Origin of the sequence: Pseudomonas sp. P7758 (assembly GCF_013386485.1) — a bacterium.
Lineage (GTDB): Bacteria > Pseudomonadota > Gammaproteobacteria > Pseudomonadales > Pseudomonadaceae > Aquipseudomonas.
Genome location: NZ_JACARS010000126.1, coordinates 1 through 48,162, shown reverse-complemented (window position 1 = coordinate 48,162; position 48,162 = coordinate 1). Strand labels below are relative to the sequence as shown.

Annotated in this window: 43 protein-coding genes and 1 pseudogene; 9 read left to right on the top strand and 35 right to left on the bottom strand. The window is 61.4% G+C overall.

Annotated features, from left to right (window positions below; all coding sequences use genetic code 11):
- Window positions 1–130 (top strand): annotated as a pseudogene (locus HX873_RS24785) (chemotaxis protein); the annotation flags it as partial.
- A gap of 63 nt (window positions 131–193) precedes the next feature.
- Here the strand turns inward: HX873_RS24785 and HX873_RS24780 are convergent.
- From HX873_RS24780 to HX873_RS24770, 3 genes are all read right to left on the bottom strand, one after another.
- Window positions 194–1,210 (bottom strand): ABC transporter substrate-binding protein, encoded by a 1,017-nt coding sequence (locus HX873_RS24780; protein WP_008437166.1) that lies wholly within the window; start codon window positions 1,208–1,210, stop codon window positions 194–196.
- Between the two features lie 123 nt (window positions 1,211–1,333).
- Complete coding sequence (locus HX873_RS24775) at window positions 1,334–1,531, bottom strand: hypothetical protein (RefSeq protein WP_008437165.1); 198 nt, start codon at window positions 1,529–1,531, stop codon at window positions 1,334–1,336.
- On the bottom strand, window positions 1,531–1,980 hold the full coding sequence (locus HX873_RS24770; protein ID WP_003214715.1) for a hypothetical protein: 450 nt from the start codon (window positions 1,978–1,980) through the stop codon (window positions 1,531–1,533). Before HX873_RS24770 ends, HX873_RS24775 begins: the two co-directional genes overlap by 1 nt.
- Window positions 1,981–2,395: 415 nt before the next feature.
- Here HX873_RS24770 and HX873_RS24765 point away from each other — a divergent pair, with 415 nt between their 5' ends.
- The 3 genes from HX873_RS24765 to HX873_RS24755 all read left to right on the top strand — a co-directional run bounded on the left by HX873_RS24765 (window position 2,396) and on the right by HX873_RS24755 (window position 3,342).
- The gene (locus tag HX873_RS24765) at window positions 2,396–2,650 is read left to right on the top strand and encodes a hypothetical protein (RefSeq protein WP_083853233.1); all 255 of its coding nucleotides are present in this window, start codon (window positions 2,396–2,398) and stop codon (window positions 2,648–2,650) included.
- Window positions 2,651–2,791: 141 nt separating this feature from the next.
- Window positions 2,792–3,022 (top strand): hypothetical protein, encoded by a 231-nt coding sequence (locus HX873_RS24760; protein WP_003214713.1) that lies wholly within the window; start codon window positions 2,792–2,794, stop codon window positions 3,020–3,022.
- Between the two features lie 83 nt (window positions 3,023–3,105).
- Window positions 3,106–3,342, top strand: coding sequence for a DUF2789 domain-containing protein (locus HX873_RS24755; RefSeq protein ID WP_087694069.1), 237 nt, complete (start codon window positions 3,106–3,108; stop codon window positions 3,340–3,342).
- 4 nt (window positions 3,343–3,346) lie between these two features.
- On the opposite strand, the gene HX873_RS24750 is transcribed toward HX873_RS24755, so the two are convergent.
- The 15 genes from HX873_RS24750 to iolC form a co-directional block, all read right to left on the bottom strand.
- The gene (locus tag HX873_RS24750) at window positions 3,347–3,550 is read right to left on the bottom strand and encodes a hypothetical protein (RefSeq protein WP_003214710.1); all 204 of its coding nucleotides are present in this window, start codon (window positions 3,548–3,550) and stop codon (window positions 3,347–3,349) included.
- Window positions 3,551–3,675: 125 nt separating this feature from the next.
- Window positions 3,676–4,896 carry a methyl-accepting chemotaxis protein gene (locus tag HX873_RS24745; protein ID WP_371318404.1) on the bottom strand — a complete coding sequence of 407 codons (1,221 nt, stop codon included), beginning with the start codon at window positions 4,894–4,896 and terminating at the stop codon, window positions 3,676–3,678.
- A gap of 547 nt (window positions 4,897–5,443) precedes the next feature.
- Complete coding sequence (locus HX873_RS24740; protein ID WP_003214706.1) at window positions 5,444–5,848, bottom strand: TraR/DksA C4-type zinc finger protein; 405 nt, start codon at window positions 5,846–5,848, stop codon at window positions 5,444–5,446.
- A 402-nt stretch (window positions 5,849–6,250) separates the two neighbouring features.
- On the bottom strand, window positions 6,251–7,288 hold the full coding sequence (locus tag HX873_RS24735) for an ABC transporter permease (protein ID WP_003214704.1): 1,038 nt from the start codon (window positions 7,286–7,288) through the stop codon (window positions 6,251–6,253).
- Window positions 7,289–7,347: 59 nt separating this feature from the next.
- Window positions 7,348–8,901, bottom strand: a complete 1,554-nt coding sequence (locus tag HX873_RS24730) for a sugar ABC transporter ATP-binding protein (protein ID WP_087694121.1) — start codon at window positions 8,899–8,901, stop codon at window positions 7,348–7,350.
- Window positions 8,902–8,964: 63 nt separating this feature from the next.
- Entirely contained in the window at window positions 8,965–9,900 is a 936-nt protein-coding gene (locus tag HX873_RS24725) for a sugar ABC transporter substrate-binding protein (protein WP_017479903.1), read from the bottom strand.
- Window positions 9,901–10,265: 365 nt separating this feature from the next.
- Window positions 10,266–11,306 (bottom strand): Gfo/Idh/MocA family oxidoreductase, encoded by a 1,041-nt coding sequence (locus HX873_RS24720; RefSeq protein ID WP_177123342.1) that lies wholly within the window; start codon window positions 11,304–11,306, stop codon window positions 10,266–10,268.
- A 113-nt stretch (window positions 11,307–11,419) separates the two neighbouring features.
- Window positions 11,420–12,280 (bottom strand): sugar phosphate isomerase/epimerase family protein, encoded by an 861-nt coding sequence (locus HX873_RS24715; protein WP_003214697.1) that lies wholly within the window; start codon window positions 12,278–12,280, stop codon window positions 11,420–11,422.
- Window positions 12,281–12,440: 160 nt separating this feature from the next.
- Window positions 12,441–13,451 (bottom strand): Gfo/Idh/MocA family protein, encoded by a 1,011-nt coding sequence (locus tag HX873_RS24710; protein ID WP_008437157.1) that lies wholly within the window; start codon window positions 13,449–13,451, stop codon window positions 12,441–12,443.
- A gap of 19 nt (window positions 13,452–13,470) precedes the next feature.
- Window positions 13,471–15,402 (bottom strand): 3D-(3,5/4)-trihydroxycyclohexane-1,2-dione acylhydrolase (decyclizing), encoded by a 1,932-nt coding sequence (gene iolD, locus HX873_RS24705; RefSeq protein WP_087694124.1) that lies wholly within the window; start codon window positions 15,400–15,402, stop codon window positions 13,471–13,473.
- Between the two features lie 10 nt (window positions 15,403–15,412).
- Window positions 15,413–16,228 carry a TIM barrel protein gene (locus HX873_RS24700; RefSeq protein WP_177123341.1) on the bottom strand — a complete coding sequence of 272 codons (816 nt, stop codon included), beginning with the start codon at window positions 16,226–16,228 and terminating at the stop codon, window positions 15,413–15,415.
- 27 nt (window positions 16,229–16,255) lie between these two features.
- Window positions 16,256–17,758, bottom strand: coding sequence for a CoA-acylating methylmalonate-semialdehyde dehydrogenase (locus HX873_RS24695; RefSeq protein WP_177066601.1), 1,503 nt, complete (start codon window positions 17,756–17,758; stop codon window positions 16,256–16,258).
- A 22-nt stretch (window positions 17,759–17,780) separates the two neighbouring features.
- Window positions 17,781–18,575, bottom strand: a complete 795-nt coding sequence (gene iolB / locus HX873_RS24690; protein ID WP_177123340.1) for a 5-deoxy-glucuronate isomerase — start codon at window positions 18,573–18,575, stop codon at window positions 17,781–17,783.
- Entirely contained in the window at window positions 18,572–19,465 is an 894-nt protein-coding gene (gene iolE, locus HX873_RS24685) for a myo-inosose-2 dehydratase (protein ID WP_177123339.1), read from the bottom strand. The genes iolB and iolE overlap by 4 nt, the downstream gene beginning before the upstream one ends.
- Before the next feature lie 148 nt (window positions 19,466–19,613).
- On the bottom strand, window positions 19,614–21,551 hold the full coding sequence (iolC, locus tag HX873_RS24680) for a 5-dehydro-2-deoxygluconokinase (protein WP_008437153.1): 1,938 nt from the start codon (window positions 21,549–21,551) through the stop codon (window positions 19,614–19,616).
- Between the two features lie 303 nt (window positions 21,552–21,854).
- Between iolC and HX873_RS24675 the strand changes: the two genes are divergently transcribed.
- Window positions 21,855–22,751 carry a MurR/RpiR family transcriptional regulator gene (locus HX873_RS24675; RefSeq protein WP_003214679.1) on the top strand — a complete coding sequence of 299 codons (897 nt, stop codon included), beginning with the start codon at window positions 21,855–21,857 and terminating at the stop codon, window positions 22,749–22,751.
- 142 nt (window positions 22,752–22,893) lie between these two features.
- On the opposite strand, the gene HX873_RS24670 is transcribed toward HX873_RS24675, so the two are convergent.
- The 12 genes from HX873_RS24670 to HX873_RS24615 all read right to left on the bottom strand — a co-directional run bounded on the left by HX873_RS24670 (window position 22,894) and on the right by HX873_RS24615 (window position 37,818).
- Window positions 22,894–24,597: an AMP-binding protein gene (locus HX873_RS24670; RefSeq protein WP_003214676.1), complete on the bottom strand. Its 1,704-nt coding sequence runs from the start codon at window positions 24,595–24,597 to the stop codon at window positions 22,894–22,896.
- Between the two features lie 31 nt (window positions 24,598–24,628).
- Window positions 24,629–25,927, bottom strand: coding sequence for an acetyl-CoA C-acetyltransferase (locus HX873_RS24665; RefSeq protein WP_177123338.1), 1,299 nt, complete (start codon window positions 25,925–25,927; stop codon window positions 24,629–24,631).
- Window positions 25,924–26,814 carry a MaoC/PaaZ C-terminal domain-containing protein gene (locus HX873_RS24660; RefSeq protein ID WP_177123337.1) on the bottom strand — a complete coding sequence of 297 codons (891 nt, stop codon included), beginning with the start codon at window positions 26,812–26,814 and terminating at the stop codon, window positions 25,924–25,926. Before HX873_RS24660 ends, HX873_RS24665 begins: the two co-directional genes overlap by 4 nt.
- A gap of 2 nt (window positions 26,815–26,816) precedes the next feature.
- On the bottom strand, window positions 26,817–28,160 hold the full coding sequence (locus HX873_RS24655) for a 3-oxoacyl-ACP reductase (RefSeq protein WP_177028331.1): 1,344 nt from the start codon (window positions 28,158–28,160) through the stop codon (window positions 26,817–26,819).
- A 160-nt stretch (window positions 28,161–28,320) separates the two neighbouring features.
- Window positions 28,321–30,858 carry an acyl-CoA dehydrogenase gene (locus tag HX873_RS24650; protein ID WP_008437148.1) on the bottom strand — a complete coding sequence of 846 codons (2,538 nt, stop codon included), beginning with the start codon at window positions 30,856–30,858 and terminating at the stop codon, window positions 28,321–28,323.
- A gap of 262 nt (window positions 30,859–31,120) precedes the next feature.
- A complete protein-coding gene (locus HX873_RS24645) occupies window positions 31,121–32,563 on the bottom strand; it encodes an outer membrane protein transport protein (RefSeq protein WP_008437147.1) in 1,443 nt (480 codons plus the stop codon).
- 107 nt (window positions 32,564–32,670) lie between these two features.
- On the bottom strand, window positions 32,671–33,165 hold the full coding sequence (locus HX873_RS24640; protein ID WP_146013732.1) for a protein activator: 495 nt from the start codon (window positions 33,163–33,165) through the stop codon (window positions 32,671–32,673).
- 103 nt (window positions 33,166–33,268) lie between these two features.
- Entirely contained in the window at window positions 33,269–33,784 is a 516-nt protein-coding gene (praB, locus tag HX873_RS24635) for an alkane oxidation protein activator PraB (RefSeq protein ID WP_087694131.1), read from the bottom strand.
- Between the two features lie 148 nt (window positions 33,785–33,932).
- Window positions 33,933–34,448 (bottom strand): alkane oxidation protein activator PraB, encoded by a 516-nt coding sequence (gene praB / locus HX873_RS24630; RefSeq protein ID WP_008437145.1) that lies wholly within the window; start codon window positions 34,446–34,448, stop codon window positions 33,933–33,935.
- Between the two features lie 131 nt (window positions 34,449–34,579).
- Window positions 34,580–35,074, bottom strand: a complete 495-nt coding sequence (gene praA, locus HX873_RS24625; RefSeq protein WP_102369300.1) for an alkane oxidation protein activator PraA — start codon at window positions 35,072–35,074, stop codon at window positions 34,580–34,582.
- Window positions 35,075–35,220: 146 nt separating this feature from the next.
- Window positions 35,221–36,501 (bottom strand): alkane 1-monooxygenase, encoded by a 1,281-nt coding sequence (locus tag HX873_RS24620; RefSeq protein ID WP_177123336.1) that lies wholly within the window; start codon window positions 36,499–36,501, stop codon window positions 35,221–35,223.
- A 318-nt stretch (window positions 36,502–36,819) separates the two neighbouring features.
- On the bottom strand, window positions 36,820–37,818 hold the full coding sequence (locus HX873_RS24615; RefSeq protein ID WP_023658917.1) for an alpha/beta fold hydrolase: 999 nt from the start codon (window positions 37,816–37,818) through the stop codon (window positions 36,820–36,822).
- Between the two features lie 303 nt (window positions 37,819–38,121).
- On the opposite strand from HX873_RS24615, the gene HX873_RS24610 reads away from it, so the two are divergent.
- The 3 genes from HX873_RS24610 to HX873_RS24600 are packed head-to-tail and all read left to right on the top strand — an operon-like array spanning window position 38,122 to window position 41,411.
- Complete coding sequence (locus HX873_RS24610) at window positions 38,122–39,657, top strand: NAD(P)/FAD-dependent oxidoreductase (protein ID WP_177069046.1); 1,536 nt, start codon at window positions 38,122–38,124, stop codon at window positions 39,655–39,657.
- On the top strand, window positions 39,654–40,553 hold the full coding sequence (locus HX873_RS24605; RefSeq protein ID WP_003214652.1) for an SDR family oxidoreductase: 900 nt from the start codon (window positions 39,654–39,656) through the stop codon (window positions 40,551–40,553). The genes HX873_RS24610 and HX873_RS24605 overlap by 4 nt, the downstream gene beginning before the upstream one ends.
- A 15-nt stretch (window positions 40,554–40,568) precedes the next feature.
- Complete coding sequence (locus HX873_RS24600) at window positions 40,569–41,411, top strand: metal-dependent hydrolase (RefSeq protein WP_003214649.1); 843 nt, start codon at window positions 40,569–40,571, stop codon at window positions 41,409–41,411.
- Window positions 41,412–41,417: 6 nt separating this feature from the next.
- Here HX873_RS24600 and HX873_RS24595 read toward each other — a convergent pair whose 3' ends face one another.
- Window positions 41,418–42,056 (bottom strand): ribonuclease, encoded by a 639-nt coding sequence (locus HX873_RS24595; RefSeq protein ID WP_371318403.1) that lies wholly within the window; start codon window positions 42,054–42,056, stop codon window positions 41,418–41,420.
- A gap of 36 nt (window positions 42,057–42,092) precedes the next feature.
- On the bottom strand, window positions 42,093–43,073 hold the full coding sequence (locus tag HX873_RS24590) for a Gfo/Idh/MocA family protein (RefSeq protein WP_003214645.1): 981 nt from the start codon (window positions 43,071–43,073) through the stop codon (window positions 42,093–42,095).
- A 141-nt stretch (window positions 43,074–43,214) separates the two neighbouring features.
- Here HX873_RS24590 and HX873_RS24585 point away from each other — a divergent pair, with 141 nt between their 5' ends.
- Complete coding sequence (locus HX873_RS24585; RefSeq protein ID WP_032899596.1) at window positions 43,215–43,577, top strand: NUDIX hydrolase; 363 nt, start codon at window positions 43,215–43,217, stop codon at window positions 43,575–43,577.
- Here the strand turns inward: HX873_RS24585 and HX873_RS24580 are convergent.
- The 3 genes from HX873_RS24580 to rocD all read right to left on the bottom strand — a co-directional run.
- Window positions 43,574–44,287 (bottom strand): transporter substrate-binding domain-containing protein, encoded by a 714-nt coding sequence (locus HX873_RS24580; RefSeq protein WP_177123335.1) that lies wholly within the window; start codon window positions 44,285–44,287, stop codon window positions 43,574–43,576. The genes HX873_RS24585 and HX873_RS24580 overlap by 4 nt on opposite strands.
- Entirely contained in the window at window positions 44,280–46,931 is a 2,652-nt protein-coding gene (acnA, locus tag HX873_RS24575) for an aconitate hydratase AcnA (RefSeq protein ID WP_177123334.1), read from the bottom strand. Before acnA ends, HX873_RS24580 begins: the two co-directional genes overlap by 8 nt.
- Window positions 46,928–48,162: ornithine--oxo-acid transaminase (gene rocD, locus HX873_RS24570; RefSeq protein ID WP_305729309.1), on the bottom strand; the 1,235-nt coding region annotated here is incomplete at its 5' end. The genes rocD and acnA, both read right to left, overlap by 4 nt.

Here is a 48,162-nt window from a genome sequence, read left to right as displayed (position 1 = left end):
CCGTAACATCAGCACCATTGCGCTGCTGGCGGACCAGACGTCGGAACAGGCGTTGAATTCGGCGCAGTTGAGTGAAGAGCTGACGCATACCGCCAATACTCAGTATTCGCTGGTAGAGCGGTTTAACCGAAACCGCTTTCGCGAGCAAGCCCGCTCCCACATTTTTGATCGCAATCGGGCTGTTATATCGGTGTTACTTCAGGCTGGCTTCGACCTTCTGCGCCACATCCTCAGTCAGCCACGCCTTCCAGACTTCCGGATGATCCTTGAGAAATGCCTGGGCGACCTCTCGCGGCTGGCTGTGCTTCTCGCTCATTTCGGCCAGCGCCTTGTTCAGCGGCTCGATCGGAAAGTCGACCTTGGCAAAGAACTCGGCGATCTGCGGATGCTCCTTCTGGAACGGCGTGGACACACCGATGCTCAGCTTGGAGGCCAGGGAACGTGTAGGTTTCGGGTCAGGATTGTCTGCATCGGTCAGCGTCTTCCACGCCTCGGCATCAAATGGCGGCTCTTCCAGCTGGATCAGCTTGTAGCGCCCCATCAACGGTGTAGGCGACCAGTAGTAGAACAGCACCGGCTTGCCCCGGCGGATCGAGGAAGCAATCTCGGCATCCAGCGCAGCACCCGAACCACTGCGGAAATTCACATAGCTGTCGTCAAGCCCGTAGGCCTTGAGCTTTTGCTTGTTGACCACTTCCGAGGTCCAGCCAATCGGGCTGTTGAGGAAACGGCCCTTGCTCGGTGCCTCCGGGTCCTTGAACACGTCCTTGTAGCGCGCCAGATCCTTCACGCTGCGCAGGTCCGGCGCGAGGGGCTTGATGCCTTTGGCCGGGTCGCCCTTGACCACGTACTCCGGCACCCACCAGCCTTCAGTGGCGCCCTTGACGATATCCCCAAGGCCCACCACTTTGCCTTCGGCCTCGGCCTTGACCCACACCGGGCTGCGGCCGGCCCACTCTTCGCCGATCACCTGGATGTCGTTTTTCGCCAGGGCGGTTTCCAGGGTGATGGTGGTGCCGGGCAAGGTGTCGGTGGGCAAGTCATAGCCCTTTTCGACAATCACCCGCAGCACCTCGGTGATCAGGCTGCCGCTTTCCCAGTTCAGGTCGGCAAAATGAATCGGCGCCTGGGCCGCTGATACCGGCAGCGACGCCACCGACAGACTCAGGGTCGTCAGTGAGGCTGCCAACAGTGCTCGAATTCCTTTCATGCTTTGCACCTCATGCCTTACAGCAATCGCGAATGGCTTTGCTGTAACACCGCGAAGCCTCTGAATACTTAAGTCAACTCAACTGTAGTAGAGGTTCCGGGGAACATGGCAGGTTGCCGGTTTTTACGCAGGATTGTTCAGCCGCTGCAACTCGCGGCGCACCATGCTGGCGAATTCGGCGGGCTTGAGTTCATACAGTTGGCCGGCGACCCAGCTCAACCAGGCGCCCTGCAACTCGGCCTTGCGGGCAAACAATTGAGCCGCCGTGGCTTGGGCATCGAGCAGGTGCTGCTCGTGGAACTGTGCCCTACCCTGGCTCATTACTCGCTGGCCTTGAAGGTCACGAGTTCACCCTTGCGCCATTTGGCGGCCTTGCCGGTGACGGCCTTCAGGGTCTTGGTCAGGCCTTCTACCAACTGCTCATTGGCGGCAAACACCAGCATCACGCTGTGGCCTTCCTTGAACACGATGCCCTGGCCTTCGGCCGAGGACACAAAGGCGTAATCGCCCAGGCCATACACCGTCAACTTGATATCGCGAAACTTCAGTTCGAACTTGCCGCCTTCGCGGCTGGGCAATACAGCGGCCCGGAAATGATCACCGACCTTGAGTTCCAGGCGCGGCTTGTCGTCCACCACCAATGCCGCTTCGGTATCGATCTCGGCGATGTAGATACCTTCAGGTGTCTGCTCAGTGACGTAGACGAAACGGGATTGAAACTGCTTGACCAACTTTGCGCGCAAATCACCCAGCACGAATAACGCGTGCATATCCAGATTACTGACTGCCAAGGAAACGCCCCCACATCAAAAGGGTGCTGTCCGCCCAAGCGGGCAGCACAAAAAAACGGCCGGAAACGGCACGATCACACAACAAATCCACTGATAAAAACTGAAGAAGATCACGCTGCCAGGCCATGAGACTAGTACAGGCGTGCCCGACGCACCTTACGCAGGTCGCCAGGCGTTGCAGGAAATCACAGGTTTAACGACCAGAGAATACTGGCCGACCCACTTCAGACAATAACCCTTTAAAAAATGCAGTTTCCGACATCCAACACAGAAACTAATGCTTTGGATGGAACCGGACGCCGGACACTGACGACAATACTAAAACAGCAACACAGGTCAAAACCACTCGAAATACTGCAAGCGGGTACGCAATGTCGATCGACAGGAGCTGATTATGCAACGACCTCAACCGATTGCCACACCTTCGAACACAGGTTCATCTTTTATCGATGACGGGCAATTCTACTCCCTATACACCCACGACAGTTGCCTGCATTCGGCGCTCTATCGGGTAGTCCCCGCCGGGAGAAACTTTTTCCATATCCTTGAAGTGCCCAGTGGGCGGATCAAAGGTTTTCGCAGCGGCCATAGCCAGGCCTGCGAACTGGCCCGACAGCTGGAAGCCATCCTGCAAGCGCCACACGGCTGAGGCGCGGCTGGCGTTTCGTCATCTGGTTGACTTTACTGCGCCGCCAGCGCGTAACAACTGCCATACTGGTCCGTCCATTGAGATTTGTGCCCTTGCGGTTCAGGTTTCATCAGCGCAATTACCTCCAAGGGAAGGCTATACGTGACGGAATTTGATATTGGCGAATTTTTCATCCATGGCGAAGCCAGGGAAGTAGACGGTGAGTTCCAGGCCGTGATTGTGATGCGGGCCAAGGCTCCCCTGACCACCGTGACGACTCACCAGGTAGAAAAGGACCGCTGGTTCAAAACCGTAGACGCTGCCAACACGGCTGCCAAGGAAGCCGCAAAAGCTCTTAAGGCCGCCGTTGATTCCGGCGCGCTGACCTCCTGATTACCCGGCGCGACAATCCGATCGAACTCTGTCCCGCAACAACCCTCCCATGCATACGATGATCAGCCCGCATGGAGAACGATATGGAAGCGCAGACCTACACCCTCGAAGACCTGTTTGAACAACTTGGACTGGAATCGTCCCCCGAGGCGATTGACGCCTTTATCGGCAAACACACCCTGCCCAATGACGTAAAGCTGATTGACGCGGATTTCTGGTCACCGCAACAAGCCCAATTCCTTAAGGATGAACTGCGTGAAGACGCAGTCTGGGCGATCGCGGTCGACGAACTGAACCAGCGCCTGCACCAGCAACCCTGAGCCTTCAATGCAGGCTGTCTGACTGCTCCAGGTGCAACAGCGCCTCCCAGGCAGCCCTGCACTCTTCGGCTTCGTCGCGACTGGCGAACGCCGTGCCGCGCTGCTCGCCATTGAGCAACACTACCCAACAGGCCTTTTGCCCCAGCGCTCGCAGGGTGGGCGGTACGCCACTGCCAATCATCACAGCCACATCGACTTTGGTTTGCATGGAGCGCCTCCGGAAAATTAGTTAGCTGGCTAACAATCTTCGCCATGCTACGGTTTTCTTCCAGTTGGAAAAAGCTATCCCCGGAATAGCTCCCTTGCATTACCTGCAACAATCGCCCTCGTGGGTCAGCGGCCCTCAGGTCTGTAGCCCAGGCGCAAGCCGCCCCAATGCCGGCCATTGACCGTGATCGGCACGGACAAGTCGTGCATCAACTCCCCGGTATCGCGGGTGTAGGTCTGCAGCAAGACCGCCTGCTGGTGGCTGCCGCAGCGGATTCCCGTGCGGTCTTCAAACTTGCGCTTGGTACGATTTTGTACCGCGTCCACTTGGGCATCGCCGGTCAACGTTTGGGAAAACACCTTGTTGTGGGTCGGCACATAACCCTGTGGCGTGCAGGCGATGGCGAATACCAGGCCCTCATGCCGGGGCAGCAGGGCTTCCTGGATGGCCGGCAGCACCTGGTCGGTGTAGCCGTCAAAACGCGTGTGGTACTTGCTTGGCCGCGTGTTGGGAATGGCGGTATAGCTGCGGTCGAACAGGTCATCGAGGCTGATGCGGTTTTGCAGGACGTCGGCTTCAAACTGCGCGGCAATGCGGCTCGCGCCTTCGCGTGCCAGGTCATAGATGCGCTGGTGGTAGTCGTCCAGGCCGACCTCGGCGAGGCGTTCACTGATGGTTTCGGCCTGGCCTTCCATTTGTACGGCGGCGGCAGCCAACTGTTGGGTCTGCTGGTCGCTGACGGTCAAATCGCTGCGCATCTGCTCCACCGCATGGAACAGGCTGTCGAGTTGGGCCCGGTTGGTGTCGGTGCCCTGAGCGATTTCATTGACCTGGCCTTCGACATCCGCTGCCAGGCTGGCGATGCTGTCCAGTTGCTCGCCGGCGTGCTCCACCTGCTCTACACCGGATTGCAGATCCGCCGACAATTGCCGGATCTGCTCCACCACCTGGGCGGTACGCTGCTGGATATCCGCCACCATCACCCCGACTTCATCGGTCGCCGTGGCGGTTCGCCCAGCCAGGCCACGCACCTCGTCGGCGACCACCGCAAACCCGCGACCATGCTCACCCGCCCGCGCGGCTTCAATCGCCGCGTTCAAGGCCAGCAGGTTAGTCTGGCTGGCGATCGACTGGATCACCAGGGTGACGCGCTGGATTTCTTCGCTGCGCTGGCTCAAGGCCTCGATCAATTGACGGCTGTCGTTGGCGCGCTGGCTGAGCTGGTGCATACGGGTGATGGACTGCGCCAGCACCTCGCGCCCTTCGGTACTGCGCTGATGGGCCTGGCTGGCCGCGCCGAGGGCCTGGCGGCTCAGTTGCGAGGTGACCTGCTCGGTGCCGATCATCACTTCGGCACTGTTGACGATCTGCTTCGCCGCGCCCAATTGAGATTGCAGCCTGGCCGCCAGTTGCTTGACCGAATAGGCCACGCCGGCAGCAGACAGCGCGTTATGGCTGGTGGTGTAGGACAGGTCGCGGGTCAGCTCGCCGATTGCATCGGTGGCTTCGGCCGGTGCGGCATTGTGGGTGCGATGTTTCAGGCGGGGCAGCCAGATCAGCAGCAGGGCCACCGGCAGGCACAGGTAAATCGAGAGTTGGGCGAACGCCAGGCCCAGCAGCAACAGCACCAGGGCGGTACTTTGCAAGAGCGGCGTCAACCAGCCGGGCAACTGTCGCGCCACCACGGGTGGTGACACTGCTGCGCCCATGAGAGATCCGTCTCCAGCCATGTTCGTTACCCCACTGCTTGTCGTTATTGTGACTGCATTAGACGCCACTATGTGGCCATTATCCATGGGCCTTTAGTGGGGGGCTTGCAGCAGATCAATAAACGGGGGGAAACGGCTGTTTTCTGCTGGGAACCGGGTAACCCGGCTCCAGCAGTTCACCGCATCAGGCTTGACGCTGGTGCTTGTCGATTTGCTCGTGGCGCTCTTGCGCTTCGATGCAGTACTTGGTGGTCGGGCTGATCAGCAGGCGCTTGAGGCCGATAGGCTCGCCGCTGTCGTCGCACCAGCCGAAGGAGTCTTCCTTGATACGGCCCAGGGCCTGCTCAAGTTGCGGCAGCATGCGCTGGTCGCGGTCGATGGCGTTCACCAGCCAGGTGCGCTCTTCTTCGACAGAAGCAGCGTCGGCCGGGTCTGCCGGGGTGTCCAGGCTTTCAATGGCGATGCGGTTCTGCTCGATGCGCTCGTGGTGTTCCACTTTCATGTCCTGCAACAACTTCTCGAAAAAAGCGTGCTGCTCGGCATTCATGTAGTCATCCGCCGGCATGGCCAGCAACTTTTCCTTTGTCATTGATTTCTCTATAAAAAATACGTGCATTAAGGCGAATAAGGGAGCGTTCCGGCCGACCTCTGCAGGTCTCGGAAAGGCGCCGTCCATTTCAAGCGCCACCCGGCACTCAATTTACGAGGGGCGGCAGTCTAAGGCCGACTTGAGGGCTCAGCAACTGAAATGACAGGCATTTTTTCCAAGATAACCCGCAAAGGCACCAGGACGGGCTCGGCGAATGGTCATCGGAGTGCGTTTATAGCAAGAAATTCAGTGTTGTGGAGCTATATAGAAGACAAACGGTTAAATGTGGGAGCGGGCTTGCTCGCGAAGGCAGTGTGTCAGTCACTGAATGTTTAACTGATACACCGTCTTCGCGAGCAAGCCCGCTCCCACATTTTGACCGATGCGGCCTTGAGGACCGTGTCAGCGCTTGAGTTTGCGCTTGTTGCGATATTGGTCGATCACCACCGCCACCACGATGATCAGGCCCTTGATGATGTCTTGGATGTAGGCATCCACGCCGACGAAGGTAAACCCGCTGGCCATCACGCCGAGAATCAACGCGCCGATCACGGTGCCGGTGATGCGCCCTACCCCGCCCGCCAGGCTGGTACCGCCGATCACCGCAGCGGCAATCGCGTCCAGCTCATAGGACATGCCCATGCCCGCCTGCCCGGTGGCCGCCCGTGCCGACGCCACTACACCGGCCAGGCCTGCCAGCAGGCCGGCGATGCTGTAGACGATGATCAGGTGGCGCTTGACGTTGATGCCCGAGGTGCGCGCCGCCTGCATGTTGCCGCCGATGGCGTAGGTGTACTTGCCGTACTTGGTGTAGCGCAGGGCGATATGGAAGATCACCGCCACCACCAGGAAGATCACCACCGGCATCGCGCCGTGGCCGATGGCCGTGTAGGAGTCCGAGAGCATGCTCACCGGCTGGCCTTCGGTGTAGTAACGCGCCAGGCCACGGGCCGAGACCATCATGCCGAGGGTCGCAATAAACGGTGGAATCCCGGTGACCGCAATGATACTGCCGTTGATCGCCCCCGCCAGCAGCCCCACGCCCAGGCCCATCGCCACCGGTATCCACACCGGTAGGTCAGTCAATGACGGAAACACCGCACGGGAAAAGTCGGAAGTCTGCGCCAGGCTGGCGGCGATCATCGCCGACAACGCCAGCACCGAGCCCGAGGACAAATCGATACCGGTGGTGATGATCACCTGGGTCACGCCAATCGCCAGCAGGCCGATGATCGAAACTTGCAGGATCATCAATACAAGGCGCTGGGAGTTCATCAGGAAGCTCTGGTCGCGCACGATCCAGCCGAACAACTCAAACACCAGGCCGATGCCAATCAGCACCAGCAGGATGCTCAGCTCGGTGGGCATGCGTCGACGGTGCTTGACCGGCGCCGCAGCGGGCTTCTTTTCCTCGGGTTTGCTTTCCAGTATCGCGTTCATAACCACTCACCTTTTTTATCGCGTTGCGCCGGCCACAACGGGCCGGCGCCGTCTGTTCGTTAGTGGACCGCCGTCATACCGGAAGCCAGTTGCATGACTTTTTCCTGGGTCGCATCCGCGCGGTCCAGGGTGCCCATCAGGTCGCCTTCGTGCATCACCATCACCCGGTCGCTCATGCCCAGCACCTCGGGCAGCTCCGAGGAAATCATGATCACCGCCATGCCTTCGCTGGCCAGGTAGGAAATCAGCCGGTAGATCTCGGCCTTGGCGCCCACGTCGATACCGCGAGTGGGTTCGTCGAGGATCAGCAGCCGTGGGTTGGTCATCAGCCAGCGGGCCAACAGGGCTTTTTGCTGGTTGCCACCGGACAAGGTGTCGATGCATTGCTCCAGCGACGGGGTTTTCACCCGCAGCTTGGTGCACATGTCTTCACACAGGGCACGCAGGGCTTTTTGCTGGATAAAGCCATTGCCGGAGTAATGCGGCAGCACGGCCATCTCCATGTTTTCCAGTACCGACAGGCAGGGGAACAGGCCGCTGAGCTTGCGGTCTTCGGTCAGCAGCGCGAAGCCCTTCTCGATGGCCATATGCGGGTCGGTGATGCGCACGGTCTTGCCGTCCAACTGGATCTCGCCGCCGGAGCTTGGGGTGATGCCGAAAATGGTTTCGGCCACATTGGTCCGCCCGGAGCCCATCAGCCCGGCGATACCGAGAATTTCGCCGGCGTGCAGGTCGAACGACACGCCCTGGAATACCCCATCCAGGCGCAGGTCGCGCACCGACAGCAGCAGATTGCCGATGGGCTTGTCGCGCACCGGGAACAGCTGGCTCAGCTCACGCCCCACCATCATCGAGATCAGGCTGTCGCTGTCCATGCTGTCGGCCCGCTGCAGGCCGATATAGGCGCCATCGCGGAACACCGCCACTTCATCGGCGATGGCGAACACTTCGTTCATTTTATGGGTGATGTAGATGATGCCTTTGCCCTGGGACTTGAGGTCGGCAATGATCGAAAACAGGTGGGCCACTTCCTTGTCGGTAATGGCGGAGGTCGGTTCATCCATGATCAGGATGTCGGAGTCATAGGACACCGCCTTGGCAATCTCGACCATCTGCCGCTCGGCAATGCTCAGGTTACCGACGTGTTCCTCCGGGTCGAGATTGATCCGCAGCCGCTCCAGCAATTGCGCGGTGCAGCGGTGCATTTCCCGGTGGTTGACCATGTGCAGGCCGTTGAGCTGTTCGCGACCGATCCAGATGTTCTCGGCGATGCTCATGTGCGGCATCAGGTTGAGTTCCTGGTGGATCATCGCGATCCCGGCCTTCTGCGCTGCCAGCGGTGTTTCGAATTTGATCGGCTTGCCACGCAAGCGGATTTCACCGGCGTCGGGCTGATAGATGCCGGCGATGATCTTCATCAGTGTCGACTTGCCCGCGCCGTTCTCGCCCATCAGCGCCAGCACCGAGCCGGGGCGCACCCGCAGCTGCACATCGGCCAGGGCCACGACGCCGGGAAAGCCTTTGCTGATGTTGGAGATCTCCAGCAGATAGGGTTCTTCCAGTACCAAGGGCTGGATACCGGGAGGCTGGGAAGCAGTCGCTTGAGCAAACATATCGGGTACTCCGTCAGCAGGGCCGCCGTGGCTGCCCTGCCGGTTTATTGTTGTTATTAAGGGCTACTTGAAGTCTTTGACGTTGTCCGGGGTGATCAGCTTGAACGGGATCACCACGTTCTGCTCGACCGGCTCGTGCCTGGCCATCTTGCGCGCCGCTTCCACCGAACCCACGGCCTGGCCATTGGCATCCTGGAACGCCGACGCGGCCATGTCGCCCTTGGTAATCGCGTTCAAACCGTCCGGTGTGCCATCCACCCCGGCGATCAACACGGTGCCCGGCTTGGTGCCCGCCGACTTCAAGGCCATGGACGCACCGATGGCCATCTCATCGTTGTTGGCCAGCACCGCGTTGAATTCACGGCCTTGGGTCAGCCAGTCGTTGACCAGGGTCATGCCCTTGTCACGCAGCCAGATGCCGGTCTGTTCCTGCTCGATGGTGATGCCTGGGTATTTGGCCAGGACTTCCTTCACCCCCTTGGTGCGGTTGGTGGTGGAGTTGTTCGCCAGGTCACCCAGCAGGATCACGATCTTGCCCTTGCCGCCGAGCTTTTCGGCGATGTACTGCATTTGCAGGCGACCCGCCTCGACATCATCGGAGGTCACCGCCACCACGCCCTTGGGTAATTCTTTCTGGTCGGGACGCCGGTTGACGAACACCAGCGGAATCCCCGCCTTGGTAGCTTCGGTGATAATGTTCTTGGTCGATGCGGTATCGACCGGATTGACGATGATGGCATCGACTTTCTGGCTGATAAAGCTCTCGACCTGGCTCAGTTGCTTGACCACGTCGGCGCGGGCGTCTTCGAACTGCAGCTGCACGCCGTCACCCTTGGGGTAGGACTTGGCTTGCTTGTCCATGTCTTCACGCAGGTAAGTCAGGAAGGTGTCATCGAACGCCGACATGCTCACGCCCACCTTGATATCGGCCGCCGTGGCGAAACCACTGGCGAGCATCATGGACAGGGCCAGCGCGGTAAAACGGATCGGGGTCTTCATGAACGGTCTGTCTCCAATTTCTTGTTGGTTTTGTGGACGTTGCGTTTTTCAGAGCGAAGCGGTCGGCAGTCGAACGATCGGCGCCCCCGGAATGCAGCACACCAGGGAACCCTTGCTTTCGACGCACAGGACATTCAGGAGGGAAAAGTAAAACGGCCGGGCGCGGGGCAGACCGCGTGGCTGGAGGGCAGGACGTAAAACTCGCAGTACAGCGTTGAAGATTTTCATCTGACGGTACCTGGTTGTTTTGATCTTGTTTTTGTCGAGTCGCCCGAATCGAGTCCGAACGTACTTTATGCAACCTGGAATGACTTTATTGGAAAATAATTTCCATATCAACATGTTTTAGAATTTTATTCTATTTTTCATCCATGAGGCTCCATAGCCGCCATTTCCACTACCTGCTGGCGCTCTGAACTCAGGCGTGCGGCGTCCAGTACGCGGGTGGTTGCCAGCGCATCCAGGACGTTCACCGGCAACTCGCCGTGGCCTTCCACCGCGCTTTGCAGCTGACTGTAGAACTGATTCCAACGGCCCTTTTCCGACGGCACCCGCTCACGATCCGGCCCCTGCTCGAACCAGCCCCAGCGTCGATGTTCTTCAGCGCCCCAGTGCTCGCCTTCGGTTTTCGGGGTCTTGCCGGCCAGCAGCGCCTCTTCCTGGCCGTCCAGCCCTTCGATGGTGTAGCAACCGGCCGTGCCATTCACCCGAAACCGCGGGGCCTGGCTGTTTTGCAGGGCGCTGCCCCACAGGTGTGAAATCACCCCGTTGGCGTGGGTCAGCGATACAAAGAAGCCGTGGTCTACGTTCGACTCATCGGCGGTGTAGTGCAACTGCGCGAACACCCGGTCCACCGGGCCGAACAGTTGCATGGCCTGGTCCACCAGGTGGCTGCCCAGGTCCCGCAGGAAGCCGCCGCCGCTGGCATTGCCCACCGAGCCCGGGTTGTAGCGCTCCACCCGGGATTCAAAGCGGGTGACGGTGCCCAGGGCTCCGGCGTCGATCAGCTTGCGCACGGTGAGGAAGTCCGAATCCCAGCGCCGGTTCTGGTAGGCGCTGAGCAGCACGCCCTGGCGCTCGGCGGCGGTGATCAAGGCCTGGGCCTGTTCGGCATTGCTGGCAAAGGGTTTGTCGCTGACCACCGCCACACCGTGCTCAATGGCCTCCAGCACCAGGGCCGGACGGCCCTTGAGGGTGGTGGAGATCACCAGCACGTCGACACCGGCCTCGGTGATCTGCCCGATACTGTCGAAGGCCTTCACTCCGGGGTGATCCGTCGCCAGTTGCTGGCGACGTTCGGGTGACCGTGTCACCACGCCGACAAAGGTCGCCCCCGGCAGGCTGGCTATCAGGGGTGCATGAAATACACGGCCGCCTTTGCCGTATCCAACCAGTCCGATTCGCATACAAATACTCCTTGGTTAATTGTGGCGAGGGAGCTTGCTCCCGCTCGACTGCGTAGCAGTCGCAAGCTTTTCGGGGCAGCAAGCTCCCTCGCCACAGGGCACGCCACAACGGTCTAACAGCACAACTCGCGGGTCACCCGCTCCAGCATCATCCGGTTGGACTCATCCGGCCGGTCTTCCCAGGCAAACACCGACACCGTGGCAATGCCGTCGAACTTGATTTCCCGCAGAGTGCCGAAAAACGCCTCCCAGTTCACCTCGCCCTGGCCGATGTCCAGGTGCTGGTGCACGGTGGCGGTGACGCCCGGCGGGTTGACGATGTAGCGCAGGTTGGACGACGCCCGGTGGTTGTAAGTGTCGGCAATGATCAAGTGGCTGAGCTTGGAGCCTGCGTACTTGAGCATCGAGGCGATATCGCCCTTGCCGTCGTCATAGAAGAAGGTGTGCGGCGCGGCGTAGAGGTAGTTGATCCAGTCGCGGTCGAGGCCGCGAATGATGTCCACCGACTCGTTGTTGCGCTCGCAGAAGTCGTACGGATGCGCCTGGATATCCAGCTTGATGCCTTCGCGCTCGAACTCCGGCATCAGCTCGTCCATGGAGCGCATGAACTGGTTTTCGCACACCAACGGGTTGTCGGACTGGCCGGTGAATTCGGTGTTGACCAGCTCGCAGTCCATTTCCACGGCGATCTGGATCGCGCGCTTCCAGTTGCGCACGGCGGCAACCCGCAGGCCTTCGTCGGCGGCGGCCCAGTGGTACATGGGCAGCAGGGATGAGAGTTGCACGCCGGCGTCGCTCAAGGCCTTGCGAAATTCCTTGATGCGCGCGCGGTCGACCCGGGGGGCCTTGTAGAACGGCAGGAAGTCTTCCCGGGGCGAGAGTTCGATGTGCTGGTAGCCGAGTTCGGCGGCCTTGTCGACCATTTGGCCGAGGGGCAGGTGGCGGTACATGTAGGGGTCTAATGCGATGCGCATGCTTGAGATCTCCCGAATTTGAGGTAGGAACTCGGTCAAATGTGGGAGCGGGCTTGCTCGCGAATGCGGTGGGTCAGTCGATGCAAATGTTGACTGAAAGGCCGCATTCGCGAGCAAGCCCGCTCCCACACTGACTGCGTTACATCAGTGAGGGTTGTGGTTAGCCGTAGAAATGCGGACGGGGTGGCAGGCCCACTTTCACAATCTGCCCACTGTTCTGCGCCTCAATACACGCATCCGCCGCCACCGCCGCTGCAAAACCATCCCACGCCGACGGCCCCCCCACTTGCCCTGCCCTTACACCGTCGATAAACGCCTGCAGCTCAACGTCATACGCCGCGATGAACCGGTCTTTCCAGTCCATCAGGATCGCGTTCGACAACTTGGCCCCGCTGCGCATCTGCACCTGGGACGGCTCCGGCAATTTCGCAATACCGGTCTCCCCCACCACTTCGCACTGGATGTCGTAGCCGTACTGGCAGTTCACAAACACTTCCACATCGATGCGCGTGCCCTTGGCGGTTTCCAGCAGCACGATCTGCGGGTCACGCAGATGGGCCAGCGCCTTGCTCGATTTACGCGGGAACACCACCTGCACCGACACGTAGTCATCGGCCAGCAACCAGCGCAACACATCCAGTTCGTGGATCAGGGTGTCGGTGATCGCCATGTCGGTCTTGTAGTTCTCACCCACCCTCGGGTTGCGGTGGGCACAGTGCAGCATCAGCGGCTCGCCGATCTGGCCGCTGTCGATCACGGCTTTCAAGGCGCGATAGCCTTGGTCATACGGACGCATGAAACCCACCTGCACCAGGCGCTTGCCGTGGGCCACTTCGGCCTCGACGATCTTGCGGCAGCCTTCGGCAGTCACCGCCAGCGGCTTCTCGCAGAACACGGGTTTGCCGGCCGCAATCGCCGCCAACACAAATTCTTCGTGGCTCGGGCCCCATGAGGTCACCAGGATCGCCTCGACCTGCGGCGAATTGATCAGCGCGTGGCCGTCCGGGTACACCTCGGCGGTGAGTTTCAGGTCAGCGACGACCTTGGCCGCCTGCTCAAGGTTGATGTCGGTCACGGCCACCACCTGGCTGTTGAGCAAGGTCTGGCTGCAGCGACGAATGTGATCCTGGCCGATGGCGCCAGTACCGATAACACCCAACTTCAAAGACATGAAAACACTCCTCTTGTTATTAGTACTGCCGGGCCTTGGCCAGGCGTTCATTGAGTTGTTTGGCCACCGCATCGGTGCGCGCGCTGGTGGACACCTGCGCCACACCGACGCGCCACCACGACAGGTATTTGTGGATCATGGTTTTCGGCAGGACCTTGATATCAATCAGCGTCGACACGGTTTGCGTACGCGCATCGGCCAGCGCCGCCTGCAACTGCTCCACGGTGTTGACCTTGTAGGTCTTGCAACCATAGGCCGCCGCACTCATAGCGAAGTCCACCGGCACAAAACCGCCGTCGAGCTTGCCGGTCTCGGGATTGCGGAAGCGGAACTCGGTGCCGAAGCTGTCCATGCCGTGTTCCATCTGCAAATTGTTGATGCAGCCGAAGGTCATGTTGTCCAGCAGCACCACGTTGATCTTGCGCCGCTCCTGGATCGAGGTGGCCAGCTCCGAGTGCAGCATCATGTACGAGCCGTCGCCCACCAGTGCGTACACCTCGCGCTCGGGCTCGGCCAGCTTCACGCCCAACGCGGCGTTGACCTCATAGCCCATGCACGAATAACCGTATTCGACGTGGTAGGTGTTGACGCCCTTGCTGCGCCAGCTGCGCTGCAAGTCACCCGGCAGGCTGCCGGCAGCGGCGACGATGATTGCGTCGTCGGCCAGGGCTTCGTTGAGCACACCGAGTACGCGGCTTTGGGTCAGGCAGGAACCGGTCAGCTCGATAAACTCACGCAGCACCGCCGGGTCCATGTGGTCGTTGATTTCAGGGACGAAGTTTTCAGTCTGGTATTCCGCCTGGTAGATCCGGTCGACTTCGACGTCCAATTGCGCCTTGGCATCCCGTGGCTGATCCCCCCAGCTGGAACGGTAGTCGCCCAAGGCTTCAGCCAGTGCTTCCAGGCCAACCTTGGCATCCGCCAGCAACTGCACGCCATCGAGTTTCAGTGCGTCGCACGGGCTGATATTCAGGTTGAGAAACTGCACCTCAGGATGCTTGAACAGTGACTTCGACGACGTGGTGAAATCGGTATAGCGCGTGCCGATACCAATGATCAGATCCGCCTCGGGTGCCAGCAGGTTCGCCGCCAGGCAGCCGGTTTCACCAAGACCGCCGAGGTTCAGTGGATGGCTTGAAACCACCGCACTCTTGCCCGCCTGGGTTTCCGCGAAAGGAATATCGAAGCGTTCGGCAAAGGCTTGCAGCGCGGCATTCGCCCCGGAGTATTTGACCCCGCCGCCACACACGATCAGCGGTTTGCGCTTGCCCTTGAACGCCGCCACGGCATCCCCCAGCATCGCTTCGGTCGCCGGGCGACGGTCGATACGGTGCACGCGTTTTTGCAGGAAGTAATCCGGGTAATCCCAGGCTTCGCCCTGTACATCCTGCGGCAGGGCCAGGGTCACGGCGCCGGTTTCCGCCGGGTCGGTGAGCACGCGCATGGCGTGGATCGCCGCCGTCATCAGCTGTTCCGGGCGGTTGATGCGGTCCCAGTATTTGCTGACCGCACGAAACGCGTCGTTGGTGCTGATGCTCAAGTCGTGGAACTGTTCGATTTGTTGCAGTACCGGATCGGGCTGGCGACTGGCGTAGACATCACCGGGCAACAGCAGCAACGGAATCCGGTTGGCGGTCGCGGTCGCCGCGGCGGTCAACATATTCGCCGCACCCGGCCCCACCGAGGAGGAGCACGCGTAGATCTTGCGGCGCAAGTGCTGCTTGGCAAAACCAATCGCCGCGTGGGCCATGCCTTGTTCGTTGCGGCCCTGATGCACCACCAGGTCGCCGCTGTCCTGCTCCAGGGCCTGGCCCAGGCCCAGCACATTGCCGTGGCCGAAAATCGTGAAGATGCCCGCGACAAATTTGCTCTGCACACCGTCGACTTCGATGTACTGGTTATCCAGAAACTTCACCAGGGCCTGGGCCATGGTCAATCGGGTTGTGGTCATGAGGTGCCCCTTATCGTTTCTGCAGGTGGGCGATACTCGCCCCCAACGCCTGCTTGATATCTGCCAGGCCGTGCACGCTTTCGGCGAACGGTTCGAATGACAGGTGGCCGCTGTAGCCGGTGCTGAGCAGCGTGTCGATCTGCGCGGCATTGCCGAGGATGTCAGCCTCGCCCACCAGCACGCGGTGGCCGTCGCGGATCGAGTTCAGCGGTGCGTCGGCATCTTCCACACCGGAGATATGCACCAGCCCAGTCAGTTCGGGGAAGAACTCATGTTCACTGGCCAGGTGGTGGTGGAAGGTGTCATGCACCACGCGGAACACATCCAGGCCGCCGACAGACTTGATCGTATCCACGGCCACGCGTTTGCGGCGCAGCGAGCATTCTTCAAACCCCAGGGGTTCGACAAAACCGAGAATCCCGTATTCCCGCAGGATCGGCGCCAGTTCACTCAAGGCGGTGCGCAAACCGGCCGCGCGCTGGGCTTCGTTGCGCGAGTCGGCGCGGTCGTTCAACGGGCACATCACCAACGCCTGCGCGCCGCATTCGCGGGCATAGGCCGCCAGCTTGATGGCCTGGGCGCGGCGTTCGTCATTCCATACATCGAAGGGGTACAGCGCGTTGATCGACAGCACCGTGATGCCATGCACCGCGCACAATTCGCGCACGCGGCTGGCAGGGGTGCCGTCTTCAATCTCGATGCCCTTGAGGTCGTTGCGGATCTCGATGGCGTCGCATTTCAGGGTCACCGCCAGCTGGATAAAATCGGGCAGGGAAAGGCTGGGGGCGACCATGCGGTTCAGGGCAAAACGTAGAGGCGACTTCATTATTGTTGTGCTCCACACTCGAAAACGTTACTTGGCGGTTGGCATGCTGAATTCAGGGCCCTTGGCGATGCTGTCGGGCCAGCGTTGCATGACGCTCTTGTAGCGGCTGTAGAAACGAATGCCTTCTTCGCCATAGGCGTGGTGGTCGCCGAACAGCGAGCGCTTCCAGCCACCGAACGAATGCCAGGCCATCGGCACCGGAATCGGCACGTTGATGCCGACCATCCCGACCTTGATGGTGCGGGCAAAGGCACGGGCAATGCCGCCGTCGCTGGTAAAGCACGACACGCCGTTGCCGAACTCATGGGCGTTGATCAAGGCCACGGCGCTGGCAAAATCCGCCACCCGCACGATGCCCAGCACCGGCCCGAAAATCTCTTGCTGGTAGATGCTCATTTCGGTGGTGACGTTATCGAACAAGGTCGCACCGACGAAGAAACCACCCTCCGCGCCCGGCACCTTGAAGCCACGACCGTCGACGATCAGCTTCGCGCCCTGGGCCACGCCCTGGTCGATAAACCCTTCGACCTTGGCCTTGTGTTCGGCGGTAACCAGCGGGCCCATCTCGCTGTCTTTTTGCATACCGTTGCCGACCTTCAACCGGTCGATACGCGGCAGCAGTTTTTCGATCAGCCTGTCGCCGACATCGCCCACCACCACGGCAATCGAGATCGCCATGCAGCGCTCGCCGGCCGAGCCGTACGCTGCGCCGATCAAGGCGTCAGCCGCCTGATCCAGGTCGGCGTCGGGCATCACGATCATATGGTTCTTCGCCCCGCCCAATGCCTGCACACGCTTGCCGCGCTGGGTGGCCTGCTGGTGGATGTACTCGGCAATCGGGGTGGAACCGACGAACGAAATCGCCTCGATATCCGGGTGCTGCAACAGGCCGTCTACCGCGCTCTTGTCACCCTGCACCACGTTGAACACACCGTCGGGCAGCCCGGCTTCGGTCAGCAGGCGGGCCATCAGCAAACTGGCGGACGGGTCGCGCTCCGACGGCTTGAGGATGAAGCAGTTACCGGTGGCCAGCGCCAGCGGGATCATCCACAGCGGCACCATCACCGGGAAGTTGAACGGGGTGATGCCGGCGCACACGCCCAGTGGCTGGCGCAGGTTCCAGTTGTCGATGCCGCCGCCGATGTTGTCGCTGAAATCGGTTTTCAACAGGTTTGGCGCACCGCAGGCGAACTCGACGATCTCGATGCCGCGGGTGACTTCGCCCTTGGCGTCGGAGAACACCTTGCCGTGTTCGCGGCTGATGATTTCAGCCAGCTCATCGTGGTGCTGGTCGAGCAATTCCTTGAATTTGAACAGCACCCGCGAACGGCGCAGGGATGATTGCTCGGACCACGCCGGGAAGGCTTTCAGTGCCGACGCGACGGCTTCATCGACGGTCTTCTGGCTGGCCAGCCCGACTCGGGCCTGGACTTCGCCGGTAGCCGGGTTGAACACATTGCTGAAGCGCTCACTGGCGCTGTCGTGCACCTGGCCGTTGATGTAATGGCCGATTACCGGGGCGTTGCTCATTATTGTTCTCCGTCGAAAGTGCTTAAAGATCCAGCAGCCAGCTGTGCTGCGGGTCGTTATGGAAATGCCAGGCGCGCTTGGGGCCGGCCATCACGTTCAGGTAGTAGGACTCGTAGCCATACGGCACGCTGACGGGGTGATACCCCTTGGGCACCACCACCAGGTCGCTGTTTTCCACGGCCATGGCCTGGTCGATGCTGCGGTCGTCGGTGTAGACCCGCTGGAACACAAAGCCCTGGGGCGGGTTGATCTGGTGGTAGTAGGTTTCTTCGAGAAAGCTCTGGTGCGGCAGATCGTCGGTGTCGTGCTTGTGGGGCGGGTAGCTCGACGAGTGACCGGACGGCGTGCGCACTTCCACCACCAGCAGCGAATGGGCAGGCTCGCTGTCGGGCAGGATGTCGCACACATAGCGGGTGTTGGCGCCCTTGCCGCGTACGCTGCGCTTGCATTGCTCGGGGCGAATCAGGCGGGGGGCCAGGCCGGCATCGGTTGAGCCGGGAGCGGCGCAGACAGCGATTTGTACGTCGCTCAACGCGGTGACCTGGGCGTCGGTGCCCGGTGGCAGGTAGGCGGCGTAGGGGGATTTGTCTTCGAAGACGGAGTGGCGATCACCGAGGTTTTCCCAGTTGAAGCCTTCGCCCTGAATCGTCACCCGGCCGCTGAGCAGCACCAGGCACAGTTCCTTGTCGCCGGCGGTGACTGGCAAGGTTTCACCCAGGCTCAGGCGGTAGGCGGCGAAGCCCACGTATTCCAGGCGCCCTTCTTCCAGCGCCACCATGGTTTGCCCGCGTTTGCTGCTTTTAACCAACAGGCTCATTGTCCAGTCCTCTCGCTCAACAGTGCGCGCAGGGTGTCGTAACCCTTCTTCGCATAGATGTAGCTCGGCGCCACGGCAGGATCCTGCTCGGCCTCCACTACCAGCCAACCCTGGTAATTGGCAGCCAGCAGCACGTCCAGCAGCGCGGCGAAGTCGATATCGCCGTCGCCGGGCACGGTGAAGGTGCCGTTGACGATGCAATCCGGGAAGCTCCACATCTGGTTGCGCGCCAGTTGCACCACCGGCTTGCGCACATCCTTGAAGTGCACGTGGCAGATGCGGGCGATGTGTTTGCGCAGCACCTCGATAGGCTCGCCGCCGCCCATGTAGCAGTGGCCCGAATCAAACAGCAGGCCGACTTCCGGGCCGGTGCGGCGCATCAGTTGGTCGATGTCTTCCGGGGATTCGACGTAGGCACCCATATGGTGGTGGTAGGCCAGGCGCACGCCCTGGGACAGGGTGAAACGCGCCAGTTCGGTGAGTTTGTCGGCGTATTCCTGCCAGGCCTGTTCGCTGTGAAAACGCGGGCGTTCGATCAGGCGCACCGGCGAACCCTGGATCGAATCGGCGACTTCTCCATACACCAACACGTTGGCGCCGTTTTCACGCAGCAGTTCGACGTGGTTGGCGATGGCTTCGATTTCTTCCGCCACCGAGCGCCGGGCCAGGCGACTGGAGTACCAGCCGGAGACCAGTGCCAGGTCGTAGGGGCGCAATACATCGCCGACACCTTTGGCGTCCTTGGGGAATTTGCCGTTGAGTTCAAAGCCTTCGTAGCCGATGTCCTTGCCTTCGCTGAGGGCCGTGCTCAACGGCGTTTCACCGCCCAGGGCCGGCAGGTCGTCGTTGCTCCAGGAGATCGGGTTGATGCCAATTCGGATAGCGGGCATGGCTGCACCTATTATTGTTTTTTCAGAGTTGCCTGAGATCTGCTTTATGTGGGAGCGGGCTTGCTCGCGAAGGCGGTGGTTCAGTTGGTGTATCAGTCGACTGACACTCCGCTTTCGCGAGCAAGCCCGCTCCCACATTTGACCGTGTTTAACTTCGAGATCTGCGCCAAGCATTAATCAACTGCTCAAAGATGCACTGCACCTGCTCAATCAAGGCTTGATCGTCAATCTCCCCCGCCAGCCAGGCACGGCTTGGCTCCTGGAAGATCGTGCGACCCACGGCGAACCCGCGGCAGGTCTGGCTTTGGCTGGCTTGCTGGAAGCCATCGGCCAGGCATTCGGCGGAAGCGTTCAGGCCCAGCAGCACCACGCCCCGGCAGTAGGGATCGCGCTCCTGGATCAGCTCGTCGAGCTTTTTCCAGTCTGCGGCCGACTGCGCCTCGATCTTCCACCACGCCGGGTAGATGCCCAGGTTGTACAGGCGCTTGAGGCTGCGATAGAGCACGTCGGGATAGGTGGACGGGTGATCCTTGGGGGGCACGACTTCCAGCAGCAGCTCATGGCCGCTGACCAGGGACGCCTGATACAGGGCCTTGAGTTGCGCTTCCTGTTCCAGGCGCAGCAATGGCTCGTCATCGGGGTGAAATTGCACCAGGCACTTGATGATCTGCTCCCGGGGCCAGGCAATCAGGTTGCTGCCCACCGAGCGCCCGTGTTCAAAGGCCAGCGGCCGTGAGTTCTGGACTTCCACCGGGCGGGCGATCCACCAGCCGCGACCGCTGGCGGCGTTCAGCGCGTCCTGGCCGAAGCGTTGGTCGGCCAGAATCCCGACGTCAGCCTCGACGCCCTGCTCCGCCAGTTTGCTTTCAACCCGTTCCACGGCCTGGATGAACAGTTGCTTCAGGGCGCTGATGCGCGCCGGGTCCTGGCCGCCCTTTTGTGCCAGTTCCACCAACTGCCAGCGGTGGTCGAAGGCAAATACAAACAGCTGCTTCCAGACCTTGCGCGGCACGCTGACCTGGTGCAGGCGTTGCAGCACCGCGTCCTGGTCCGGGCGGGTAATCGGCACCGGGCTGTTGAACAGGTAATCGAGTTCGGCGCGGGTCGGCATGGCCGGCGCGCAGGCATGGCGCGACACCACCAGGCCGCCGCAGGCATTCGCCAACTGGCTGCAGCGCTCGTCGCTGGCGTCTTCAAGCCAGCCGCTGAGGAAGCCGGACATGAAGGCATCGCCGGCGCCCAGCACGTTGAGTACTTCCACCCGTACCCCGGGGTAGATCGCGCCGTCTTCAAGGCGGGCCGGGATATCGCCGTGGATCACCGTGCAGCCCTGGGGGCCAAGCTTGACCACCAGGGTGGCCGAGGTCAGGCCACGCACCGTGCGCAATGCCGTGAGCAAATCTTCACTGCCACCGGCAATCAGGAATTCTTCTTCGGTGCCGACGATCAGGTCAAAACGCGGGAGGATTTTCTGCACGTGCTGGCTGACATTCTGGTCGGCCACAAACCGGGTTTCGCCATCGGCCTTGCCGGCCAGGCCCCAGAGCACCGGGCGGTAGTCGATGTCGAGCACGCGTTTGACGTTGTGCTTCTCGGCGTAGTCCAGGGCCTGGATGCTGGCCTTGTACACGCCGTCGGTGGAGAAGTGGGTACCGGTGATCAGCAGCGCCTTGCTGGAAGCAATGAACGCTTCACTGATGTCTTCGGCGCGCAGGGCCATGTCGGCGCAGTTCTCGCGGTAGAACACCAGCGGGAAGGTTTCGCGGTCCTTGAGGCCCAGCAGCACCAGGGCGGTGAGGCGTTCCGGGTCGACCTTGATGCCGCTGACGTCACAGCCTTCGCGGGCCAGGGACTCCAGCAGGAAACGCCCCATGTGGTCGTCCCCTACCCGGCTCAACATCGCCGACTTGAGCCCCAGCCGCGCGGTGCCGAACGCGATGTTGGCGGAGGAACCGCCGAGGTACTTGGCGAAGCTCGAGACATCCTCCAGCCGTGCACCCACTTGTTGTGCGTAAAGGTCGACGCCCAGGCGTCCCAGGCAAATCAGATCCAATTGACGCCCACTGGCAAAACGAGTCTGGCCCATGCTGGCTCCTGTTATTTTTATCAGCCTGCGTGTGCCGTCGCGGTGGCGGCATACGCTCTTGGTGCAAGCAGACTAGAACGTCTGGTGACGCCAATCAATATTTATTCTATAAATATTTTTTGTGGAATATATTTTCCAATACGCCATCATCGGTATGTTCCAGCCGCAGTGCATCGTTTCAGCTGCACCGTGGGGCGGGATGCCGAGGTATTTTTTTGCGCCTACCCTGTAGACTTGCGCACATCGACTTATTGTCAGGGGCGCCTCGACGCGCCCTATAAGAACAAGCCAGAAGGATTCCCTATGTCCCAGAGCGCCCCGGAAGACGCACTCGCCAGCCCGCCGCTGAACGCCGAGCGGTTGTTGCAGCTGATCACCGATGAATACGAGAGCCTGCCGCGCCAGCTCAAGCGCATCGCCAGCTACATGAGCCAGCAGAGCGACCGGATCATGGTCGACCGCATCAGCGACATCGCCCGTGAATGCGAAGTGCACCCGTCGGCCATCGTGCGGTTTTCCCAGCGTTTCGGGTTCAGTGGTTTCAGTGAAATGCAGGCGCTGTTCCGCGAGGCCTACACCCACAAGACCACGCCGGTGCAGAACTACCAGCAACGCATCCGCAGCATGATCGCCAACAAGTCGCAGAAAGCCAGCGGCGGCGACCTGGCGCGTGAGTGCGTGAATGCCACCCTCTCCGGGATCGAGCGCCTGGGGCTGGAACTGGATGACGCAGCCTTCGACAAGGCCGTGGACCTGGTGGTGAATGCCGACAATATCTACGTGGTGGGCGTGCGCCGCTCGTTCGCCGTGGCGGACTACCTGGTGTACAACCTGCAGCACACCAACAAGCGCATCCATCTGGTCTCGGGGTTGGGCGGCAGCTATCGCGAGCAGATGCGCAGTGTGCGGGCCAACGACCTGGTGATTGCCATCAGCTTTACGCCCTACGGCAAGGAAACCCAGCACTGCCTGCGGATTGCCCAGCACCATCAGGCCAAGACCCTGATCATTACCGACAGCAACCTGTCGCCCCTGGCCAAGCGGGCGAGCACGGTGTTGCTGGTGAATGAAGGCTCGTCGTTTGCGTTCAGATCACTGAGTGCGACGCTGTGCCTGTGCCAGGCGTTGTTTATTGCCGTGGCGTATCGGCTGGAATTGAAGGTCGATGAGATTCATGAGCAGGTGGGGTTCGACGACTGACTGCGACCGTTCAGCCACCAAAGATCAAATGTGGGAGCGGGCTTGCTCGCGAATGCGGTCTGTTAGTCAACATCTCCATCGACTGTTCCGCCGCATTCGCGAGCAAGCCCGCTCCCACATTTTTGACCGCGTTCACTCAGGCTTAGCGCAGTGCCCGGCGCAACACCTTGCCCACCGTCGTCTTGGGCAACTCTTCAGTACGAAACTCGACAAACCGCGGCACCTTGTACCCCGTCAAATATTCCCGGCAATGCGCCAGAATCTGCTCCTGGGTCAAGCTTGGGTCCTTGCGCACCACGATGATTTTGACCCGCTCGCCGGTCACCCCATCCTCAACCCCGATCGCCGCCACTTCCGCCACGCCCGGATGCAACGCCACCACGTCTTCGATCTCGTTGGGGTACACGTTGAACCCGGACACCAGGATCATGTCTTTCTTGCGGTCCACCAGGCGGATGAAGCCCTGCTCATTCATCACCCCGATGTCCCCGGTAGACAGCCACCCTTCGGCATCCAGCACCTCGGCGGTTTCCGCCGGGCGTTTCCAGTAACCCTGCATCACCTGCGGGCCGCGTACTTGCAGTTCGCCCTGCTCGCCCAGTTCCGCCAACTCACCGTCCTCACGAATGAACCGCACCCAGGTCGACGGCAACGGCACACCGATGCTGCCAGTGAATTCCATCTCGCGCATGCGTGAGATGTCGATGGGGCTGATGCTCACCACCGGCGAACATTCAGTGAGGCCGTAGCCTTCGATGATCGGCAAGCCGGTGACTTCCTTCCAGCGCTTGGCCACAGCGGTATGGGTGGCCATGCCGCCGGCGATCACCATGCGCAAATCGGAAAAATCCCGGGCGCAGAATTCCTTGTTTTCCAGCAGGCCGTTGAACAGCGTATTCACCCCGGCAATCCCGTTGAAACGCTCCTTGCGCAGGATCATCTGCACCCGCTTCACATCCCGTGGGTTGGCGATCAGGATGTTGCGCCCGCCCAGGCACATGAACATCAGGCAGTTCACCGTCAGGGAAAAGATGTGGTACAGCGGCAGCAGGGTGACGTTGGTTTCCTGCTGGTTCTGATCAAGCTGATCACCGACCCACGCCTTGGCCTGCAACAGGTTGGCGATGATGTTGCGGTGGCTGAGCATGACGCCCTTGGCATCGCCGGTAGTGCCGCCGGTGTATTGCAGGAAGGCCAGGTCTTCGCGGTTCATCGGCACGGCGAGATGGGTTTGCCCGCGTCCCTGTTTCAACACCTGGTTGAAACGCACGGCCCCCGGCAGGTTGAAACGCGGCACCTGCTTCTGCACGCTGCGCAGGATGAAGTTCATCGCCGCGCCCTTGAAGGTGCCGAGCAGGTCACCGATGGCCGCGATCACCACACGTTTGACGGTACTGGCGGCCACCACCTTCTCCAGGGTGTGGGCGAAGTTTTCGAAGATCACCAGGGTCTCTGCGCCACTGTCCTTGAGCAAATGCTGCAGCTCCCGGGCGGTGTACAGCGGGTTGACGTTGACCACCACCGCACCCGCGAGAATCGTGCCCAGCAGGCAGATCGGGTACTGCAAGCAGTTGGGCATCATCAACGCCACCCGGTCGCCCTTCTTCACACCCTGGGCTTGCAGCCACGCAGCAAAGGCGATGCCCTGCACCTCCCAGTCGGCGTAGGTCATTTCGGTGCCGATGCTGACGTAGGCCACGCGGTCGCGGAATTTGTGCAGGTGCTCCAGGAACACCTCGCGCAACGACGGGTAATCCTCGATGCCGGCGTCGATGTCTGCCGGTACGCCGGGCAGGTAAGCGTTCAACCAGAGGCGTTCGGTCTGTTCCAGGCTTACAGCGTTCATGGCAGTCTCCTTGTTGTTTTTATGGTGGGAACTACTTTTCGACGATAGCGGTAATGCCCAACCCACCCGCCGCGCAGATCGAAATCAGGCCGCGGCCGCCGCCACGCTGGTGGATCGCCTTGGCCAGTGCCGCGAGTTGCCGGCCACCGGTGGCGGCGAAGGGGTGGCCGCAGCCGAGGGAGCCGCCGTTGACGTTCATTTTGCTGCGGTCGATGCTGCCCAGCGGCGCGTCGAGACCCAGGCGGTCGCGGCAGTAATCCGGATCTTCCCAGGCCTTGAGGGTGCACAGCACCTGGGCGGCGAAGGCTTCGTGGATCTCGAACAGATCGAAGTCGGCGAACGTCAGGCCCTCGCGCTTGAGCATGCGTGGCACGGCGTAGGCCGGCGCCATCAGCAGGCCTTCGGTGCCGTCGACGAAATTCACCGCAGCGGTTTCACCGGTTCGCAGGTACGCCAATACGGGCAAGCCGCGTTCGGCGGCCCATTCCTCGCTGGCCAGCAGCACCACCGACGCGCCGTCAGTCAGGGGCGTGGAGTTGCCGGCGGTGAGCGTGCCGTTCTGGCGGTCGTAGGCCGGGGACAAGCCGGCAAGTTTCTCCAGGCTGGCGTCGGCCCGCAGGTTGTTGTCCCGGGCCAGGCCGCGATACGGGCTGATCAAATCATCGAAGAAACCCTGCTTGTACGCCGCATCCAGCCGCTGGTGGCTGGTGAGGGTCAACTCGTCCTGGGCCAGGCGCTTGATCTGCCAGCGCTTGGCCATTTCCTCGCAGTGTTCACCCATGGACAAGCCGGTGCGCGGCTCGCCATTGCGCGGCAGCAGCGGCTTGAAAAACATCGACGGGCGCACCCCCACCAAGGCCTTCAACCTGGCGCCGGTGCCCTTGGCGCGGTTGGCTGAAAGCAAGGTGCGGCGCAGGGACTCGTTGATGCCGATGGGCGCGTCGGAGGTGGTGTCGGAACCACCGGCAACGCCCACTTCGATCTGCCCAAGGGCGATCTTGTTCGCCACCAGCAACGCCGCTTCCAGGCCGGTGCCGCAGGCTTGTTGCAGGTCGTAAGCCGGGGTTTCGGGAGACAGTGTGGTAGACAGCAGGCTTTCCCGGGCCAGGTTGAAATCCCGGGAATGCTTGATCACCGCACCCGCGGCAAACTCGCCCAGGCGCAGGCCGTGAAGGTTGTAGCGGTCCACCAGGCCTTGCAGGGCGGCGACCAGCAGATCCTGGTTGCTGTCATGGGCGTACACGGTGTTGGAGCGGGCGAACGGGATACGGTTGCCGCCGATAATCGCCACGCGGCGCGTCGGGGCCGGGTTGAAACTGTAGTCACTCATCGATCGGTCTCATTCCAGATAAACAGCCCACGCATATGGGGTTTGTCACCGGCGAAATTACGCACTTCAAACTCACGGCGCGGGCCGGTTGGCGGAACGTTCCACAGCGCCACCTGGCCAGGCAGGAAGATCGGCAGCTTGAAGTCGCAATGGGCCTCGGCCTGGTCCAGTCCGCCGGGGGGTTGCTGGGCGGCCAGGGCGCGGCCCAGGGTCCACATGCCGTGGGCGATGGCCCGGCGAAATCCGAACAATCGGGCGCCGATCACCGAGGTATGAATGGGGTTGAAATCCCCCGAGACCCTGGCGAAACGCCGCCCCAGATCCGCCGGCAGCACCCAGCGTTGAGTGCGCAGCAAACCTTCTTCCTGCAAGGGCAACGCGTCGTCCCACGGCTCGCCAACCGGCGCGTTTACGTCACGGCGCAGGTACAGGCTGTCGCTCTCCCACACCAGGGCGCCCGCGCTGTAGCCACGGGTGGCGATGCTCAGCGCCTGGCCTTTCGGATGGGCGACCCAGCGTTCGCAATACACCTCCAGGCGCAAGGCCTGGCCCGCCTCCAGCCGTCGATGCTGGCGGATGCGATTGGCCAAATGCACCATGCCGCTGGCCGGGTACGGGAAACTCGGGCGGGTCAGCAGCATCAGGTGCAAGGGGAACGCCAGCACATGGGGATAGGACAGCGGCACGCCTTGCTCATGGCGGAAACCACAGGCCCGACCGTAAGCCGCGATCCCTTGGGCAGACAGCTCGACGGCCGAACGCACCAGGCGTTCTTTCGGCAACGTCGGCTCGCCTTCCAGCTTCGGTTTGCGCAGCCCCAATACCCCGTCCAGCAACAGCCGCGAGCGCGAGGGCGGCGGCTCAATAATCTGCGTCACATAGTCCATGCTCAGGCTCCCAACAGGCTTTGGCCGCAGACCCGCACCACCTGGCCATTGACCCCGCCGGATGCCGGATGCGCCAGCCAGGCGATGGTTTCTGCCACGTCGATGGGTTGCCCGCCCTGGGACATCGAGTTCATCCGCCGCCCCGCTTCGCGAATCATCAGCGGGATCTTCGCGGTCATCTGGGTTTCGATAAAGCCCGGTGCCACGGCATTCACCGTCACTTGCTGCGCCGCCGCCTGCGGGGCCAGGCCTTGTACCAGGCCGATCACCCCGGCCTTGGAGGTGGCGTAGTTGCTTTGCCCGAGGTTGCCGGCGATACCGGAAATCGATGAGACACACACGATCCGCCCGCCCGGATTCAGGCCCTGGCTTTCCAGCAGCGCCGTGCTCAGGTGCAACGGTGCTTCCAGGTTGACCGCCAGTACGCTGCGCCACGCGGTCTCAGTCATCTTGGCGATGGTCTTGTCGCGGGTAATCCCGGCGTTGTGCACCACCACGTCGAATGCACCGTGTTGGCTGACATGGGCGTGCAACTGCTGCGCGGCATCGGTGGCGGTGATGTCCAGTGCCAGTGCGGTGCCTGCGACACTGCCGGCCGCCTGTTGCAGCGAATCCTGGGCCTGGGGCACATCCACGCAGACCACATGGGCTCCATCGCGGGCCAGCACCTGGGCGATTGCCAGGCCGATGCCACGGGAGGCGCCGGTGACCAGGGCACGGCGGCCGCCGAGGGGTTTGTCCCAGTTGATTTCGGTTGGGCTATCGACGGGTTTTTCGAGGCGCACCACCTGCCCCGAGACATAGGCCGAGCGCCGCGACAGGAAGAACCGCAGGCTGCTTTCCAGCCCGTCCTCGGCACCCGGTGCGACGTAGATCAACTGCACGGTGATCGCCCGGCGCAACTCCTTGGCCAACGAACGCACCAGGCCCTCAAGGGCACGCTGGGCAATGGCCTGGGGCAGGTCCTTGCACAACTCCGGCGCGGTGCCGAGCACCACCACCCGGGCGTGCTGCCCAAGGCGCCTGGCGTTGGCGTGGAAGAATTCGTAGAGCTCGTCCAACTGCTTGAGGTCGGCAATGTCGCTGGCGTCGAACACCGCGCCCTGGACCTTGACCGTGGAGGGTGCCTTGAGGGTCGCAGCGGTGGCGGTCACTGTATCGGTGGCGGTGAAGATGCGCTGGATTTGCGCCCCCAGGCGCCCTACCCCCGCGACGATTACCGGGTTGGCCAGGCCTTGCTGGCCGCTGCGGTGACGTTGCAATGCCAGGGGTTGGGGCAGCCCGGCAGTGCGGGCCAACCAGGCTCCCCAGGGGGAATTGACGAAAGAGAGGTAGCTGTCACTCATGGATAAATTCACTCACAAACACGGTGTTGCCATGGAAACCCGATCCTTGTAGGAGCTGGCTTGCCTGCGATTGCGGTGTGTCAGCCAACACATCTGGCACTGAACCAACGCTATCGCAGGCAAGCCAGCTCCTACAGGGGTCGTGTTCCTCCAGTTCCAGTCAGTTGACCGGCGCGTTTTCGCCTTGGTTGGCGCGGCGTCTTGCGCTCGGTTTGGCGGCCTGTTCCAGCGCCTGCTGGCGCTGTTGCAAGGCTTCCAGCAAACCGAAGTCCTGCGGGAAGTCGTCCACCTGGATCGCGTGATCGCCATATTCCACATAGCGCGCGAGCAAGCTGTCGTCTTCCTCGCTGATCAGGTCCAGCGCCCGCGCCTTGACTCGCCACGGAGTAAACGCCGCACTGGAAATCGGCATTGGCTCGATCAGGCCTTGCTTAATCGCCCCCTTGAGCCGCGCCTCGATCAGCTCCACTTGCGGCAACAGGCGCAAGGCCAGCTCGCCGTAAGCCAGCTTGTCGATTTCCGGCCGAGGAATGTAGGAATTGCCCAGCAAGCGGTCGCGGGTTTCCCCCGGCACCTGCACCAGCTCCGCCACTTGGGCCAACAGGCGATCCGACGGTTTGCGCTGTGGAATACCGAACGGGAACGTCAAGCCACGCACCACCGCCGCCGCGGCTTTCGACGGGTAGTTGTCGAGCACTTCGGCCAGGGCCTCATGGGCGCGCAGCAACGCGTCCTGGGCCGCCCAATGCACCAGCGGCAAATCTGCCTGTGGCCGGCCATCATCCTCAAAACGCTTGAGCACGCAGGATAGGATGTACAGCTGGGACAGAATGTCCCCCAGCCGCCCGGTGATGCTTTCCTTGCGCTTGAGGGCACCGCCCAGCACGCCCATGGAAATGTCCGAGATCAACGCCAACACCACCGACAGCCGATTGGCCTGGCGGTAGTAGGACGCCAGCGCCGGATCGGTCTTGCCCGGCACGGAAATCAGCCGTCCGCCCGTCAGCGAATACACTGCGGCACGCACGGTATTGGCCAGCACGAAGCTCAGGTGACCGAACATTGCGCTGTCGAAGTCCACCAGGGCCTTGCGCCGGTCCGTATTGCGCGCCGCTTCCATCTCGCGGAACACATACGGATGGCAGCGGATCAGGCCCTGGCCGTAGATGATCAGGCAGCGAGTCATGATGTTCGCGCCCTCCACCGTGATGGCGATGGGGCTTTGCTGGTAGGCCCGGGCGAGGAAGTTGTTGGGCCCCATGCAGATGCCCTTGCCGGCCACGATGTCCATGCCGTCGTTGACGATGATGCGTGCCCGCTCGGTAACGTGATACTTGGCGATGGCCGAGATCACCGAGGGTTTTTCACCGGCATCCAATGACGCTACCGAGACCTTGCGCACCGCGTCGCAGGCATACAAATGCCCGGCCATGCGCGCCAGGGGCGCCTGCACGCCTTCGAACTTGCCGATGGGCAGGCCGAATTGCTTGCGCATCGCCGCATAAGCGGTGGTGCCGCGCACAGCCACCTTGCCCAGGCCGACGTTGGCCGACGGCAGGGAAATCGCCCGGCCAGCCGCCAGGCATTCCATCAGCATGCGCCAGCCGTTGCCGACTTGCTCGCGGCCGCCGATCACCCATTCCAGCGGGATAAACACATCCTTGCCGGTGGTCGGGCCGTTCTGGAATACCGCGTTGAGTGGCCAGTGACGCCGGCCGCTGTTCACCCCCGGATGGGTGGTGGGGATCAACGCGCAGGTGATGCCCAGGGAACCCGGCTGGCCGAGCAGACCGTCCGGGTCTTCGGCGCGGAAGGCCAGGCCGAGCACGGTGGCGATTGGGCCGAGGGTGATGTAGCGCTTGTCCCAGGTCACACGGAAACCCAGTACTTCCTCGCCTTCGTGCATGCCCTTGCAGACGATGCCCAGGTCTGGAATCGCGCCGGCGTCGGAGCCGGCATACGGGCTGGTCAGGGCGAAGCACGGGATGTCTTCGCCCCGTGCCAGGCGTGGCAGGTAGTAGTTGCGCTGGGCGTCGGTGCCGTAGTGCAGCAGCAGTTCGGCCGGGCCCAGGGAGTTGGGCACCATCACTGAAATCGCCGCCGCCGAGCAGCGGGTCGAGAGCTTCATCACCACTTGCGAATGCGCATAGTGGGAGAAGCCTTTGCCGCCGTATTGCTTGGGAATGATCATGCCGAGGAAGCCGGCATCCTTGGTGTACTGCCAGCCTTCGGGGGACATGTCTTGCCAGACCTGGGTGGTTTCCCAGTCGTTGGACATGTCGCACAGGGTCTCCACTTCGTTGTCGAGGAAGGCCTGTTCTTCAGCGCTGAGGCTGGCCGGTGCGGCTTGCAGCAGGCGTTCCCAGCGGGGTTTGCCGCTGAACAGCTCGGCGTCCCACCACACGGTGCCGGACTCGATGGCAGCACGCTCGGTGTCGGACATCGCCGGCATGATGCCGCGAAAAAGGCCCAGGGCCTTGCTGGTCAACAGGGTGCGGCGCAGGGGTTTGATCGTCAGCAGCAGCGCGGGCAACACCACCAGCACCGCCACGACGCCGGCGCCGAAACCGGCGACTGCGTTGAACAGGTAACCGGCCGCCAGCCAGACCAGGCCGGCACCCAGCCAGAGGGTGGCAGCGGCTTGTCGATACGCCAGGGCAATTGCTGCTGCGAGTCCCGCCAATAACCAGATAACCATGGGGATACCTCTACTCAATTCAGGGTACGGCCAACGCCCGGGCAGATCGGAATGACCTGTGACGTAAAGCCACACTACAAACTTGAAAAGATAAATTCAAATTTTGTTTTGAAATTTTTATTTAATGCTTGGGCGAAAAAATCAAGGGCTGAGCAAGTCAGCCTGATGGATCAAAGGGAGCACGTGAGAAATGCCGGAAGAGCAGCAAGATGCGCTTGCTGCCCTCCTTTATCGGCTAGTCAATTCACTTCACTGCACGCGATCAGAACGCGTAAGTCGCTGATAAGCTGACCACCTCCCCTTTGCTGTCGACCTTGCCATCCAGGCGTGCGCCGCCGAGACGATCGACGTTCTGCGTCTTCAACTTGACCTCTTCCACAAACTGCCGGGAGTACGCACCGTCCAGGGTCAGCCCCGGAATAGCTCTTACGGCGTAGCTCAGCCCCAGGGAAGCAAACCAGCGGTCACCGTCAGGAATACGTGGGTCACGTGTGGAGTTACGGGTTGGAGTCTGGTCATTGGCGACACCGGCACGCACGGTCCAGTCGTCGGTGAGTTTGTAGTCACCGCCCACCGACAGCATCCAGACGTCACGGTACTTGTAGGGAATCGACACGATGGTGCTGCCGTCGGACTTCAGGGTCAGGTCCTTGAACGAAGACCATTGCGTCCACATGGCGCTGACACCCAGGGTGAAGCGGTCATTGAACACGTGCACCCAATCAATCGCGGCATTGGCCGGAATATCCAGCTGGGTTGAGGCGTTGGCGCCATCCGGGTACAGATGCAGGCCCGGGTACGCCTGCTCTACCAGGGTTTTGCCGAAAGCAGGGTTGATATCGGTCATCAGGCTTCTGGAGCCGTCATCGGCATAGATATTGTAGTTACCCTCCAGCTTGTTCTTGATCTTGGCGTGGTAGTTCAGGCCAACAGTATCCTGCAGCGTTGGCTTCCAGACCACGCCGGCAAACCAGCCGACAGAGGTGTTATCTACCTTGACCCGCATCAAGGCATGCCCAACCCCCGAAGGAAAGGGTGCACCGCCCAATCCTGGCGACAAGGCCGCCGCTGCCAGCAGGTCGACGTTCTGGCTGACGAAGCCACTACTGTGCTGCACGATGGCGCCACCACCAATGGAGAACTGGTCGTTGACCTTGAACGACAGCGAGCCCGTCACACCCACCGTTTCGATCTTGGTGTCGACGGCGAAGTCGCGACCCTTCCAGTCCGGGTCCCAGGTACTTTTCATGCCTTGAGGGACAACAGCGCTAAAGCCGAGCGCAAAACGGTCATTGAGCGGAATCACCGCAAAGCCGGTAGGCAGCCAAGCGGTGAAGCCTGCTTCGCCGCCGTTGCCTGTGCGCGGGGTTGAGGTAGGTATACCTGTCAACGGATCAATGACGCTGGAACTGCTCGGATCTCCCTTGTAGTCGTAAGCACTGCCCTTGTACTTGATATTGACGCGGGCGTAGTCGACGGTTTGCTGCACGATAGTGTGATCAATAAATGCCATGGCAGCCGGGTTGTTGTACGCAGCTGAAGGGTCATCCTTGAACAGCGAACCACCACCAAAGGCACGGCCCCAGCCCTGCGCGCCATAGGTCGGGGTAGCAAAACCACCTGCCTGCGCCGGAGCGGTAATCATCAGCCCCCCCAGCAATGCGAGCCCCAATACAGCCTGCACCTGTTGTTTTTTATTATTCATGCGGCACTCCTTATTGTTATCAAACTGAGCCTGCTCGAGCCGGCTCGTCTTGCTGCTTCGTTTGCCCGTTCAGGGGCATATTTCAACCTTTGACCTGATGATCAAGTTCAAGGACTAATCGTGAGGACTGGCGAAGGCTTGAAACTGAATGCCGTGATTCGGCAGCTGTCGCCTACGGTGTGAGGGCTAAGGAGGCTAAAGGTGTTATCAGCAGCACTCCATTGCGTGGTCAACGTACTTGGAGACGCGCACGTGTCGGAGAAGAACTTCTCGGCGAAACCTGAAAGTGTTGCGGTGCTGGCATTCGTCGGTACGAGGGTCCACGGCAGATTAAGCGGCCCGGAAACTCCGCACAGTGCGTTGCCCGTAAAAGTGGCACCGGTGATGGTCGCACTTGAACCGTCGGAAGCGACCTTTCCGGTCAGCGCGACAGTGCAAGGGACGGGTGTCCATACCAAAAGTTTTACTGCGGTAGAGATCGAGCCAGTGGCAGTAAATGCGGCGCCCGCCTGGGCAAACGATGCCGCGTGGGTCATTGAGGATGTGAATGCCAGGCCAAGCAGCAGCGCAGTTAGAGAAATACGTGTGGTAAGGCTTTGCATTGTCTTAGTCCCCAGACTTTTTATTGTTATCCACCGGCTCCGCCGGCATCAGTTACATGGCCAGACACCTCGCCTGAGGCGCAAGCCGATCAAAATTCGTTTATCAAGGATTTATCATCAGGTATGGCATTGCGAAGCGCATCGACACAACTTCACAGCTACCGGGAAGTACCTGATTGATTGCATAAAGATTTAAGCCATCGGTGTTATTGAAGAGAGAAACGCTAATAGTTGCAGGACCGCAGTTAGTACCAGGAATGATTGGCGGAAGGCTCGCCACAGTGAAACTGACATTAGATAATGCGCCGAAAGCACTGGCTGTTGGACTCAATACCCATGGCAAGTTACTGACACGATACATGGCACACAGGGCGTTGCTGCCGGCGATATAAACACTGGTCAGACTTGCCGTGGAACCATCGTGGGATACCCGCCCAACAAACTGGATATTACACGTTACAGGTGTCCTCATCGAAGACGGCGACTTCAGCGTCAGGGTGCCGTTAACGGTGGTAAATGATTGGTCGGCAGGAATGAAAGACGCCGCGTTGGCCATCGAAGCCGCACAAATGCACATTGCAACAGCAGTAGCACCCACGAACGTTTTCAAGCTTTCCATGTTTTTCCACCTGTCTGGTGACGTATTCACCAAGCGCAATGAACGGTGTTGTCAGCCGATCCGTTGGCTGTCCATCCCTGAACAAGCGCCTCTCGCGAGGCGCCTGCCTTCCATCGGGGTGATCAACCCTTTTTACGGAGTACGCCTATCAAGGAATTACCACGGCACCCGGTGCGGTGAGGCTCAGCGACACCACGGTGCAACTGCCGGTCAGCGTCTGGTTGGTTGCAGTGATCGTGCTGGAAGCTGGGCTGGCAGTTGACGCCAGGCCCACGGCAATAGTGGTCGGGCCGCAGTTGGTGGCAGGAATGATTGGCGGTGCACCTGCGATGGTGTAGCCAACGTTGGTCACGGTACCCGCAGTAACGGAGGTAGCCGATAGTTTCCATGGCAGGTTAGTCATCTTGGGCAATGCGCACAGGCTGTTGGAACCCGATACGGTGGCGCTATTGATATTGGCAGTACCATCGGCGTTAACAACACCCTGGAAAAGAATGTTGCAAGTCACTGGCTGCTGAAACGACGACGGCGATTTGACCGTAATGCTGCCGTTAGCGGTGATGCTTGCACCAATAGGGCTGAAAGACGCCGCACTGGCCATCGAAGCAGCACCCATGCAAACAGTCAAAGCAGTCAAAGACACGAGGGTTTTCAAGCTTTTCATTATTTTTCCTCACATGTTATGGCGAGTCATTTCGCCAGGGGTAATGGCCATGATCGAGAGGTCACGGTGAATCTGCAGAACTTCCCTTTCCAGCCAAATTTCAATTCAATTACCGCTACAACATCCCACTGTTACTCAATAACTTTGAAACTCGGCGGCATCTTGATCGACACCGTCTTGATCTTGCAGTCTTCGCCGATAGGCACATTCGACGCTTCCAGCTTGCCGGTGGCGTTATCCCAGGTTCCATCGGCAGTAGAAGGCCCGCACTTACCGCCCAAACCAAAGGCATGCACATCCACGGCGATCTTCGACATCGAGCCGCTCCTGGTATCTTTAGCCACCAATACCCACGGCAAGTTGATGGCTTCGACCCGGCTGCACTTGAGGCCGCCGTCGAACTCAACTTTGTCGACATTTACTGACGACCCATCCGCCGCCACTTTGCCGGCGACCTTGATGGTGCAATCCGCGCTGATCAGCGCGCCTTTGGAAAAGCTGATGGGGCCCTGGGCAGTAAACGCGCTGCCGGCAGGTTCGATACGGGCGGCCTGGGCCTGGTGGTAAACGATCAGGCCCAGCGCGGCCAATACAATGTGCGTGGTGAACTTGGCAGGGGTTTGCATGGTGTACGTCCTTCCCTTCATTTTATTTTTGTTCGGGTCAAACAACTGTCTTGCAACTAAGCCGTACTCGAAACCGGTAAAGCCTGGGCGATGAAAACCTGCGCGATGCACAGATCCCGAGTACGCCCTACAACTGACTGCTTTCGTTAGAAGGGTCTGGTGGTGTTGCTGTACTTCTCCAGGTACTTCAAACGCTGTGAAGGTTGAAGATTGGTCAGGGTAATATCCCCGGCGTAATGATTAAGTACCCGGTGATCCATGCGTCGTCGCCACAAGTACGGTACATACGCCCAGACAATCATGCTGGCATAACCGTATGGGAGTTGCGGCGATTCATCAAAATGACGCAGTGACTGATAACTTCTGGTTGGGTTGGCGTGATGGTCGGAGTGCCGCTGCAGTTGGAACAGAAAGATATTGGTGACAATCCGATTACTGTTCCAGGAATGGCGTGGCGAGCAACGTTCATAACGACCGTTGGGCAACTTCTGGCGTTTCAGGCCGTAGTGCTCGACATAGTTCACCACTTCCAGCAGCGAGAAACCGTAGATGCCCTGGATGATCAGGAATGGAATCACTGCCGCGCCCAGCCAGGCAATCATCGCGCCCCACAACACCACACTGTACATCCAGGCGCTGAGTACGGCGTTCTTCCAGTGCCAGGCCGGCAGGCTGAGTTTGCGCAGGCGTTCACGTTCCAGGTTCCACGCCGAGCGTGCGCTGAACCATACCGAGCGCGGCAGGAAGGCCCAGAAGCTCTCCCCCAACCGCGAACTGGCCGGGTCTTCCGGGGTGGCGACGCGCACGTGGTGGCCACGGTTGTGTTCGGTGTAGAAGTGCCCGTAGAAGGTCGGCGCCAGGGTGATCTTGGCCAGCACGACTTCCAGCAGGCGCGGCTTGTGCCCCAGCTCATGGGCGGTGTTGATGGCGATGCCGGTGGCAGCGCCAGTGGACATTGCCATGCCCAGGTAGGTGAACCAGCTCACCTGGCCATGCAGCTCGGTGCGCGCGGTGATGAACGCGGCGGTTTTCGCCAGCCAGCTCGACGGGTCCAGGGTGGCGGTGGCATGCAACAGGCCACCATTGATAATCCAGTCGATACCGCCTGCGGCCAGCCACCCGGTGACCACCAGGGATGAGATGACAAACAGCACGCCGGTGTAGACGATCCAGCGGTAGTAGCTTTGGGATTCGAGGTTGCTGACGGCGGACTCGGGCGGGTTACTGACGTCTTCACCCAGCAGGCCGTCGATCAGCGGGATCAGGCCGAAGATCACCAGCACACCGACCCACCACAGTTGTTGCACGCCGGTAGTGATGGCCAGGGCACCAGAGAGAATTGGGGTTGCCAGGGGCATGATGCCGAGCCACCACAGGTGGCGCTTGCCGTCGGTCCAGACGTTCGGGGCAGCCAGGGTCTGATTCATGGCAGCCTCCGCACGACGCAGGTAGGCAGGGAGCAAAAATCAACACTGGACAGGTACACGGAGCGGTGACTGCCCCGAGAATTCAACCATGCGATAAAAGGCGTTTTTTTCATTATTTTATTCGCTCTTAGGCATTTCAAAAATTGTTTCAAATTAGACATTGAAATAATTTTTTTAAATAAATAGCGCGGAATCGTTAGGTCGTCAACTAGTTTCTTGAACCCTTTTGAACGTGACCGGGCAGTCTCTTTTTCAGCCGTTTGGTCAGGCGTCTAGAGCAAGCATTGACGAGTTCGAACCGCGAGTTCAGTCGCACAATTATTTACTCGCCAACGCAAACGGCGGGTGCAACACCGTGGCGCTTTCCGGCGGCCGGACGCGCTTGGCTATCTGCTCGACCACCGCCGCGACACGCTCGGTGGCCGTGATCGGCAACATATGCCCGCGCCCTTCCACCAGCTGCAGCTTCAGGCCCGGCACCAGGCTGGCCAGAGCCTGCCCGTGTTTGCGGAAATCCAGCACCTTGTCCTGCGCGCCATAGATCAGCCCGATCGGCAACGTCAGCTGCGGGTAGCGCTTGACCATGTCCGGCAGGAAATCATTGACCAGGTTGATCTCGGTGGAGGCGGCATAGAAGTTCTCGGGCCGCATGCCCAACAAGCCGCCGCCACGGGTGGCGAAGTCTTCCGGGGCCGGGTCGGGGGCAAACACGCCCTTGACCACCGAGCCTTTGGTCAGCAATCCGATCGGCATGGTCAGGGTGTGCGACATAAAGCGTCGCAGCCATCCCGGGCGTATCGCCAACGACATAAACACCAGCGGCAGCAGGCGCTGGGGATGGGTCAGGGGCGCCACCAGGATCAATCCGGACACCGCGTGGGGATGGTCCAGTGCCAGTGCCAGGGAGATCGCCCCGCCGAGGGAATGCCCCAGCACCAGCGGCTTATCCAGGTCCAGCGTCTGGATAAAGCTGGCGACTTGCCGGGCCTGGCCAGGCAGGTCCGCGGCCGTGCCGGCATGCCGGGTGGAATAACCCGACCCCGGACGATCCACGGTGATCACTCGAAAGTGCTCACGCAATTGGGCAGACAAGGCGTACGTCAAGTTGCGACTGCTGCCCATCAGCCCGTGGATCATCACCAGCGGTGGGCCCTTGCCCTCGTCTACATAATGAAAGCGCTCGCCGTTGATCTCCAGAAAGCGCCCGTTGATCGGAACAGCAGCCTCTATACGCCGTGTCATCCGGGCACTGAAGGCCCACAACACTACGCTTAACCCTACACACACACCCGCAGCGACAACCCACTCGACAGCCATAGCTCGGTCCTCTGCATCCCTGCGTTGCTGGCGGCCCGACCGGTATTGGTCAAGGCCTCAGCCATCGTCCACCCTGGACCTTAACTGTGTGCGTACAAGCTCTCGTCCGTCGGATAAGTCGCACATGAGGAACTGGGTCGTAGCCTAGACGATATTTTCAGGTAGATTATTTAAAATCTTTTTTAAAATAAATAATTCAATTTTCCTTTGCAATGGTGTTCTATCTAAAAAGCCAAAACAAAAACAAGGAGCACATCCGATGTCGACACCCGTAAGGCGCCACCGGCCCACGAGGGACAGCCTATGAATGCCCATGACACCATCGACATCGCCATCATCGGTTCCGGATTTGCCGGGCTGTGCATGGCGATCAAACTCAAGGAAGCCGGGTTCCACGACTTCTTTATTGCCGAACAGGCCGATGCTCTCGGCGGCACCTGGCGGGACAACCACTACCCCGGTTGCGCCTGCGACGTGCAATCCCATGTCTATTCGTTTTCCTTTGCGCCCAACCCGGACTGGACCCGGCAATTTGCGCCACAGGCGGAGATTCGCGCCTACCTGGAGCAGTGCGCCCGGCGCTTCGAACTGGCGCCGTTCCTGCGCTTTGGCATGGGCCTGGAGAAGGCGGTATTTGATGAGGCGCAACAGCGCTGGAGCCTGAGCTTCAGCAATGGCCGCCAGGTGAGTGCGCGGGTGCTGGTGTCGGGAATGGGCGGCCTGTCGCGCCCGGCACTGCCGGATATTCCGGGCCTGGACAGCTTCAAGGGCAAGCGCTTCCACTCCCAGCAGTGGGACCACGAGTATTCATTGAAGGGCAAGCGCGTGGCGGTGATCGGCACCGGCGCCAGTGCCATTCAGTTCGTGCCGCAGATTGCGCCGCAGGTGGCCCACCTGGACCTGTTCCAGCGCACCCCGCCGTGGATCATGCCCAAGCCCGACCGGCCGATTTCACGCTTCGAGCGCTGGGCATTCAAGCACCTTCCGTTCACCCAGCGCCTGGTACGCGGCGCGTTCTATTGGGCACTGGAAGGTCGCGTGGTGGGCTTTGCCCTGCACCCGCGCCTGATGACAATGGTGCAGAAAATCGCCGTGCGCCACCTGCACAAACAAGTGGCCCGCCCTTCCCTGCGCAAGACCCTGACGCCGGACTACACCATCGGCTGCAAGCGCGTGCTGATCTCCAACGACTACTACCCGGCCCTGTCCCGCAGCAATGTGCAGGTGGTAACCGACAACGTGCTGCGCATCGAGGCGGACGGGGTGATCACCGCCGACGGCATCAAGCACCCGGCTGACTGCCTCATCTTCGGCACCGGCTTCCAGGCCACCGATCCGCTGCCCCGCAACTGCATCATCGGGCGCCACGGCATCGACCTGATGGACACCTGGCAAGACGGCGCCCACGCCTACCTGGGCACCACGGTGCCGGGTTATCCGAACCTGTTCCTGATCGTCGGCCCCAACACCGGGCTGGGGCATAACTCGATGATTCTGATGATCGAGGCGCAGGTCACCTACATCCTCGATGCCCTGCAGCAAATGCAGCGTCATCGCATCGCCACGGTGGACGTCAAGCCGGCGGTGGAACTGGCCTACAACGCCAGGCTGCAGGAAAAACTCAACGGCACCATCTGGTCCACCGGCGGCTGCAAGAGCTGGTACCTGGACCCACGCACCGGCAAGAACACCACGCTGTGGCCCGGCTCCACCTGGCGTTTCAAGCAGGTCACCCGGCATTTCGCCCTCAAGGACTACGTCGCCAGCCTGGTGCCGATACCGTCCACCGCGCGCCCGGCCGCAACGCCCCACACCACCGCAGAAGGGAGCCTGTCATGAAGTCATTCAACGGCCGCGTGGCGGCCATTACCGGCGCCGCTTCCGGCATGGGCCGCGCCTTGGCCCTGGCGTTGGCGCGTGAAGGCTGCCACCTGGCGCTGGCGGATAAAAACAGCCAGGGCCTGGAGCAGACCGTCGCACTGATCAAGGCCCAGGTGCTTGCACCGGTGCTGGTCACCTCGCAGGTGCTGGACGTTTCCGAGCGCCAGGCCGTGGAAGACTGGGCCGCCCGATGCGCCGCCGAACATGGCCAGATCAACCTGATCTTCAACAACGCCGGCGTCGCGCTGTCGAGCACCGTCGAAGGCGTGGACTACACCGACCTGGAATGGATCGTCGGGATCAACTTCTGGGGCGTGGTGTACGGCACCAAGGCCTTTTTGCCGTACCTCAAGGCCAGCGGCGATGGGCATGTGGTCAACACTTCCAGCGTGTTCGGCCTGTTCGCCCAGCCGGGCATGAGCGGCTACAACGCCACCAAGTTCGCCGTGCGTGGTTTTACCGAGTCCTTGCGCCAGGAACTCGACCTGCAGAAAAGCGGGGTCTCGGCCACCTGCGTGCACCCTGGCGGGATCCGCACCGACATCTGCCGCAGCAGCCGGATCGACGCCAACATGACCGGCTTCCTGATTCACAGCGAACAGCAGGCCCGGGCCGACTTCGAAAAGCTGTTCATCACCGACGCCGACCAGGCCGCCAAAGTGATCCTGCAAGGCGTACGCAAAAACAAACGCCGCGTGCTGATTGGCCGCGACGCCTATTTTCTGGACCTGCTCGCCCGCTGCCTGCCTGCCGCCTATCAAGCGCTGGTGGTGTTGGCCAGCAAACGCATGGCGCCCAAGCAACGCAATGCGCCCTCGCCCGTCCTTGAAACCAACGAAGAGCACCGTCTCTGAACTGGAGTACCGACCATGCTGCCGATTCGCCGCGACCTCCGTTTTGCCCTGCCGGCCGAACGCATCAAGGACTGGCATGAACAAGGCCCGTTCATTACCCACTTTTTCAACGCACTGTCGTTGCTGTTTCCCCAGGGCGAACTGTTCTTCATGGACAGCGTGCGTCACTACCGCCAGCGCATCGAAGACCCGGAGCTGAAGAAAGAAATCCAGGGCTTCATCGGCCAGGAAGCCATGCACAGCCGCGAGCACGTGGCCTACAACGATCTGCTGCAAGCCGCAGGGCTGCCGGCGAATACCCTCGACCGTCGGCTGAAGATGATCCTCGACGCGCAAAAGAAATACCTGCCCGCCTCCTTCAACCTGGCGGTGACCATTGCCCTGGAGCACTACACCGCGATGCTCGCGGAAATCCTCCTCAGCGACCCGTCGCGGTTCGGGGATTCGGTCAAGGGTTACCAGCAGATGTGGTACTGGCATGCCCTGGAAGAAACCGAGCACAAGGCGGTGGCGTTTGATGTGTGGAACAGCGTGATCAAGCCCGGGCCCAAGCGTTATCTGCTGCGCACTTCCACCATGCTCATCACCACGGGGCTGTTCTGGCTGACGATCCTGGACTTTCACCTGCGCCTGTTGTTTGCCGACCGGCGTTCGGGCGGGCATTTGAAGGGCTTCTGGCGGATGCTCAAGTTTCTGTACGGGCCCAAGGGCGTGTTCCCGCGCATGGCGCTGCCCTGGTTGCATTACTTCAAGCCCGGGTTCCATCCCTGGGACCACGACAACCGGGCACGCCTGGCGGGCATTGACCGCCTGGTGGAGGAGATCGAGCAGGCCCATAAAGGTTATGGGCCCGCCTGAGTCCGCTTAGCGCTGGGTCGGGATCCGAATATCGCCATCCCGGCACTGGCTCTTGACGCTGCGCGGGCAGCCGGCAAACGCCAGGTCCTTGGTCAGGCACACCCGCACCTCGGTCAGCACGGCACCCTTGCAGATCACCGCAAGGCCATGGTTGCCCATGGCCGGGTTGCTCTCGCGAAACAGCGCTTCGATGTCCCGCGCGCCCAGGCCGCTTCGGACATTGAAGGGCTCAAGCTGCTGCGGGATCTTGACCACGCTGAGCGCTGCATCGGTCTTGTCCAGGTAAGCCGACGCCTCAAGGCCGCTGCAGGTGCCGTGCTTGGCCCATTCATGCCTGAGCAGTTTGGGCGACGGGAACAGCGTCCTGCCCCGGGCGAAGTCTGCATCCGACAAGCGCGACTGCGGCTCACACGAAGCCGGCCAGCCGCCCTTCGCGTACTGCGGCCACAGCCCATGCAGGACAAACCCGTAGCCCTTGCCCGAACACTGCTGGTCGTCCGGGTGCGTCAGGCAGAAGGTCGGCGACCAGGACAGCGACAACACATAAAAGTCAAACTCCCCGGCCTGCCCCTGGGCCCGCGGCGCTGCCGTCGCGACCCCGGCCAACGCCAGGCAAAGCACAATCCAGGCTGCTTTCATTTTCATCCGTTCATTCCTTAAAAAGACAAAATTAAAGCACCGCTAGACCGCCAGGTTGGGGTTACGTTGTAGCACCCGGTCCATGACCCGGTCGGTCTTCAACGCCTCGATCGCCAGTGCCGGGTGTTTGCTCTCGCCGCGAATATGCGCATTCATCCCCAGCACGTGATGCCACTGGATATGTGCATGGTTGGGCACCTCCAGCACCTCGCTGGTCTCGCCCTCAAGCCGCAACGGCGCCTCATCGAACACCGAAAACGTGATGCGGCCCTTGCTGCCGATCATCTCCACCCGGTCTTCGCGCCGGTCGGCGACAAAGTTCCAGCAGCCCATGCCCAGCGCGCCCGAGGCGAACGTCCAGCAGGCGGTGACGGCATCTTCGGCGGCATAGCGCCCCGCCTGGCGCGCGGTAAACCCGGCCACCTCGACGATATCCCCGACCAGGTACTGGAACAGGTCAAAACCGTGGCTGGCCAGGTCGGCAAAATACCCGCCGCCGGCAATCGCCGGGTCGGTGCGCCAGTTGGCACTGCTGGCATCGTCTTCCGAAGGCGGCTTGCACAGGGTCCAGGTCAGATGACGCAATTCGCCGATGCGCCCGTCCTGCAGCCAGTCCCGCACCTGCTGGAAGCGTGGCAGGGAACGCCGGTAATAGGAGACAAACAGGTGCAGCCCGGCCTGTTCGAAGGTGCGCTGCATCAGCGCGCTTTGCTCGGCATTCAGGGACATGGGCTTCTCGACGCAGCAATGCTTGCCGGCAGCGGCCACCATCAGGCTGTATTCGAGGTGGCTGTCGGGCGGTGTGGCGATGTAGACCGCCTCCACTTCCGGGTCGTCGATCAGCGCCTGGGCGTCAGTGTAGAAACGGGCAATGCCGTGGCGTGCCGCATAATCGCGCACGGCCTCCTCGCGCCGCCCCATCACGGCCACCAGCGCAGAACCTGGCGCTTTGTAGAAGGCGGGTCCACTCTTGAGTTCAGTGACATCGCCACAGCCGATCATGCCCCAGCGTACGGTGTTCATCTGCATCTCCTTCAGGTGAGTTTTTTTCGATGGGGCAGTATCGGTGTTTTCCGGCCCCCTCTCCACCCTGCCGGATAAAGACTGAGCATGACAATTGCATTACACTTTTATGACAATCATCCAGCTGCGGGGGCACAGACGATGAAAATAAGGGCCACGGTGATTTGCGAGCACGACGGGCACATCCTGTTCGTGCGTAAAGCCCGCTCGAAATGGGCATTACCCGGCGGCAAGGTCGAGCGCCATGAGCGCCCGGCAGGTGCTGCCGCACGAGAACTGGAAGAGGAAACCGGGCTGAACGTGGACGGTTTGCTGTTATTGCAGGAGCTGAAGGCCAGCGACACCCTGCACCATGTGTTCGAGGCGTCGGTGGTGAATATCGACGAAGCCCGGCCACTGAGCGAAATCAAGGAATGCCAGTGGCATCCCTACACACGCCTGGAAGACCTGGATACCACCCAGGCCACCCAGCAAATCGTCAAATCCTTCCTGCGCCGTCTCTAAGGCGCCGCCAGTTCCGGGCTTTGCCCGCTGCGCAACAACGCCTGTCTTACCAGACCATTGGCTTTCTGCCGTTCGACAAAGGATTTGACGAACGCGGCAGCGGCTGCGTGCGCTACCGGTACCGCGACCGCCTGGCTGATGCTCATGAAGTCATCCTCCAGCAGGCGCCAGCGCTCATCCAGCCGGGTTTGCAAGTAATCCCGAACCCCGGCCGCGGCGTTCAGGCCTTGCTCGATAAACAGGTCTACGGCACCCGCCGAGGTCGGCGCGCGCACCAGTTCGGCATGCTGCACTGTGCGGCTCAGGTACAGGTCATACGCGGCACCCTGGCCGACAGCGATGCGTTGGCCCGGAGCATCGAGTTGGGACACGCTGCCCAGGGGTGAATCCACCGCCACCAGGTACGTACCCTTGATGATCACGTAGGGCGCGCTGAAGGCGATTTCCTGCTCGCGCACCGGTTCGATGGCCAGGAATGCCACGCGCCAGCGGTCATCGCCCAGCGCGGCGAAGACCTTGCCCGCCGCATCAAAAGTGATCAACTCAAGGTCGACCGCCAACTCATCGGCCAGGGCCCTGGCCAGCGCCACCGACACGCCCTGGGGCTGGCCGTCCTCGCCGCGCTGGGCCAGCACCGGGTTGCCAAAGTTGATGGCAGCCCTGAGCACACCCTCGGGGGCCAGTTGTTGCAGTACCTGCGGGTCAATCATTACGCGCTCCTTGAACGGTTCTTTGCACGGTCTTGCGAATGACGAAGGGCAAGACGCCGCCGTGTTCAAGGTAACCAACCTCCTGCAACGAGTCGAGGCGCAAGGTCAGGGGGGTACGCGTGGTCTCACCGGTGGCGCGGTCAATCTGCAAGGTGATCGGGTTGTCGCCGACCTGCAACGCGTCCAAGCCGAGGAAGCTCAGGGACTCACTGCCGTCGAGGTTCAAGTCCTGCACCGATGCGCCCTCATCGAACACCAGCGGCAACACGCCCATGCCGATCAGGTTACTGCGATGGATTCGCTCGATGCTGCGGGCCACCACCACCTTGATCCCCAGCAGGGTCAGGACCTTCGCTGCCCAGTCGCGGCTGGAGCCGGCACCGTAGTTGATCCCGGCGAACAACACGGTGGGTGTACCGGCGTAGCTTTGGGCAGCGAGGTACAGCGGCAGGTAGTCGCTGCGGTCGGCATTCCAGGCCCAGACGCCCGGGCGCGGGGGCTGGTCGCAGGACAGCAGATTGTTCAGGCGCGGGTTGGTAAACGCGCCGCGCACCATCACTTCGTGGTTGCTGCGCCGGGTCGAATACTGGTTGAGGTCCGCCAGCGCTTCACCGCGCTCCCGCAGCCAATGCCCGGCCAGGCTGTCGGCCGGAATCGTGCCCGCCGGGGAGATATGGTCGGTGGTGACGTTATCCCCCAGCACCACCAAAGCCCGGGCGTTGCTGATGGCCAAGGACGCGGCCGGCACCGGCGTTACCCCGGCAAGGTACTGCGGGCGGCGCAGGTAAGTGGAGGCCGGGTGCCAGGCAAACTGCACGCTGGCGTCGGCTTCCAGCGCCTGCCAATGGTGAGTGCCTTGCCACAGCAGTGCCTGGCGCTGGTGAAACAGCGCCGGGCGCACCACCGCCGCCACTTGCGCGGCCACCTCGGCTTCGCTGGGCATCAACTCATGCAGGAACACCGGCTGGCCGTGGGCATCCATCGCCAGTGGCTGGGCCGACAGGTCGGTGTCGATGCTGCCGGCAATCGCATAGGCCACGCACAACGCGGGCGAAGCAAGGTAGCCGGCAGGGACTTTCGGGTTGACCCGGCCTTCGAAATTGCGGTTGCCCGAGAGCACCACCACGCCTTTCAAGCCCTGCTCGGCGAAGGTCTCGACATGGCGTTCGAGGCTGCCGGAATTACCGATGCAGGTCATGCAGCCAAAGCCCGCCAGGTCGAAACCCAGCGCGGCGAAATCCTCCAGCAAGCCGGCGGCTTCCAGGTAATCGGCCACCACCCGTGAGCCTGGCGACAGCGACGTCTTGACCCACGGTTTGCGCGTCAGCCCACGGGCATGGGCATTGCGGGCGAAGAGCCCGGCCTGGATCATCTGCGCCGGGTTGGCGGTGTTGGTGCAACTGGTGATGGCCGACATCACCACCGCGCCATGGGTGATCGGCACCTGGAATGACGGCTCGAAGAAATCCTGCTTTTGCGCGCTTACATGCTGATGAAACGACGCCCCGGCGTGGGCCAGGGACTGGCGCTGATGGGGCTGATGCGGGCCGGCGACACTCGGTTCAACCTGCGCCAGATCCAGCTCGATCAACTCATCGAACACCGGCTCGGGATCGTCGTCCCGGCGCCACAGAGATTGCGCCGACATGTAGGCCGAGACCTTGTTGATCAAGGCCTGCGGGCGCGCACTCAGGGTCAGGTACGCCAGCGTCTCGTCATCAAACGGGAAAAACACCACGGTGGCACCGTATTCCGGCGCCATGTTCGCCACGGTGCCCCGCGCCGCCCAACTCAGGGACGCCAGGCCCGGCCCGGTGAACTCGACAAACTTGCCGACCATGCTGCGCCGGCGCAGCAGTTCAGTCACCGTCAGTGCCAGGTCAGTGGCCGTCACGCCGTCGCGCAACGCATTGGTGACGCGAATGCCCACCACCTGCGGATAAGGAATTGGCACCGGTTCGCCGAGCATCGCCGCCTGCCCTTCCAGCCCGCCAACGCCCCAGCCCAGCACGCCGATGGCATTGATCATCGGCGTGTGGCTGTCGGTGGCGACCATGCAGTCGGGGTGCAACAGCACGTGGCCGTTGCGCGGCGCGCTTTCCCACACCACCTGGGCGATGGACTCCATGTTCATCTGGTGGATGATCCCGGTGCCCGGCGGGATCACCTTGAAGTTATCCAGGCTGGCCTGGGCCCACTTGATAAAACGGTAGCGCTCGCTGTTGCGGCGAAAATCGATGTCCAGGTTGGCATCCACCGCGTCCGCCTCGGCGTAGTGCTCGACGATCACCGAATGGTCGATGGTCAGCACCGCCGGGATCGAAGGGTTCACCGCCCGTGGATCACCGCCCAGCTCGGCCACCACATCGCGCATGCCGGCGAAATCCGCCAGGGCCGGCAGGCACGTGGTGTCGTGGAACATCAGCCGGTTGGGCTGGAACGGCACCTCGCAATCCGGCCCTTCGCCGATGGCCCGCGCCGCTACCTGTGGCAATGAAGCCGGGGCACAGCGGGCAATGTTTTCCAGGAGAATGCGCACGGAATACGGCAGGCGCTGCAGTTGCGCCGGGGTCAGCAACTGGTGCAGGTCGATCCAGGCAAAGCGCTGGCCGTCGATGTCGAGGTGACTGAGATACTCACTCATAGCTGTTTGAATACCCGTTCGATACGCTCAAGGCCCCAGTCCAGTTCTTCGCGGGTAATGGACAACGGCGGTGCGATGCGCAGTACGTTTTCGTGGGTTTCCTTGGTCAGCAGCCCTTCGGCCAGCAGCGCTTCGCAGATGGGCCGCGCATCGCGGTCCAGTTCCACGCCGACCCACAAGCCACGCCCGCGAATCTCGCGGATGGCCGGCGAGTGCATGGCCTTCAGGCGCTCCACCAGGTAGTGGCCCAGTTGCGCGCTGTTATCGATCAAGCCCTCCTCTTCCAGCACCTTCAACGCTTCCAGGCCAATGGCCGCCGCCAACGGGTTGCCGCCGAAGGTCGAGCCGTGGCTGCCGGCGTCGAACAGGTCCATGATCGAATGATCAGCGACGAACGCCGACACCGGCATGATCCCGCCGCCCAGGGCTTTGCCGAGGATCAATGCATCGGGGCGAATGCCTTCGTGCTGGAAGGCAAACCACTTGCCGGTACGGCCCAGGCCGGACTGGATCTCATCGAGGATCAGCAAGGTGTTGGTCTGGTCGCACAGCTGGCGCAGTTCCCGCAGGAAACCTGCGGCCGGCACGCGAATGCCGGCCTCGCCCTGGATCGGCTCGATCAGCACCGCGCAGGTGTCGGCGGTAATGGCCTGGCGGAAACTCTCGATGTCACCGAAGCGCGCCTCGGTGAAACCGTTGCAGAATGGGCCGAAGTCGGCCTTGTAGTCCGCCTCCGACGAGAAGCCGACGATGGTCGAGGTGCGGCCGTGGAAATTGTTGTCGGCCACCACGATGTTGGCCTGATTGGCCGGGATGCCCTTGATCCGGTAACCCCAGCGTCGCGCCGCCTTGATCGCGGTTTCCACAGCTTCGGCGCCACTGTTCATCGGCAGGGCCGAGTCGAAGCCCGTGATGCGGCACAAGGTCTTGAGGAAGTTGCCCAAGGGTTCGCTGTAGAACGCCCGGGACACCACGCTGATCTTGTCGATCTGCGCCACGGCGGCGGCGCGGATGCGCGGGTGGACATGGCCGTGGCTGACGGCGGAATAGGCCGACATCATGTCCAGGTAGCGCTTGTCATCATCGCCAATGGCCCAGACGCCCTCGCCCTTGACGATCACCACCGGCAAGGGGGAATAGTTGTGGGCGCAGAATTGGTTTTCGAGGGTGATTGCCGGGTTGGGGTGCATGGTGGGGATGTCCTGCCGAATAAATAATGAATGAACAACAA

Excerpts from the sequence above, each read along its gene's own strand:
- HX873_RS24715 (WP_003214697.1), bottom strand. The coding sequence starts at position 12,280 with ATGCGCATCGCATTAGACCCCTACATGTACCGCCACCTGCCCCTCGGC.
- HX873_RS24740 (WP_003214706.1), bottom strand. The coding sequence starts at position 5,848 with ATGACAAAGGAAAAGTTGCTGGCCATGCCGGCGGATGACTACATGAAT.
- HX873_RS24710 (WP_008437157.1), bottom strand. The coding sequence starts at position 13,451 with ATGTCTTTGAAGTTGGGTGTTATCGGTACTGGCGCCATCGGCCAGGAT.
- HX873_RS24590 (WP_003214645.1), bottom strand. The coding sequence starts at position 43,073 with ATGAACACCGTACGCTGGGGCATGATCGGCTGTGGCGATGTCACTGAA.
- HX873_RS24750 (WP_003214710.1), bottom strand. The coding sequence starts at position 3,550 with ATGCAAACCAAAGTCGATGTGGCTGTGATGATTGGCAGTGGCGTACCG.
- HX873_RS24620 (WP_177123336.1), bottom strand. The coding sequence starts at position 36,501 with ATGAATCAGACCCTGGCTGCCCCGAACGTCTGGACCGACGGCAAGCGC.
- HX873_RS24745 (WP_371318404.1), bottom strand. The coding sequence starts at position 4,896 with ATGATCGGCACCGAGCAGGTCACCTCGCAACTGAGCCGCCAGGCCCTC.
- HX873_RS24695 (WP_177066601.1), bottom strand. The coding sequence starts at position 17,758 with ATGAGCAACGCCCCGGTAATCGGCCATTACATCAACGGCCAGGTGCAC.
- acnA (WP_177123334.1), bottom strand. The coding sequence starts at position 46,931 with ATGAGTGAGTATCTCAGTCACCTCGACATCGACGGCCAGCGCTTTGCC.
- HX873_RS24670 (WP_003214676.1), bottom strand. The coding sequence starts at position 24,597 with ATGAACGCTGTAAGCCTGGAACAGACCGAACGCCTCTGGTTGAACGCT.
- HX873_RS24605 (WP_003214652.1), top strand. The coding sequence starts at position 39,654 with ATGAAGTCATTCAACGGCCGCGTGGCGGCCATTACCGGCGCCGCTTCC.
- iolB (WP_177123340.1), bottom strand. The coding sequence starts at position 18,575 with ATGAGCCTGTTGGTTAAAAGCAGCAAACGCGGGCAAACCATGGTGGCG.
- HX873_RS24665 (WP_177123338.1), bottom strand. The coding sequence starts at position 25,927 with ATGAGTGACTACAGTTTCAACCCGGCCCCGACGCGCCGCGTGGCGATT.
- HX873_RS24780 (WP_008437166.1), bottom strand. The coding sequence starts at position 1,210 with ATGAAAGGAATTCGAGCACTGTTGGCAGCCTCACTGACGACCCTGAGT.
- praB (WP_087694131.1), bottom strand. The coding sequence starts at position 33,784 with ATGGAAAGCTTGAAAACGTTCGTGGGTGCTACTGCTGTTGCAATGTGC.
- HX873_RS24600 (WP_003214649.1), top strand. The coding sequence starts at position 40,569 with ATGCTGCCGATTCGCCGCGACCTCCGTTTTGCCCTGCCGGCCGAACGC.
- HX873_RS24610 (WP_177069046.1), top strand. The coding sequence starts at position 38,122 with ATGAATGCCCATGACACCATCGACATCGCCATCATCGGTTCCGGATTT.
- HX873_RS24775 (WP_008437165.1), bottom strand. The coding sequence starts at position 1,531 with ATGAGCCAGGGTAGGGCACAGTTCCACGAGCAGCACCTGCTCGATGCC.
- iolD (WP_087694124.1), bottom strand. The coding sequence starts at position 15,402 with ATGACCACAACCCGATTGACCATGGCCCAGGCCCTGGTGAAGTTTCTG.
- HX873_RS24615 (WP_023658917.1), bottom strand. The coding sequence starts at position 37,818 with ATGGCTGTCGAGTGGGTTGTCGCTGCGGGTGTGTGTGTAGGGTTAAGC.
- HX873_RS24720 (WP_177123342.1), bottom strand. The coding sequence starts at position 11,306 with ATGCGAATCGGACTGGTTGGATACGGCAAAGGCGGCCGTGTATTTCAT.
- HX873_RS24655 (WP_177028331.1), bottom strand. The coding sequence starts at position 28,160 with ATGAGTGACAGCTACCTCTCTTTCGTCAATTCCCCCTGGGGAGCCTGG.
- praA (WP_102369300.1), bottom strand. The coding sequence starts at position 35,074 with ATGCAAACCCCTGCCAAGTTCACCACGCACATTGTATTGGCCGCGCTG.
- HX873_RS24770 (WP_003214715.1), bottom strand. The coding sequence starts at position 1,980 with ATGCACGCGTTATTCGTGCTGGGTGATTTGCGCGCAAAGTTGGTCAAG.
- HX873_RS24700 (WP_177123341.1), bottom strand. The coding sequence starts at position 16,228 with ATGAAGTCGCCTCTACGTTTTGCCCTGAACCGCATGGTCGCCCCCAGC.
- HX873_RS24660 (WP_177123337.1), bottom strand. The coding sequence starts at position 26,814 with ATGGACTATGTGACGCAGATTATTGAGCCGCCGCCCTCGCGCTCGCGG.
- HX873_RS24735 (WP_003214704.1), bottom strand. The coding sequence starts at position 7,288 with ATGAACGCGATACTGGAAAGCAAACCCGAGGAAAAGAAGCCCGCTGCG.
- HX873_RS24765 (WP_083853233.1), top strand. The coding sequence starts at position 2,396 with ATGCAACGACCTCAACCGATTGCCACACCTTCGAACACAGGTTCATCT.
- HX873_RS24580 (WP_177123335.1), bottom strand. The coding sequence starts at position 44,287 with ATGATTGACCCGCAGGTACTGCAACAACTGGCCCCCGAGGGTGTGCTC.
- HX873_RS24675 (WP_003214679.1), top strand. The coding sequence starts at position 21,855 with ATGTCCCAGAGCGCCCCGGAAGACGCACTCGCCAGCCCGCCGCTGAAC.
- HX873_RS24595 (WP_371318403.1), bottom strand. The coding sequence starts at position 42,056 with ATGAAAATGAAAGCAGCCTGGATTGTGCTTTGCCTGGCGTTGGCCGGG.
- HX873_RS24650 (WP_008437148.1), bottom strand. The coding sequence starts at position 30,858 with ATGGTTATCTGGTTATTGGCGGGACTCGCAGCAGCAATTGCCCTGGCG.
- HX873_RS24755 (WP_087694069.1), top strand. The coding sequence starts at position 3,106 with ATGGAAGCGCAGACCTACACCCTCGAAGACCTGTTTGAACAACTTGGA.
- praB (WP_008437145.1), bottom strand. The coding sequence starts at position 34,448 with ATGAAAAGCTTGAAAACCCTCGTGTCTTTGACTGCTTTGACTGTTTGC.
- HX873_RS24730 (WP_087694121.1), bottom strand. The coding sequence starts at position 8,901 with ATGTTTGCTCAAGCGACTGCTTCCCAGCCTCCCGGTATCCAGCCCTTG.
- HX873_RS24645 (WP_008437147.1), bottom strand. The coding sequence starts at position 32,563 with ATGAATAATAAAAAACAACAGGTGCAGGCTGTATTGGGGCTCGCATTG.
- iolC (WP_008437153.1), bottom strand. The coding sequence starts at position 21,551 with ATGGGCCAGACTCGTTTTGCCAGTGGGCGTCAATTGGATCTGATTTGC.
- iolE (WP_177123339.1), bottom strand. The coding sequence starts at position 19,465 with ATGCCCGCTATCCGAATTGGCATCAACCCGATCTCCTGGAGCAACGAC.
- HX873_RS24640 (WP_146013732.1), bottom strand. The coding sequence starts at position 33,165 with ATGCAAAGCCTTACCACACGTATTTCTCTAACTGCGCTGCTGCTTGGC.
- HX873_RS24725 (WP_017479903.1), bottom strand. The coding sequence starts at position 9,900 with ATGAAGACCCCGATCCGTTTTACCGCGCTGGCCCTGTCCATGATGCTC.
- HX873_RS24585 (WP_032899596.1), top strand. The coding sequence starts at position 43,215 with ATGAAAATAAGGGCCACGGTGATTTGCGAGCACGACGGGCACATCCTG.